Origin of the sequence: Billgrantia gudaonensis, from assembly GCF_900100195.1 — a bacterium.
Lineage (GTDB): Bacteria > Pseudomonadota > Gammaproteobacteria > Pseudomonadales > Halomonadaceae > Halomonas > Halomonas gudaonensis.
Window position 1 is genome coordinate 1 of the sequence record NZ_FNES01000009.1, and the last position, 54033, is coordinate 54033.

Annotated in this window: 67 protein-coding genes and 1 other RNA gene (1 of these 68 only partly in view); 38 read left to right on the top strand and 30 right to left on the bottom strand. The window is 65.6% G+C overall.

Features of this window, described 5'->3' with window-relative positions:
• The 11 genes from BLP96_RS11440 to BLP96_RS11490 all read left to right on the top strand — a co-directional run.
• A partial coding sequence (locus BLP96_RS11440; RefSeq protein WP_089686273.1) for a reverse transcriptase/maturase family protein occupies positions 1–794 on the top strand: 794 nt, incomplete at its 5' end.
• A 107-nt stretch (positions 795–901) separates the two neighbouring features.
• Positions 902–2377: a phage tail sheath protein gene (locus BLP96_RS11445; protein ID WP_479688546.1), complete on the top strand. Its 1476-nt coding sequence runs from the start codon at positions 902–904 to the stop codon at positions 2375–2377.
• Between the two features lie 12 nt (positions 2378–2389).
• Positions 2390–2896, top strand: a complete 507-nt coding sequence (locus tag BLP96_RS11450; RefSeq protein WP_089686275.1) for a phage major tail tube protein — start codon at positions 2390–2392, stop codon at positions 2894–2896.
• A 69-nt stretch (positions 2897–2965) separates the two neighbouring features.
• Entirely contained in the window at positions 2966–3295 is a 330-nt protein-coding gene (locus BLP96_RS11455) for a phage tail assembly protein (protein ID WP_089686277.1), read from the top strand.
• Between the two features lie 26 nt (positions 3296–3321).
• Entirely contained in the window at positions 3322–3450 is a 129-nt protein-coding gene (locus BLP96_RS20495; protein WP_089686278.1) for a GpE family phage tail protein, read from the top strand.
• Between the two features lie 12 nt (positions 3451–3462).
• Positions 3463–5862: a phage tail tape measure protein gene (locus BLP96_RS11465; RefSeq protein WP_089686280.1), complete on the top strand. Its 2400-nt coding sequence runs from the start codon at positions 3463–3465 to the stop codon at positions 5860–5862.
• An 11-nt stretch (positions 5863–5873) separates the two neighbouring features.
• Positions 5874–6317 carry a phage tail protein gene (locus tag BLP96_RS11470; protein WP_089686281.1) on the top strand — a complete coding sequence of 148 codons (444 nt, stop codon included), beginning with the start codon at positions 5874–5876 and terminating at the stop codon, positions 6315–6317.
• Positions 6314–7297 (top strand): phage late control D family protein, encoded by a 984-nt coding sequence (locus tag BLP96_RS11475; RefSeq protein WP_089686283.1) that lies wholly within the window; start codon positions 6314–6316, stop codon positions 7295–7297. The genes BLP96_RS11470 and BLP96_RS11475 overlap by 4 nt, the downstream gene beginning before the upstream one ends.
• Before the next feature lie 166 nt (positions 7298–7463).
• A complete protein-coding gene (locus tag BLP96_RS11480; protein WP_089686285.1) occupies positions 7464–7766 on the top strand; it encodes a hypothetical protein in 303 nt (100 codons plus the stop codon).
• A 46-nt stretch (positions 7767–7812) separates the two neighbouring features.
• On the top strand, positions 7813–8166 hold the full coding sequence (locus tag BLP96_RS11485) for a hypothetical protein (RefSeq protein WP_089686287.1): 354 nt from the start codon (positions 7813–7815) through the stop codon (positions 8164–8166).
• 1 nt (position 8167) lies between these two features.
• A complete protein-coding gene (locus BLP96_RS11490; RefSeq protein WP_089686289.1) occupies positions 8168–8692 on the top strand; it encodes a MucR family transcriptional regulator in 525 nt (174 codons plus the stop codon).
• Between the two features lie 28 nt (positions 8693–8720).
• Here the strand turns inward: BLP96_RS11490 and BLP96_RS11495 are convergent, their stop codons facing one another.
• The 4 genes from BLP96_RS11495 to BLP96_RS11505 form a co-directional block, all read right to left on the bottom strand.
• On the bottom strand, positions 8721–9062 hold the full coding sequence (locus tag BLP96_RS11495) for a S24 family peptidase (RefSeq protein ID WP_089686291.1): 342 nt from the start codon (positions 9060–9062) through the stop codon (positions 8721–8723).
• 8 nt (positions 9063–9070) lie between these two features.
• Positions 9071–9409, bottom strand: coding sequence for a hypothetical protein (locus tag BLP96_RS11500; protein WP_089686293.1), 339 nt, complete (start codon positions 9407–9409; stop codon positions 9071–9073).
• A 66-nt stretch (positions 9410–9475) separates the two neighbouring features.
• Complete coding sequence (locus BLP96_RS19875) at positions 9476–10069, bottom strand: WYL domain-containing protein (RefSeq protein WP_143005098.1); 594 nt, start codon at positions 10067–10069, stop codon at positions 9476–9478.
• Positions 10070–10168: 99 nt separating this feature from the next.
• The gene (locus BLP96_RS11505) at positions 10169–10873 is read right to left on the bottom strand and encodes an XRE family transcriptional regulator (RefSeq protein ID WP_281182744.1); all 705 of its coding nucleotides are present in this window, start codon (positions 10871–10873) and stop codon (positions 10169–10171) included.
• 82 nt (positions 10874–10955) lie between these two features.
• Between BLP96_RS11505 and BLP96_RS11510 the strand changes: the two genes are divergently transcribed.
• The 21 genes from BLP96_RS11510 to bioA all read left to right on the top strand — a co-directional run bounded on the left by BLP96_RS11510 (position 10956) and on the right by bioA (position 22647).
• Positions 10956–11192 (top strand): DNA-binding protein, encoded by a 237-nt coding sequence (locus tag BLP96_RS11510; RefSeq protein WP_089686297.1) that lies wholly within the window; start codon positions 10956–10958, stop codon positions 11190–11192.
• 31 nt (positions 11193–11223) lie between these two features.
• A complete protein-coding gene (locus tag BLP96_RS11515; RefSeq protein WP_089686299.1) occupies positions 11224–11427 on the top strand; it encodes a hypothetical protein in 204 nt (67 codons plus the stop codon).
• Between the two features lie 36 nt (positions 11428–11463).
• On the top strand, positions 11464–11652 hold the full coding sequence (locus tag BLP96_RS11520) for a hypothetical protein (RefSeq protein ID WP_089686302.1): 189 nt from the start codon (positions 11464–11466) through the stop codon (positions 11650–11652).
• The gene (locus tag BLP96_RS11525; protein WP_218118605.1) at positions 11649–11909 is read left to right on the top strand and encodes an ogr/Delta-like zinc finger family protein; all 261 of its coding nucleotides are present in this window, start codon (positions 11649–11651) and stop codon (positions 11907–11909) included. Before BLP96_RS11520 ends, BLP96_RS11525 begins: the two co-directional genes overlap by 4 nt.
• 13 nt (positions 11910–11922) lie before the next feature.
• Positions 11923–12303, top strand: coding sequence for a hypothetical protein (locus BLP96_RS11530; protein ID WP_089686308.1), 381 nt, complete (start codon positions 11923–11925; stop codon positions 12301–12303).
• Positions 12304–12339: 36 nt separating this feature from the next.
• Positions 12340–15012 carry a toprim domain-containing protein gene (locus tag BLP96_RS11535; RefSeq protein ID WP_089686310.1) on the top strand — a complete coding sequence of 891 codons (2673 nt, stop codon included), beginning with the start codon at positions 12340–12342 and terminating at the stop codon, positions 15010–15012.
• A 23-nt stretch (positions 15013–15035) separates the two neighbouring features.
• On the top strand, positions 15036–15359 hold the full coding sequence (locus BLP96_RS11540; protein WP_089686311.1) for a phage antirepressor KilAC domain-containing protein: 324 nt from the start codon (positions 15036–15038) through the stop codon (positions 15357–15359).
• Positions 15356–15811, top strand: coding sequence for a DUF7673 family protein (locus BLP96_RS11545; RefSeq protein WP_089686313.1), 456 nt, complete (start codon positions 15356–15358; stop codon positions 15809–15811). Before BLP96_RS11540 ends, BLP96_RS11545 begins: the two co-directional genes overlap by 4 nt.
• Positions 15812–15813: 2 nt before the next feature.
• Positions 15814–16032 carry a TraR/DksA family transcriptional regulator gene (locus tag BLP96_RS11550; RefSeq protein ID WP_089686316.1) on the top strand — a complete coding sequence of 73 codons (219 nt, stop codon included), beginning with the start codon at positions 15814–15816 and terminating at the stop codon, positions 16030–16032.
• A 20-nt stretch (positions 16033–16052) separates the two neighbouring features.
• Complete coding sequence (locus BLP96_RS11555; protein WP_089686318.1) at positions 16053–16334, top strand: hypothetical protein; 282 nt, start codon at positions 16053–16055, stop codon at positions 16332–16334.
• Positions 16335–16398: 64 nt separating this feature from the next.
• On the top strand, positions 16399–16683 hold the full coding sequence (locus tag BLP96_RS11560) for a hypothetical protein (protein WP_089686320.1): 285 nt from the start codon (positions 16399–16401) through the stop codon (positions 16681–16683).
• Between the two features lie 3 nt (positions 16684–16686).
• On the top strand, positions 16687–17136 hold the full coding sequence (locus BLP96_RS11565) for a hypothetical protein (RefSeq protein ID WP_089686322.1): 450 nt from the start codon (positions 16687–16689) through the stop codon (positions 17134–17136).
• Positions 17133–17339, top strand: a complete 207-nt coding sequence (locus tag BLP96_RS11570) for a hypothetical protein (RefSeq protein ID WP_089686324.1) — start codon at positions 17133–17135, stop codon at positions 17337–17339. The genes BLP96_RS11565 and BLP96_RS11570 overlap by 4 nt, the downstream gene beginning before the upstream one ends.
• Positions 17336–17587, top strand: coding sequence for a hypothetical protein (locus BLP96_RS11575; protein WP_089686326.1), 252 nt, complete (start codon positions 17336–17338; stop codon positions 17585–17587). Before BLP96_RS11570 ends, BLP96_RS11575 begins: the two co-directional genes overlap by 4 nt.
• Positions 17584–17829, top strand: a complete 246-nt coding sequence (locus BLP96_RS11580; protein ID WP_089686327.1) for a hypothetical protein — start codon at positions 17584–17586, stop codon at positions 17827–17829. The genes BLP96_RS11575 and BLP96_RS11580 overlap by 4 nt, the downstream gene beginning before the upstream one ends.
• Positions 17829–18872 (top strand): dATP/dGTP pyrophosphohydrolase domain-containing protein, encoded by a 1044-nt coding sequence (locus BLP96_RS11585; protein ID WP_218118606.1) that lies wholly within the window; start codon positions 17829–17831, stop codon positions 18870–18872. Before BLP96_RS11580 ends, BLP96_RS11585 begins: the two co-directional genes overlap by 1 nt.
• The gene (locus tag BLP96_RS11590; protein ID WP_089686329.1) at positions 18869–19123 is read left to right on the top strand and encodes a hypothetical protein; all 255 of its coding nucleotides are present in this window, start codon (positions 18869–18871) and stop codon (positions 19121–19123) included. The genes BLP96_RS11585 and BLP96_RS11590 overlap by 4 nt, the downstream gene beginning before the upstream one ends.
• Positions 19123–19488 carry a hypothetical protein gene (locus BLP96_RS11595; RefSeq protein WP_089686331.1) on the top strand — a complete coding sequence of 122 codons (366 nt, stop codon included), beginning with the start codon at positions 19123–19125 and terminating at the stop codon, positions 19486–19488. Before BLP96_RS11590 ends, BLP96_RS11595 begins: the two co-directional genes overlap by 1 nt.
• A complete protein-coding gene (locus BLP96_RS11600) occupies positions 19485–19793 on the top strand; it encodes a hypothetical protein (protein WP_089686333.1) in 309 nt (102 codons plus the stop codon). Before BLP96_RS11595 ends, BLP96_RS11600 begins: the two co-directional genes overlap by 4 nt.
• A 134-nt stretch (positions 19794–19927) precedes the next feature.
• Positions 19928–21085 carry an Arm DNA-binding domain-containing protein gene (locus tag BLP96_RS11605; protein WP_089686335.1) on the top strand — a complete coding sequence of 386 codons (1158 nt, stop codon included), beginning with the start codon at positions 19928–19930 and terminating at the stop codon, positions 21083–21085.
• A 290-nt stretch (positions 21086–21375) separates the two neighbouring features.
• Positions 21376–22647, top strand: coding sequence for an adenosylmethionine--8-amino-7-oxononanoate transaminase (gene bioA, locus BLP96_RS11610; protein WP_245682238.1), 1272 nt, complete (start codon positions 21376–21378; stop codon positions 22645–22647).
• Between the two features lie 67 nt (positions 22648–22714).
• Here the strand turns inward: bioA and lpxC are convergent, their stop codons facing one another.
• The 17 genes from lpxC to rsmI form a co-directional block, all read right to left on the bottom strand.
• A complete protein-coding gene (lpxC, locus tag BLP96_RS11615; protein WP_089686339.1) occupies positions 22715–23626 on the bottom strand; it encodes a UDP-3-O-acyl-N-acetylglucosamine deacetylase in 912 nt (303 codons plus the stop codon).
• 110 nt (positions 23627–23736) lie between these two features.
• Complete coding sequence (gene ftsZ, locus BLP96_RS11620) at positions 23737–24912, bottom strand: cell division protein FtsZ (protein ID WP_089686341.1); 1176 nt, start codon at positions 24910–24912, stop codon at positions 23737–23739.
• 33 nt (positions 24913–24945) lie between these two features.
• Complete coding sequence (gene ftsA, locus BLP96_RS11625) at positions 24946–26232, bottom strand: cell division protein FtsA (RefSeq protein WP_089686343.1); 1287 nt, start codon at positions 26230–26232, stop codon at positions 24946–24948.
• A gap of 190 nt (positions 26233–26422) precedes the next feature.
• Complete coding sequence (locus BLP96_RS11630) at positions 26423–27154, bottom strand: cell division protein FtsQ/DivIB (RefSeq protein WP_089686345.1); 732 nt, start codon at positions 27152–27154, stop codon at positions 26423–26425.
• Entirely contained in the window at positions 27151–28074 is a 924-nt protein-coding gene (locus BLP96_RS11635; RefSeq protein ID WP_089686347.1) for a D-alanine--D-alanine ligase, read from the bottom strand. The genes BLP96_RS11630 and BLP96_RS11635 overlap by 4 nt, the downstream gene beginning before the upstream one ends.
• Complete coding sequence (gene murC / locus BLP96_RS11640; RefSeq protein ID WP_089686349.1) at positions 28071–29513, bottom strand: UDP-N-acetylmuramate--L-alanine ligase; 1443 nt, start codon at positions 29511–29513, stop codon at positions 28071–28073. The genes BLP96_RS11635 and murC overlap by 4 nt, the downstream gene beginning before the upstream one ends.
• 28 nt (positions 29514–29541) lie before the next feature.
• Positions 29542–30630: an undecaprenyldiphospho-muramoylpentapeptide beta-N-acetylglucosaminyltransferase gene (gene murG, locus BLP96_RS11645; protein ID WP_089686351.1), complete on the bottom strand. Its 1089-nt coding sequence runs from the start codon at positions 30628–30630 to the stop codon at positions 29542–29544.
• On the bottom strand, positions 30627–31868 hold the full coding sequence (gene ftsW, locus BLP96_RS11650; RefSeq protein WP_089686353.1) for a putative lipid II flippase FtsW: 1242 nt from the start codon (positions 31866–31868) through the stop codon (positions 30627–30629). The genes murG and ftsW overlap by 4 nt, the downstream gene beginning before the upstream one ends.
• Positions 31858–33243, bottom strand: a complete 1386-nt coding sequence (murD, locus tag BLP96_RS11655) for a UDP-N-acetylmuramoyl-L-alanine--D-glutamate ligase (protein ID WP_089686584.1) — start codon at positions 33241–33243, stop codon at positions 31858–31860. The genes ftsW and murD overlap by 11 nt, the downstream gene beginning before the upstream one ends.
• 32 nt (positions 33244–33275) lie before the next feature.
• The gene (mraY, locus tag BLP96_RS11660) at positions 33276–34358 is read right to left on the bottom strand and encodes a phospho-N-acetylmuramoyl-pentapeptide-transferase (RefSeq protein ID WP_089686355.1); all 1083 of its coding nucleotides are present in this window, start codon (positions 34356–34358) and stop codon (positions 33276–33278) included.
• A 14-nt stretch (positions 34359–34372) separates the two neighbouring features.
• Positions 34373–35734: a UDP-N-acetylmuramoyl-tripeptide--D-alanyl-D-alanine ligase gene (locus tag BLP96_RS11665; protein WP_089686357.1), complete on the bottom strand. Its 1362-nt coding sequence runs from the start codon at positions 35732–35734 to the stop codon at positions 34373–34375.
• Complete coding sequence (locus BLP96_RS11670; protein WP_089686359.1) at positions 35731–37239, bottom strand: UDP-N-acetylmuramoyl-L-alanyl-D-glutamate--2,6-diaminopimelate ligase; 1509 nt, start codon at positions 37237–37239, stop codon at positions 35731–35733. The genes BLP96_RS11665 and BLP96_RS11670 overlap by 4 nt, the downstream gene beginning before the upstream one ends.
• Positions 37240–37261: 22 nt before the next feature.
• A complete protein-coding gene (locus BLP96_RS11675; protein WP_089686361.1) occupies positions 37262–38974 on the bottom strand; it encodes a peptidoglycan D,D-transpeptidase FtsI family protein in 1713 nt (570 codons plus the stop codon).
• On the bottom strand, positions 38971–39300 hold the full coding sequence (gene ftsL / locus BLP96_RS11680) for a cell division protein FtsL (RefSeq protein ID WP_089686363.1): 330 nt from the start codon (positions 39298–39300) through the stop codon (positions 38971–38973). Before ftsL ends, BLP96_RS11675 begins: the two co-directional genes overlap by 4 nt.
• A gap of 6 nt (positions 39301–39306) precedes the next feature.
• A complete protein-coding gene (gene rsmH, locus BLP96_RS11685; protein WP_089686586.1) occupies positions 39307–40263 on the bottom strand; it encodes a 16S rRNA (cytosine(1402)-N(4))-methyltransferase RsmH in 957 nt (318 codons plus the stop codon).
• A gap of 59 nt (positions 40264–40322) precedes the next feature.
• An RNA gene (gene rnpB, locus BLP96_RS11690) (RNase P RNA component class A) lies at positions 40323–40689 on the bottom strand.
• Positions 40690–40721: 32 nt separating this feature from the next.
• Complete coding sequence (gene rsmI / locus BLP96_RS11695) at positions 40722–41585, bottom strand: 16S rRNA (cytidine(1402)-2'-O)-methyltransferase (protein ID WP_089686364.1); 864 nt, start codon at positions 41583–41585, stop codon at positions 40722–40724.
• 41 nt (positions 41586–41626) lie between these two features.
• On the opposite strand from rsmI, the gene BLP96_RS11700 reads away from it, so the two are divergent.
• Genes BLP96_RS11700 through BLP96_RS11715 form a run of 4 tightly spaced genes read left to right on the top strand, consistent with a single transcriptional unit; the run spans position 41627 to position 45013 of the window.
• Positions 41627–43459: a penicillin-binding protein activator gene (locus BLP96_RS11700; RefSeq protein ID WP_089686366.1), complete on the top strand. Its 1833-nt coding sequence runs from the start codon at positions 41627–41629 to the stop codon at positions 43457–43459.
• Positions 43446–43814, top strand: coding sequence for a YraN family protein (locus tag BLP96_RS11705; protein WP_089686368.1), 369 nt, complete (start codon positions 43446–43448; stop codon positions 43812–43814). The genes BLP96_RS11700 and BLP96_RS11705 overlap by 14 nt, the downstream gene beginning before the upstream one ends.
• Before the next feature lie 22 nt (positions 43815–43836).
• Positions 43837–44430 carry a phosphoheptose isomerase gene (locus BLP96_RS11710; protein WP_089686370.1) on the top strand — a complete coding sequence of 198 codons (594 nt, stop codon included), beginning with the start codon at positions 43837–43839 and terminating at the stop codon, positions 44428–44430.
• 4 nt (positions 44431–44434) lie between these two features.
• The gene (locus tag BLP96_RS11715) at positions 44435–45013 is read left to right on the top strand and encodes a BON domain-containing protein (RefSeq protein ID WP_089686372.1); all 579 of its coding nucleotides are present in this window, start codon (positions 44435–44437) and stop codon (positions 45011–45013) included.
• A gap of 73 nt (positions 45014–45086) precedes the next feature.
• On the opposite strand, the gene BLP96_RS11720 is transcribed toward BLP96_RS11715, so the two are convergent.
• From BLP96_RS11720 to zapE, 8 genes are all read right to left on the bottom strand, one after another.
• A complete protein-coding gene (locus BLP96_RS11720; RefSeq protein ID WP_089686373.1) occupies positions 45087–45560 on the bottom strand; it encodes a ClpXP protease specificity-enhancing factor in 474 nt (157 codons plus the stop codon).
• 39 nt (positions 45561–45599) lie between these two features.
• The gene (sspA, locus tag BLP96_RS11725) at positions 45600–46226 is read right to left on the bottom strand and encodes a stringent starvation protein SspA (protein WP_089686375.1); all 627 of its coding nucleotides are present in this window, start codon (positions 46224–46226) and stop codon (positions 45600–45602) included.
• A gap of 151 nt (positions 46227–46377) precedes the next feature.
• A complete protein-coding gene (locus BLP96_RS11730; protein ID WP_089686377.1) occupies positions 46378–47145 on the bottom strand; it encodes a cytochrome c1 in 768 nt (255 codons plus the stop codon).
• Complete coding sequence (locus tag BLP96_RS11735) at positions 47145–48404, bottom strand: cytochrome b (RefSeq protein WP_089686379.1); 1260 nt, start codon at positions 48402–48404, stop codon at positions 47145–47147. The genes BLP96_RS11730 and BLP96_RS11735 overlap by 1 nt, the downstream gene beginning before the upstream one ends.
• Positions 48404–48997 carry a ubiquinol-cytochrome c reductase iron-sulfur subunit gene (gene petA / locus BLP96_RS11740; protein WP_089686381.1) on the bottom strand — a complete coding sequence of 198 codons (594 nt, stop codon included), beginning with the start codon at positions 48995–48997 and terminating at the stop codon, positions 48404–48406. The genes BLP96_RS11735 and petA overlap by 1 nt, the downstream gene beginning before the upstream one ends.
• A gap of 214 nt (positions 48998–49211) precedes the next feature.
• Positions 49212–49601, bottom strand: a complete 390-nt coding sequence (gene rpsI / locus BLP96_RS11745) for a 30S ribosomal protein S9 (RefSeq protein ID WP_089686383.1) — start codon at positions 49599–49601, stop codon at positions 49212–49214.
• Positions 49602–49614: 13 nt separating this feature from the next.
• The gene (rplM, locus tag BLP96_RS11750) at positions 49615–50043 is read right to left on the bottom strand and encodes a 50S ribosomal protein L13 (protein WP_089686385.1); all 429 of its coding nucleotides are present in this window, start codon (positions 50041–50043) and stop codon (positions 49615–49617) included.
• A 256-nt stretch (positions 50044–50299) separates the two neighbouring features.
• Complete coding sequence (gene zapE, locus BLP96_RS11755; protein ID WP_089686387.1) at positions 50300–51469, bottom strand: cell division protein ZapE; 1170 nt, start codon at positions 51467–51469, stop codon at positions 50300–50302.
• A 179-nt stretch (positions 51470–51648) separates the two neighbouring features.
• Between zapE and BLP96_RS11760 the strand changes: the two genes are divergently transcribed.
• A complete protein-coding gene (locus BLP96_RS11760) occupies positions 51649–52092 on the top strand; it encodes a Z-ring associated ZapG family protein (RefSeq protein WP_176761513.1) in 444 nt (147 codons plus the stop codon).
• Between the two features lie 75 nt (positions 52093–52167).
• Here BLP96_RS11760 and BLP96_RS11765 read toward each other — a convergent pair whose 3' ends face one another.
• Positions 52168–52929 (bottom strand): Nif3-like dinuclear metal center hexameric protein, encoded by a 762-nt coding sequence (locus BLP96_RS11765; RefSeq protein ID WP_089686390.1) that lies wholly within the window; start codon positions 52927–52929, stop codon positions 52168–52170.
• A 116-nt stretch (positions 52930–53045) separates the two neighbouring features.
• Between BLP96_RS11765 and BLP96_RS11770 the strand changes: the two genes are divergently transcribed.
• Positions 53046–54033, top strand: partial view of a S1C family serine protease gene (locus tag BLP96_RS11770; RefSeq protein ID WP_089686393.1) — the 5' portion only. It continues 233 nt past the right edge of the window; the window shows 988 of its 1221 coding nt (coding positions 1–988); the start codon lies at positions 53046–53048; its stop codon lies beyond the right edge, outside the window.

Consider the following 54033-nt stretch of genomic DNA (forward strand, 5'->3'; position numbering starts at 1 on the left):
CCGCCTTCCGCGACCGCGTCGTCCACCACGCCCTGCATCGCGTCGTCGAACCCTACTTCGAAGCTCGCTTCATCCATCACAGCTACGCCTGCCGCAAGGGCAAGGGCACCCACGCCGCCACCGCCGCCGTGCAACGCATGCTCCGCCGCGCCCAGGCCAAATGGGGCACCGTCTACGTGCTCCAGGGCGACATCGCCCGCTACTTCCCCAGCATCCACCAGGGCCGCCTCCTGCAGCAGATCCAGCGCACCATCGGCGACCGCCGTGTGCTCGAGCTCTGGCGCCGCATCATCGCCGCCCAGGGTGCTGACGGCGTCGGCCTGCCCATCGGCGCGCTGACCAGCCAGCTCTCCGCCAACGTCTACCTCGACGTCCTCGACCACTACGTCACCGACGGCCTCGGCTACGGCCTCTACGCGCGTTACATGGATGACTGGATCATCATGGGACCCGACAAGGCCGCCCTCTGGCGCCTGCTCGAGCACCTCACCCGCTGGCTCGATGACGAGCTCGGCCTGGTCATCAACCCCAAGAGCACCGTCTACCCGGCAAGCCAGGGCATCGACTTCGCCGGCTACCGCACCTGGACCACCCACACCCTGCCGCGCAAGCGCAACGTCACCGCCGCGCGCCGCCGTATGCTCGGCCTCGCCCGCGGCTACCGCGCCGGCCGGGTGTCCCGCGACGAGATCCGGGGCAGCTGGGCCAGCTTCGCCGGCTACACCAAGCACTGCCAGGCCGCCCGCACACGGGCCGCCATCGCAGCAGAGGTCAGGGAAACCATGGACAGCTAGGATTGTCCCGCCCCGCCGGCACAACACCCGGCTATGGCCCCCTGCGCGGGCGCGCGGCACGGTGACGGCATCAGCCCGACTCCACCCCGCCACGCGCAGGAGCTCCCATGCCTGACCAGTACCATCACGGCGTTCGCGTCCACGAGATCAATGAGGGCACGCGCCCGATCCGCACCGTCGCCACCTCCGTCATCGGCGTGATCGCCACTGCCCCCGATGCCGCCCAGGCCGTCGCCGCAACGCTCACCTTGGGCAGCGGCAGCGCCGCGCTCACCTTCACTGCCGCCACCGCCGGGCGACCCGGCAACAACATCCGCGTTCGCCTGCGCGACCCCGGCGAGGCGGAAAGCGCGCTCACCGTCACCGTGCGCGACGGCACCGACATCTCCATTCGCCTGGCCACCGACATCGACGGCGAGATCATCAGCACCGCCGAAGAGATCGCCACTGCCATCGACGGCGACACCGACGCCAGCGCGCTGGTCAGCGTCTCGGCGGGCGGTACCGGCACGGTCACGGTGCACAGCTACACCAACCTCACCGGTGGCGAAGACGAGCCGTTCCCCCTCGGCGAGGCGGTGCTGCTCACCGATCTCTACGGCGCCATCGAGGATGCCGGCGAGGAAGGCACCCTGGCCCGCTCGCTGGATGCCATCGTCGACCAGACCAAGACCCTGGTGGTCGCCATCCGCGTGGAGGATGACGACGACAGCGACGCCCTCAAGGCCAACATCATCGAGGCCATCCCCACCCTGCTCACCGCCGAACAAGCTATCGGCGTGAAGCCGCGCATCCTCGGCGTGCCCGAGCTGGACGACGCCGACGTCACCGCCGAGCTGATCGGCGTGGCGCAGAAGCTGAGGGCGTTCGTCTACGCCTACGCCCGCGGCTGCACCACCATCGAAGAGGCGGCCATGTACCGCCAGAACTTCGGCGCCCGCGAGGTGATGGTGCTGTGGCCCGAGTTCACCGGGTTCGACACCGCCACCGAATCCACCCGCAATCTCTCCGCCGTGGCCCGCGCCCTGGGCCTGCGCGCCAAGCTCGACCAGCAGGTGGGCTGGCACAAGACGCTCTCCAACATCGCCGTCAACGGCGTGACCGGCATCAGCCAGCCGGTGTTCTGGGATCTGCAGGACCCCAACACCGACGCCGGCTACCTCAACGCCAACGAGGTGACGACGCTCATCCGCCGCGAAGGCTTCCGCTTCTGGGGCTCGCGCACTTGCTCGAGCGACCTGCTGTTCGCCTTCGAGAACTACACCCGCTCCGCCCAGGTGATCGCCGACACCATCGCCGAGGCGCACATGTGGGCGGTGGACAAGCCCATGCACCCGTCATTGGTGCGCGACATCATCGAGGGCATCAACCGAAAGCTCCGCGAGTGGGCCCGCCTCGGCTACCTCATGGACGGCAACGCCTGGTTCGACGAAGAGCTCAACACGCCCGAGGTGCTCAAGGCCGGCAAGCTCTACATCAGCTACGACTACACCCCCGTGCCGCCGCTGGAGAATCTGAGCCTCCGACAGCACATCACCGACCGCTACCTGGTCGATTTCGCCGACCGCGTCGCCGCCGCCTGATAGGAGACCGCAATGCTTCCCAAGATTCTCAAGGACTTCAACCTGTTCGGGGACGGCAACAACTGGATGGGCCAGATCCCCGAGCTCACCCTGCCCGAGCTTGCCCGCCGCATGGTCGAGTACGAGGGCGGCGGCATGGAAGGCCCCATCGAGGTCGACCAGGGCGCCGCTCTCCAGGAGTTCGAATGGACGGCCGGCGGCATCATCGTCGAGATCTTCGACAGCTACGGCTCGCCAATCCACGACGCCGCGCTGCTGCGCTTCACCGGTAGCTACGAAAGCGACGAAACCGGCGAGGTCACCCCCGTCGAGGTCGTGGTGCGCGGTCGCCACAAGACGATCGCCATGGGCGACGTCTCCAAGGGCGACAACAACACCATCAGCGTCACCACCACCCTCAGCTACTACAAGCTGGTAGTGGACGGCGAGGTGATCATCGAGCGCGACGTGCCCGGCAAGGTTTTCAAGGTGCGCGGCGAGGATCGCTACGCCCAGCGCCGCCAGGCCCTCGGCATCTAAATGGTCGCCGAGCGCAGAGACCCACCCCGGCGGCCCCGGTCGGGCCGCCACCCCACCCCAGGAGAGACCATGGATCCCAAGGACCAAGACACCACACCGGCCGCGCCGGGAATCCCCACCGAAAACGTCACTCTCGACACCCCGCTCCATCGCGGAAAGCAGACCGTGACCGAGGTCAGCGTGCGCAAGCCGCTCTCCGGCGCCCTGCGCGGCGTGGCCCTGGTGGACCTGCTCAACATGGATACCCAGAGCCTGCATAAGGTGCTGCCGCGCATCACCGAGCCCGCCCTCACCGAGGCCGAGCTGCGCCAGATGGACCCCGCCGACCTGGTGCAGCTGGGCAGCAAGGTGAGCCGTTTTTTGCTGGGCAAGCGGGCGGATGGGGAGAGCGACGCGTAACCCTGCCCGCCTGCGTCGACGACGCCATGGCCGACCTTGCCATGGTTTTTCACTGGGGTCCGGCTGATATGGACCCCATGCCCCTGGATGAGCTGATGGACTGGCGCGAGCGCGCCCGCCAGCGCCACGAGACCCAGCCCCCACCCAAGCGATAGGAGCCCCGCCCGATGGCCAAGGATCTGAACCTGAGCGTCACCCTCAGCGCGATCAACAAGGCCACCGGGCCGCTGAAACAGATCCTCAAGGGCAGCCGCGGCGCTGGCCGCGCCATCCGCGATACGCGCGATGAGCTGCGCGACCTCAACGGGCAGCAGAAGAAGATCACCGCGTTTCGCGATACCTCGCGAGAGGCACACGCTGCCCGTCGCGCACTGATGGACAAGCGCGAAGAACTCAAGCAAGTAACCCACCAGTTGGAGACCACCCAAGGACCGACTCGGCGCCTCACCCAGCAACAGGCCAAGGCCCGGCGCGAGATCAAAAAACTGGCCGGACGCTATGGCGTGCTCAAGGATCGCGCCAGGGAGTTGGAAAACCAGCTCCCGAAAAACGTTCGCGCAACCGGCAATCTCGATAGCCAGCAGGAAGCCCTCGCCCGCCAGATCGAGGCCACCAATCGCCGCCTCGAGCGACAGCAGGGCGCGCTGAAGCGCCTCGGCCAGGCCGATGTGGGCGGCAAGTTCCGCAACATGACCGGCGAGGTGCGTCGGTTCGGCCGCAACTTGACACTCGCCGGCACCATTGCCGCCGGTAGCATCTTCGGCCTGGCCAACTCCACCGCCACCCTGGGCGACGATGTCGCCAAAACGGCAGACGCCATGGGCATCGGCATCGGCCAGTTGCAGGAGCTGCGCTACTCCGCTGAGCGCAGCGGCGTCAGCACCCAAAAGCTCGACTCCAGCATGGAGCGCTTCGTGAAGCGCCTGGGTGAGGCCAAGCAAGGCGGCGGCGCCGCCGCCAAGGCCTACGAGCAGCTCGGCATGAACGCCAGCGAGCTCGCCCGGCTCACCCCCGACGAGGCCCTGGCCACCGTGGCCAACCGACTGCGCGACGTCGAGAGCCAGACCGACCGAGTCGCCGTCGCCGCCCAGCTGTTCGGGCGCGAGGGCGTGGCCATGGTCAACATGCTCAAGGGTGGATCAAGCGGCCTCGAGCAGCTGCGCAATGACGCCCGCGCCACCGGCTACGTGCTCGGCGACCAAGCCGCCCGCGACGCCGAAACCTTCAAGGACGCCCTGCTCGATGCCGAGCTGGGCATGAAGGGCATGAAGAACACCGTCGGCGCCGAGCTGATGCCCGCCATCACCGAGCTGATGCGCGACCTCTCCGGCTGGATGCGCGAGAACCGCGACCAGGTGAAGGCGTTTGCCGCCGAGTTCGGCGAACGTCTCAAGGCCGCCGTGCCGGTGATCGTGGATCTCGCCAGCGGCGTGGGTGAGTTCGCCCGCACGCTCACCGGCATGATCACCACCGCCGCCGAGCTCGCCGGCGGCTTCGACAACCTGGCGATGATCATCGGCGGCCTGTTCGCCGCCAAGGCCATCACCAGCGTGGTGGCGTTCGGGGCCAGCTTGGTCAAGGCGGGTGCCGCGCTCGGCACGCTCGCCAGCACGCTGCCGGGGCTCATCGGCGGCATCAAAACGCTCGGCCTTGCCTTCATGGCCACGCCCCTGGGCTGGGTGATCGGCGCGGTGACCGCCATCGGTGCCGGGGCGATCTACCTGTGGCGCAACTGGGAGACCATCGGGCCCAAGTTCTCCGCGCTGTGGGAGGGCATCAAGACCAAGGCCAGCGCCGCCTGGGACTGGCTCAAGGGGCTGATGGAGTGGTCGCCCATCGCCACCATCCGCAACGCCTGGACCGGTCTCGGCGAGCTAGGGGCCAGCCTGATCGACGGCCTGATCGGCGGCATCGACGAGAAATGGCAGGCGCTGAAGGACAAGGTCACCGGCATCGCCAGCGGCGTGACCGGTTGGTTCAAGGAAAAGCTCGGCATCAACTCTCCCTCCACCGTGTTCGCCGGGTTCGGCGGCAACCTGCTCGATGGCCTGATCGACGGCATCGACGAAAAGTGGCAAACGCTCAAGGACGCCATCGGCAACACCGCCGGCGCCGTGACCGGCTGGTTCAAGGAGAAGCTGGGCATCCGCTCGCCCTCACGCGTGTTCGCCGAGCTGGGCGGCCACACCATGGCCGGCTACCAGCAGGGCCTGGCAAAGAGCGAGCGCGGCCCGCTGCGCGAGGTTGACGCATTCGCCAAGCGCCTGCGCCAGGCCGGTGCCGGCCTCGCCCTGGGCGCCGCTGCCGGCGTGGCCGTGGCCAGCCCCGGCGGCCCCGACGCCGGGGGCAACGGCGGCATCGCCATCGACCGCCGACCGCCCATGGCCGCCCCCGCCGGCGGCGGGCTGGTCATCCAGGGCGGCATCAACATCGAGATCCACGCCACCCCGGGCATGAACGAGCAGGCGCTGGCCGGCTACGTGCGCGCCGAGGTGCAGCGCGCCCTCGCCGAGGCCGAACGCGACGCCCGCGCGCGGCAGCGCTCCGCCCTCTACGACACCGACTGAGGACCGCCACCATGATGATGACCCTCGGGCTGTTCGTGTTTCAGCTCAGCACCGTGGCCTACCAAGAGCTGCAGCGCCAGACGGCCTGGCGCCACGCCAGCCAGGCCCGCGTGGGCGTGCGCCCAGCACGCCAGTTCCTCGGCCCCGGTGACGACACCGTGCGCCTCACCGGCACCCTGCTGCCCGAGTTCACCGGCGGCCAGCCGCATCTCGACGATCTGCGCCGCATGGCCGACGAGGGCGACGCCTGGCCGCTGATCGAGGGCACCGGCGCCTACTACGGTCTCTACGTGATCGAATCGCTCGGCGAGCGCAAAAGCCGTTTCTTCGGCGACGGCGCCGCCAGCCGCATCGAGTTCGACCTCGCTCTGCAGCGCGTGGAAGACACCGAGCGCGAGCGCCTCGCCCAGCTCGACGCCACCGCCCTGCGCGCCATCCGGGGGATGTTCGCATGAGCCGCCGGCCCAGCTACCGCCTCACTCTGCAGGGGCAGACCATCAGCCCCGAGCTGCGTGCCCGCCTGCAGCGCCTGCGCCTGATCGACAAGCGCGGCATGGAGGCCGACCAGCTCGACCTCACGCTCACCGACCACGACGGCCGCCTCGCCCTGCCCCCGCGTGGTGCCGAGCTGCAACTGGCCATCGGCTGGCACGGCGAGGGCCTGGTCGAGCGCGGCACCTACATCGTCGACGAGGTGGAGCACAGCGGCAGCCCCGACACCCTCAGCATCCGCGCCCGCTCGGCGGACATGCGCGAAGGCCTTCCCGGCAAGCGCTCGCAGAGCTGGCACGAGCTCACCCTCGAGGAGATCCTCGCCACCATCGCCGGCCGCCACGGCATCGAACCCGTGATCGGCGACACCCTGGGCGGCATCTACCTCGACCACATCGACCAGACCGAGGAATCGGACCTCCACTTTCTGACGCGGCTCGCCGAACGCTACGACGCCGTGGCCACGGTGAAGGCCGGGCGGCTGCTTTTCACCGCCGCCGGGCAGGCGCAGACCGCCAGCGGCCTCGCCCTGCCCACGCTCACCCTCACCCGCCGCGACGGCGACCAGCACCGCTATACCGAGGCCGACCGCGACGCCTACAGCGGCGTGATCGCCCAATGGCACGACCCCGACGCCGCCGAGAAGCGCGAGGTAGTCGCCGGCAGCAGCGACAACCCCAAGCGCCTGCGCCCCACCTACGCCACCGAAGACGACGCCATCAACGCGGCGAAGAGCGAATGGCAACGCCTCCAGCGCGGCCATGCCGAATTCTCGCTGACGCTGGCCGAAGGCAACCCCCGCCTGATGCCCGAGACACCGGTACAGATGCGCGGATGGAAGGAAGCGATCGACAGCAAGCCCTGGCTCGTCACCGAAGTGACCCACGAGCTCACCGACGCCGCCCTGACCAGCAGCGTGCAGCTCGAGATCCGCGGCGAGTAGGCGGCGCTACGCGAAATCTGGGGCGGTTGGTGGGGGTGTGTGGGCTGGATTTTAAAAAAAGGCTTGCAAGGTAGCACCCATGGTGCTACCTTTAACCATGTGAGGCGAACGAAGCCCACGCCAACCGAAGAACTGGCCCGCCGGGCGCAGAACTAGGAGACCTGCCATGACCGCTATCACAATCGCTCAAACCATCGCCGACCTGCTCAACAACGACGGGCAGCAGTTCGATACCGACGACGGCCGCAATCTGGTCGAGCTTTGCGAAGAGCGCAACGCCACCGTCGAGTACGCCGTCCGCGCCTACGCCGATGACGAAGAGCAAACCCAGTATTGGGAAGCCGGCTTCTCCGGCGACCACTTCGCTGGTGACCCCGTCCGCTACGTTTTCTCCGATGGCAGCGCCATCGTCGAAGCCGGCGAGGGCTGGGACATCGAAGGCGACGAGCCCTTCAGCTGGGCCATGTAACACTACTGCCCCGGCCACGCGCCGGGGCTCTTGATTGGAGACCGCCATGACCGACAAGGCCCGCAACAAGCGCCGCCCTAGCATCTACCTGAGCCCGCCGCTCGCGGAGATCGCCGACAACCTGCCCCCGGAGAAGAGCCTGAGCGCCCGCCTGGCCACCATCGCCGAGCGCTACGAGCTGGCATGCAGCCAGCCGCCCGAACTGACGGACGACGAGCGTCAGCTTTTGGGCAGCACGCTATCCGGCACTCTGCTCGAGCCGCTGATGATCAAGTACCTCGACCGCGAGATCGAGGACAGCAATGCAGGCGACCCCAGCGAGCTGCGCGACCTGGCTGCCAGGGTGCGCGAGATGAGTTACGCCGAGCGAGTGGCGATGATAGAGAGCCTGGGGTTCTGACGTGCGAAAAGAGCCGTTCCAGTCGCTCGAGGAGCTGGACGCCTACGTTGGCGGCCCAAAAATCCAGTGCCTGGAGTGCGGGCGCTGGTTTCGTGGCCTGGCCACTCACCTGCCACGCACCCACGGCATGACGCATGCCGACTACCGGGAGAAATGGGGCATACCCAGGCGCTACCCGCTCACCGGCACTGCCACGCGCGAGACGCTCTCGCAACAGATGCGCGACCAAATAGACGCCGGCGTGCTCACACACGACCACCTGCCAGACGCCTCGCAGGCAGCACGCCAGGCGGGCCGTTCGCGCAAGCGCCTGGTAGACGATGAGCGCCATCGCCGCATCACCGCCGAGCGACGGCCCGGCGATCACCACCGGTTGCCGCCAGGAGCCAAGCGCGCCGACGGCAGGGACGCCGACCGGCGCCGCGAGTACCAGATCGCCTACCGGGCACTCAAGCGGGGTGATTCCGAACCCATGCAGCGCTACCGTGCGCGATACCTGGAGGCGCCCAGCGATGACCCGACATGAGGACGACCTGCACGCCTGGGCGCTCGATCTACGCCGCCAGCCTGGCCCGATGCACCACCACACCCCGGCACTCGGCCGGTTTCGCTGTCATGCCCTGGCCGCCACACGCCGGCACCAGGCGGAACGCCCCGCCGATGCGGTGGCTGCGGTAGAGCCGCAACTGGCTCTCTACCTCCACCACCACCAGGTCGGCGTGCTGCACCGGTTGCGCCTCGTCAACCACCAGCACATCGCCCTCGATGATCGGACCCTCAACGCCCGCCTCGTCGCTCACCTCCACCAGGTAGCAGCTCGGCCGGCGGCAGCGCTCCATCGCCTCTACCGCCGGATGATCGACGACCAGGCAGGGGCCCAGGTAATTCACTCGCATGGTGCCGCCTATTTGATATCCAGCTCCTGGTCGATGCCATCCCAGATCGCCAGCACCTCGCCGCCGTTGGTGAGCACCTGAGCCTTGGCGAGAATACTCTCGGGCCCTGCAATCACACACTCGAACGTCTCGGCCATGGCGGTGCGCGTATTCAGATCGAGCTGATCCCAAACGGCCTCATCAACGGCGAACGACGGCAGATCGTTGACCATCCCCGCGCCAAGAACGATGCCCTCTTCCTCGGCCTTCCCCCAGCGCTCTTCGGCGGCGCTCGGGTCACAAGCCAATGCCGAGGTCGTCATGGCGATGCCGGCGATCAGGCCAGCTGTTGCGATAAGTGACTTCATCTGTGTCTCCCTTGCGTATTCTGCCCCGCCCGGGGCGGTTATCTATGCTATGGCGATCTCTGGTGCCTAATTCGGCATTACTCCGTCTTCAACCAGTGCCCAGAACTGCTCCTCATCAAGAACAGTGCAGCCCTGAGCACGCGCTTTTGCCAACTTAGCAGGACCCGCTCTAGGTCCAGCGCACACGAAATCGAGGTTTTTGGTGACAGTCTTTCGCACCAATAAACCAAATGATGCAGCATCCTCCTCGAGGCCCTCACGTTCTTGAGCTGAGAATCCTGTGAAAAGTATCTCCATCGCCCCACCACCCTTTCCACCGTCATCCAGCTTTGGTGCCAGGGGCTTCAACAGGTTTTCACCTTCGAGAAAAGAGACTATCCGGTCACGGCGGAAAGTGCGCACGTCATTCGCGTGATGGCAATACCCTTCGATATAAATACCATCATCATCCCAATTTGTTACCTCTCGCGTGGAAGTGTTGCCCTGGGAATCCTCATAAACAAAGCGAAGGCGTGGAGTTCTTGTATCGGTGTCAGCAGTGGTTTTGCTGATCTTATCGCCGAAGCTGGATTTTGCTTTTGACCGGCGTTTAAAGAGAGAGACTGACGTTGCTGCAGAAGCGGCAATGAAAACCAGAAGAACAATATCGAAAGCATCCATATAACCCCTCACGTACCAGCGCCCCAACCGGGGCGGTTGTCGTTGGCGATCTGCGCCGCCTTGCCCTTCGCCAGGGTTGCAGTATTGCAATACGGCCGGCTACGCGATGCGCCCCAACCGCACCTCGCAACGCCCCAGGATCTCCACCTCGCCCATCCGCTCGGGCGGGATCATCTCGGGCTGGTAGTGCGTGTTGTCGCTGATCAGGTAGAGCGCGCCGCCGGCCAGGCGCTGCACCCGCTTGATGCGCCGCTCGCCGCTCACCAGCAGCAAAAACACCCCCTCCTGGCGCACGTCGCGGCTGGCCCGGTCCACCAGCACCCAGTCGCCATCGGCCAGGGTGGGCTCCATCGAATCGCCCCGCGCCTTCACGCCCACCACCTGCCCGGGCGGCAAGCCCAGGGTTTCCAGCTCGCCATGGTGGATATACAGCACCGACTGCACCGGCTCGCCCTCGAAGCTGCGCCCGGCACCCGCCGCCGCCTCGATGTCGTACATCGCCACAGCGGCATAGTCCGGGCCGGGGTCTAGGGAATGAGTCTCGGCCGGTTCGCTGGAATCGACCCGGTAAGCAGCTGGAGGCGCGGCTGTCTGACTGTTACCCGAATGGATACCGGACACAACGAATTGAATATCCACCCCTGAAGCCGCCAGTCGCTCCATGTACTGGCTGTCAGGGAAGCGCTTTCCCGTTTCGTAGTTCGACTGAGCGACCTTCTTCACGCCACCAACGGCACCGAACTCCTCTTGAGACATACCCAACCGGATGCGCTCTTGCCTTAGACGTTCGCCTAAATTACTCACTCGGGTATCTCCAACGCTTGACAGTTATCCACTTGGATACCATCATTCCCTTATCCAACACGATTGAACACAGGTTAACACAATGGCCCTTTCACGCGAGGAAGCGCGCAAGGAGATGAATCGGCGCGGCATCACCATCGCCGACTTCTGCCGCGTGCACGACCTCAACCGCAACCTCGTCAGCGACTTGCTCAACGGTCGCAAGAAAGGCACCCGCGGCGAAGCGCACCGTGCCGCCGTGCTGCTGGGCATCAAGGACGGCGTGATCGACGACGTCGAGGACTGGCCGCCCAAGCCAACCCCTACCCCCGAAGACTGAGCTTCCTGACCGCTGCAGAAGGACGTTTGCCATGTACCAGGACCCCAAGCGTGTTCGTACCAAATCCACCGTCTACCTCGACCAGTACGAGGCCGACGTGATCACCGCGCTGGCCAACTACCTGGGCGTGCCCAAGGCCGAAGTCATGCGCCAAATGCTGATGAAAGAAGCGCGCGACGTGCTCGGCATCGATCTCGTTGGCCTCGATGCCACTGTCGCCCAGCAGGCCAGCTGAACCGAGCCCCACATCCACCGTGCATTCGAGGTGCTCATGCCGGAACAACCCATGGAGCTCGATCAGCAGGCCGCGGCGGTGCTCGACGCCGTACGCGAACAGCAGGGCCTGGAAACCCGCGAGCAAGCCGCCGAGTGGCTGCTGCGCCGGCGCATTCGCCGTGGCGCCCAGGGCCTGACCGGCCGGGGTCGAGCGCTTTACGAAGTCGATCGGAGGGAGACGTGAGCGAGAAACCCCACCCCCATCAGATGCGGCTGACCTGCCCGCACTGCGACAGCTACATGCGCATCCGCGCCTCGCGCGGGGTGACCGCGCTCTACCGCGAGGCCTACGTCTACTGCACCAACGAGACGTGCGGGTTTCGCGGAAAGCTCGGCCTCGAGCTGCTGCAGACCCTCTCGCCCAGCGCCACCCCCAACCCCGAGGTGCGCCTGCCGCTCGCGCCCTCGCTGCTCAACCAGCTGCTCAACGAAGCGAACTGAAGAGGAACCCGCCATGAACAACGTCACGCCCATCGCCCCGCAGAAAGACGTCCACAACCTGGCCGCCGCCCAGCTGTTCCGCACGCGCTGGGAAAACCGGGTGAACGCCCTGTCCCGCTGCATCGATCACCTGGTCATCGACCACGAAATGACCGAGGAAGCTGCCGAGCTGGTCGCCATGCAGGCGTATGCCGATCTCGAGTCCACCAACCAGCTCGCCCGCATCGATCTCGATGCCAGCACATCGCATGTGGTGGTGCTGCGTACTGAGGGCGGGCGCCCGGTGATGTTCACCGCCTCCGACCTGGTGCATCTGCTCGAGCAGGCGCGCAAGGAGGACCGTGCCGTCGTCGTCGATCGCGACCGCCGCCGCCCCGTCGTTCTCGAGTACTAAGCCCCGCTCTTCCACCCACGGAATAGGAGGCACAGCGTGAATTCATCGCTGCGCCAGGACATCCTCGCGCGTTTCGAGCGCGACTATGAGGCCCAGGAGAAGGGCGCGTACCTGCAAAAGGTGCGCTGCCCCGACTGCGGCAAGCGCGAGGCGTTCATCAAGGCCGACGAGCCGTGGATGCTGAAGTGCGGGCGCGAGAACCACTGCGGCAGCCAGCACCACGTCAAAAGCCTGTTCCCCGAGCTGTTCGAAAGCTGGTCAGAGCGCTACGCCCCCAAGCCGCACGAAAAGCCGACCAGCCCCACCCCGGTGGCCGACGGCTACCTGCGCGACGGGCGCGGCTTCGAGCTCGAGCGCCTGAAGGGCTGGTACACCCAGGAAAGTTACTGGCGGCAGGACGTGGGCGGCACCGCCACGGTGCGCTTTCAGCTACCCGGCGGCGCCTATTGGGAGCGCCTGCTCGACCGGCCCGAACGCTTCGGCAAGCAAAAAGCCAACTTCGTCGGCCGCTACAAGGGGCAGTGGTGGTGCCCGCCCTCGCTCACCGCCCCCGACCTGGTCGAGGCCGGCGAGGTGTGGATCGTCGAGGGCATCTTCGACGCCATCGCGCTCTACCACCATGGCATCGCCGCCGTCTCGGCAATGAGCTGCGGCAACTACCCCGAGAAAGCCCTCGAGCAGCTGGCCGACGCCGCCCACCAGGCCGGTACCACTCGGCCCACGCTCGTCTGGGCGCTTGACGGCAACCGCGCCGGCCAAAACGCCACCCTCAAGCACGTGGAGCGCGCCCGCGCCGCGGGCTGGGAGTGCCAGGCGGCGCAGATCCCCGGCGGCGGCCGCCACGACTGGAACGACTGCCACCAGCGCGGCGAGCTCACCGAGAAGCACCTGGAGCGCTACCGCTACCACGGCGACCTGCTGCTCGCGCCCACGGCCATGGCCAAGGCGTTGATCATGTACAAGCGCACCGAGCGCCGCGAGTTCTGGTTCGAGTTCCGCCGTCAGCTGTGGTGGTGGAAGCTCGACATGGACGCTTTCGACCGCGCCGTACGCGCCGAGGGCGAGGACGGCGGCGATCAGCAGAGCCTCAATCCCGCCATTCGCGACGCCGCCCTCGAGCAAGCCGGCAGCGTCAAGCGCATCTGCACCTGCTACCCCACGGCGCTCTACTACCAGGCCAACCTGGTCACCGACGAGAGCTGGTACTACTACCGAATCGAGTTCCCTGCCGGCGGCCCAGCGGTGAAGAACACCTTCAGCGGCGGGCAGCTGGCCAGTGCCAGCGAGTTCAAGAAGCGCTTGCTGGGCGTGGCCCCCGGCGCGGTGTGGACGGGCACGAGCCAGCAGCTCGATACCCTGCTGCAGGACCAGATCGGCGGCATCAAAACCGTCGAGACCATCGATTTCATCGGCTACTCGAAAGAGCACGGCGCCTACGTGTTCGGCGAGCTGGCCGTCGCCGGCGGCAAACTGGTCAAGATCAACAGCGAAGACTACTTCGAGCTCGGCCCGCGCCGTCAGCTGAAGACCCTGAGCCAGTCTGTCGCCCTGCACATCAACCCCGACCGTCGCGCCTACCGCACCGACTGGACCCGCCAGCTCTACGGCGCCTTCGGCCTGCGCGGCGTGGTGGCCACCGCCTACTGGCTGGGCAGCCTGCTCGCCGAGCAGATCCGCGCCGAGATGGGCTCGTTCCCGTTCCTGGAGATCGTCGGCGAGGCCGGCGCGGGCAAATCCACGCTGATCGAGTTCCTCTGGAAGCTGGTCGGCCGCCGCGACTACGAGGGATTCGACCCCTCCAAGGCGACCATGCCGGCGCGCTCGCGCAACTTCGCCCAGGTCTCGAACCTGCCGGTGGTGCTGATCGAGTCCGACCGCGAGCAAGAAGGCGGCACCAAGCAAAAGCAGTTCGACTGGGACGAGCTCAAGACCGCCTTCAACGGCCGTTCGATCCGCGCCCGAGGCGTGAAAAACAGCGGCAACGACACCTACGAGCCGCCCTTCCGCGGCTCCATCGTCATCAGCCAGAACGCCCCGGTGCAGGCCGGCGAGGCCATTCAGACCCGCATCTGCCACCTGATGTTCACCCGCGAGGGCCAGAACGCCCAGACCAAGGAGCTGGCCGAGGCCCTGGAGAAGACCGAGATCGAGCACGTCAGCCAGTTCGCGCTCGAGGTCGCCACCCGCGAGGCCGCGCTGCTCGAGCTGATCACGAAGCGCGGGCGCGAGTACGCCAACCGCCTGGCCGAAGACCCCGAGGTGAAGGTGCTGCGCATCGCCAAGTGCCACGGCCAGCTGATGGCCCTGCTCGACTGCCTGGGCCCCGAGGGGCTGGGCCTGTTTTCCGAGCAGATCGTCACCATGGCGGCCGGCCACGTGCGGCAAATGGCCCGCGAACGCCAGCAGGCCATCAACGCCGATCACCCGCTCGTGCAGGAATTCTGGGAAGCGTTCGACTACCTCGAAGGCCTGCGCGACGAGCCGGTGCTCAACCACTACGGCGCCGGCAGCCAGCAGATCGCCATCAACCTCAAGGAGTTCGAGCGCGTGTGCGGCGAGAACCGCCTGCGCGTGCCCGAGATCCGCGAGCTCAAGCGCTACCTGAAGGGCAGCAAGGCCCGCAAGTTCGTCGACTCCAACCGCACCGTGCACAGCCGCATCCGCCTCAACGGCGGCAGCGTGAAGTGCTGGGTGTTCGAGAAGGCATAGCCCGTAGCAACAGGAGGCAAGCCATGAGCCGAACCTACACCCTCGACCAGGCCGCCGCGCTGCTCAACCTCGGCCGCAACACCCTGGCCCGCCGGCTGCGCGAAGCCGGCGTGCTCGGCGCCGACAACCTGCCCGCCGGCCCCTACCGCGGCCGCGTGAACCTGGTGGTGGTGGCCACCGGCACGTATTGGCACCCCATCTGCGGCTGGACCCACTACGGCCGCACCGAATTCACCGACGCCGGGCTCGACCACATCGCCACCAAGCTCGGCATCGACCTCGCGCGCCTGCCGCACCCCAGCAGCCGGCGTGCACAGCAAACCCAGCAAGCAAGGAGCGCCACATGACCATGCCCAACCTAACCCAGCGCCTGAACGAGCGCAGCCAGCAGGAGACCACCATGGCCGACCGACCGCTGACTACCGACCTCACCGGCCGTCCCATCCCCGGCCAGCAGGACGTGGTGTACATCGACCTCGATGCCGAGCGTGCCAAGCACATCGCCCGCCAGGCCGAACTGCTCGCGCACGGCATGCCAGCGCTACAGCGTCTAGCCGAGGTGGCGCATCGCCATACCCACCAAGCGCAGCACTGCCGCCGCATCCTGCTCGCCGTCTACAACGGCGCGGAATGGCCGCTCGACCTCACCCGCCTGCGCGTGCTCGACGAAGACCTCCAGCGCGCCGCGTTCGCCGTCATCGAGTGGTCCGCCGACTGCGACCGCGAGCTGCACGAGTACCTGGACGACGGCAACCGCCTGCTGCAGCGCTTCTGGAACATCGAGAAGGGAGAGGACTGAGCATGGCCGACAACGCCGACATCGCCACCGAGCTGATGGAGAAACGCCTCGAGGGCGCCCTGGCCAACCGCCCGCGCTGGATCGGTTTCGACATGGCCGCCGCCGACTGCGAGGACTGCGGCGACCCGATCCCCGCCGCCCGCCGCCAGGCCGCGCCCTGGGCCACCACCTGCATCGAGTGCCAGGGGATTCGCGAGCAGAAAGGCAAGCACCGTCGCTGACCGCCACCAGGAGAACCACCATGTTCGCCAAGATTTTTCAGTCACCGGCCTACGGCCAAATCCTCGTCAAGCTCGACTCTGCTGACGACGACGGCAGCCCAGAGGTTCGCTTCTACGTGAAGCCCAAAAACCTCGGTGTCTGCTCATTCGCTATTGGCTTCAGCGACAGCGACGAAGGCTGGAACGCTGCCGAGCGGGGCTTCGAGAACACCGACTTGAAAAAAGCCGAGCAGGGCATCGCGACGATGTTCGAGGACTTCCCAGTCGCCGTTGAATTCGCTGAGGAAGCCAGCCGCAACTGACAACCGCTCATCGGGAAAACCCTGCGGCCAATGGCGTCGGCCGCGCGACAACCAGGAGAACGACATGCAGTGCGAATGCAGAGCCGAAATCGAAACCGCAATCCGCGATCACGTCGAGAAGACGCTTCCCGAAGGGTTCCAGGACTACGACGCGAAACTTCAGGGATATGGCTTCGCCCTGTCCGGAAGCCAGCTCACGGCGCCCTTCTTCATCGAATACAAGGGCGAAGTGCAAGTGCCGAAGAAAAGCGGCGGCGGCATGAAGAAGCAGAAGATCGACACTCGAATAGCGGCGAAATACTGCCCCTTCTGCGGAAAGGTCGCCCGCCCCGACGAGAAGGAGGCCTGATCCATGCACACCGTCAGCGCACTGATCAGCACCAGTGTCAGCGATGCCCGTACCTCGCTGTCATACGACCTGCAAAGCAACCCGATAGGCACCGCCCACACCGCCCTGCGCCTGCTCGAGCGCCTGAAGGGGAAAGAGGGCCAGGCCCAGCGTCGTCAGCTTGCCGCAACCACCCTTCGCAAGGCGGCCAAGGCCATCGCCGAGGACGAAACCCGAAGCCCCCAAGGCCCGGGCAGCGCGGACATGTACGCCAACCTGCCCGCCGCCGACCTGCGCAACGTCCTTGCCTGTCGGGTCGAGAGCGACCCGGTCAGCGCTGAAACCGAGATGCTCGCCACTCTCGCCGATATTCGCGGCGAAGAAGGCCAAGGAACCCGCCGCAAGATCCTCGTCGGCGCCATCGGCAAGGCCGCCAAGACGCTCGCGCAACAGGAAAAGGAGCCGGAGGCATGAGAGTCAAGATCGGCAACCAATGGCACGACAGCCGCGATGAGCCTATCTGCATCCAGGTATCGGAAGGGGAGCAACTGCAAATCGCTCAAATGGACCGGACGGTAGCCAAGAATGGCAAGTTTGCGGTTTTTCCCGAGGACTGGACCACTCATCAGGCCATCGACTGGATGAGAGATCCCATCGATCCGGAGCCACAGGCATGAGCACCGACCTCGACCGCCTGCGCCGCCTTGGCCACCAGCATCACCTGGCCGAGGTGCTAGAAGCCGCCGACGAGCTCGAGCACCTGCGCCAGGCCTACCAACGCAACGCCCGGTGGCGCGACGTCCTGCTCGGCATGAGCCAGCTCAAGCGCGTCAGCGACCAAACCATAGAAGTCACCTTCCCCAGCTGCCGCATGGCCGGAGTTTTTGAGCAGCTGGTCGACGGAATCGAGGAGATAGCGCCATGAACAACGTCACACCCATCACCGCCGCCGAGAGCGGCCCCTTCCTGCCCGCGTTCCGCTTCGTGGAGTTCAACCCGCGCCGTGCCAGGCGCGGCGCCGAAGCCGCCCGGGTCGAAGTGACCTACGACGAGGGCGATGTCGACTTCCTGTGGATGTCGCCGAGCGACATTCGCAAAAACATCGCCGAGTTCGGAAACCAGGAGGGCCTGAAACAAGCTCTCGAGGCCTATGGGAGGAGTGCGTGATGGCCGTGAACCCAATGGAACGTGAAGGATGCTGGCTCTGCGACGGCTGCGGCGAGGTCGAAACGCACCGTGCGTCAGACGACAAGCCAGAGACCGTTGGCTGTCCGGTGTGTGTCGAGAACGATCAGGCCTGGATGCGAGAAAAGGCGGAAGCAGAGCGAGGCGCCCTGGCAGCCGACAACCGGCACCTTCGGTCGGTGATCCGCAGCATGTCCCAGGTCACCAACCTGGGCGCTGCCATCGAGATCGCCAACCTGGCCCTGCGCGAAGCGCCTGCCGATACGGTCACCGCCTTGGAGCGAGAGCTGGACGAGGCGCAGACGTATATCCGCGAGCTGAAGAGCGCGTGCGACCAGCTCGCAGTCCCAAGCCGCGACCTAGTAGCGCACATGCATCGGCAGGTGGCCTTTTCGCTCGAGACGTTTGGGCCGGGCAGCCGACATCAAGGCGTCATTGATCACATTCGCAAGGAGCTGCGCGAAATCGAGGCGTCGCCAGAAGATCTCGAGGAATGGATTGACGTCGTGTTGCTGGCACTCGACGGCGCCTGGCGCGCCGGCCACTCGCCCGAGCAGGTCGCCGCCGGACTTGATGCGAAGCTGACCAAGAACGAACAGCGAAAGTGGCCAGACTGGCGAACAGCCGACAGGGCCAAGGCAATCGAGCACGACCGCACCGGCCGGGGCCGGGAGGGTTGCACCGCCTGCAACTCCCAGCCAGGCCAGCACCACGCGCCCGAATGCCCCGCCGTCGATGCCTTCGCTGCCGGACGCATCCCTGAAACCAGCCAAGAGCCCTCGGTCGATTTCGGCCATGGCCTGGTGGTGAGAGGCGAAGCCGCTGTTCAGATCGCCCAGGCGATGAGCCGAGAGGAAGAACAACGATTCGCCGCCACAGTCGCCAGGCGCACCGCCTACGAAATCCGCGACCGTATGGTCAGGTGCCTGGATCGGCGGTTCGATGAGATCGCTCTCGAGCTCATCGAAGACATCGCAACCGAGTACGCGCAGGCAGAGAGAGCTACAAAGGAGGCAGCCGGATGATGATCACCCAGCGCGATCGCAACATCACCCTGATCGACCAGAAGCCCCGCCGCACTGGCGGGGCGACACAGCCCACCTTCTGGCAGCGCTGCCGGGACGCCGGCCGCGACCCCAAGCGCATTCGCCACCTGATGGAGACCGAGGGCATGACGCTCGAGCAGGCCCTCGCGGTACCGCCAATGGACCACAGCCAGGTCGGCCGCACCGGCAAGCAGCGCTCCTACTGGCGTCGGCTCGGGGAGGCGGAGTGATGCACACACCACCGTGGCACTTCATCGACGAGCCAACTGGGCAAGTTCGCATCAGCGTCGGGCGGTTCGGCCGCCCGGTCATCCAGTTCGAAGTGCAGCGCACCGCTAAGCGTCCCCATGGCGGCGCTCACCATGACAACGGCCGCCACTGGCGTACCGCCACCCGCCACGATACCGCTCTGCTGGTACGTATGGGCGTGCTCGAGCCAACAGCCAGAGCCGAGGAGCGAGAAAAGACGTTGCGCGACGCCGGCGACAACCTGGTGGCCGCCTATGACAGCCAGATTGGCGACTACAACCAGGTCACCAAGGTCGCTAAGAACGCTTGGCGCCGCGTCGTCACAACAGGAGGTGAGTCGTCATGACCCAGCCCCAGGAACAGGAAGCCCCAAGGGGCGGCCGCCTCGCCCGCCAAGCCGCCATGCTCTGCCAAGATGCGGCGTTCCGCATCTACTTGGACCGCCGCAAGCGCTACAAGCTCGGCATGACGGAAACCGCCCTGCCCGACGGCACCCACAGCGAGCAGGACGCCCGCGACTGGCTCTGTTCCGCCTGCGGCATCGAAAGTCGAGCCGAGCTGGACCACAACCCGCAAGCCGCCGCCACGTTCCGCGCGATTCAGCAACGCTTCGGGCGCTGGCGGTACCGAACCCAACGCCAACCCGCCTGATTCATCGCCGCCCGCCCAGGGCGGCGCGCGCTCGGGCCATAGATAACGGTATAAATGCCGTCAACCTTTCGTGTGCTGTCGTGTTCACTCGTGTTTTTCCGTAGACTGAAGCGCGCTTCTTCCAGGAGGGCGTCATGGCAGGATTCGAGGTTCACCGCGGCAAGCTCCGCGTCTATTTCCAGCACCAGGGCGAGAAGTGCCGCGAGCCGTTCGGGCCGGATACGCCGGAGAACCGCGAGCGCGCCAAGGCCTTCGCCCAGGTACTCGATTACGAGCTCTCATCCGGCACCTTCGACTACGCCCGTCACTTTCCCAACTCCAAGCGCGTGGCCCGCAACACCTTCGGGCACTATCTCGAGGCCTGGCTCAAGAGCAAGGAGCGCGAGGTCGCCGCCTCGTCTATCCGCAGCTACCGAAACAAGGCGCGCAAGCACCTCGAACCCAAATGGGGTCACCGCCAGATCCACGCCATCGAACACGTCGAGATCCGCGACTGGATCGCCGACGAGCTCAACTACCTGGCCAGCAAGACCATCAAAGAGGTGGTGGCCATCTTCTCGCAGGTGATGGAGCTCTACGTTGCCAGCGTGAAGGCGACCTACAACCCGGCCGCCGGCATCGTCGTGCGCCTGCCCGACGCCCAGGATCCCGACCCGTTCACCCTGGCCGAGATCGAGAAGATCACCAGCACGCCAACACATCGACCGCAGCCGATGAACCTGATGCGCTTTGCGTTATGGGATGGTCCGCGGCTCAGCGAGGCGATTGCCCTGTGCTGGGAGGACGTCGAGGATCTCGAGACCGGAATGATCCGCTACCGCCACGCCCTGGTCGAAGGCAGCTGGAAAGTGACAAAAACGAAGCGCTCGAGCCGTCGACACCGGCTGCTGAAGCCGGCCCGCGAGGCGCTGCTCGAGCAGCACGCCATCACTGGGCACCTGGCGCCAATCACTGTGGAGATCCGCGACCGCGACAACCGCACCACCCGCAAGCGCAAGGTTCGGCCGGTATTCCTCAACGACCACGGCCGCCCCTTCTCGGGAGATCTCTCGATCCGTGAGAAATTCTGGCGTGGCCACCTGGAGCGCGCCGGCGTGAGGTATCGAGGCCCCGGCAACGCCCGGCACACGTTCATCAGCCAGATGCTCTCCACCGGACTGGTCCCCATCCACTGGATCGCCGACCACGTCGGGCACAGCAGCATCCAGATGATCCAGCAGCGCTACGGCAAGTGGATCCACGCGGACGGCCCGGACATCCACCAGGCTGTCGAGAAGCTGCTCGACCTGTAGCCAGTCCCCAACTCAGTCCCCAGACGCAACAAGCCCAACGTTATGAAATCACAACGCATTGATTCAACTATAGAAACTGAGCGGATAGCACGAGGGTTCAAGTCTCCCCATCCGCACCATTCGATCGTCCCCCGAATGCCCTTGACGCACTGCCGTCCTCTCGTAGCCCACGGCGTTGTCGCGTATCTGTCTCCCCGCCTCGTGCCGTCTTTCCTGCCCGTAGTATCCAGGAGGCTTCGATGAACTCGTCCGCCCGGAATCCCTCTGCCATGGAGCCTCACTCTTCATCCATGGGGCATCTCTCGCCCATCTGGCACCCCTATGCCCACCTGAAGACCCAGCGGCCGGCGCCCAAGGTAGTCGGTGGCGAGGGGCCTTACTTCCAACTCGACAGCGGCGAATGGCTGCTCGACGCCACCTGCTCCTGGTGGTGCATGATCCACGGCTACCGCCATCCGCGTCTGGTGCACGCCATACAGCGGCAAGCCGACGAGCTCTGCCACGTCATGCTCGGCGGACTGAGCCACGAGCCCGCCGACCGCCTGGCCCGGGAGCTGGTGAGGATCACCCCCGACGGGCTGAACCACGTCTTCTACTCCGACAGCGGTTCCGTGGGCATGGAGGTCGCCATGAAGATGGCGGTGCAGTATCACCAGTTGCGCGGCAGATCCGGCAAACACCGTTTGCTGTCATTGATGAAGGCCTACCACGGCGACACCGCCGGCTGCATGGCGGTGTGCGATCCCGAAGAGGGCATGCACGCGCTTTTCGCCGGCTATCTGCCACGCCACCGCTTCGCCCCGGCGCCCAGCGCGCCCTTCGATGCCGAGCCGGCGGCCGTAGCGGCGGATCTGGCGGCCCTGCGCAAGGTGCTGGAGACACACCATGGGGAGATCGCCGCGTTGCTGATGGAACCCCTTCTGCAGGCTGCCGGCGGGCTCAACATGACCTCGCCCCACTATCTGCAGGGAGCGCGACGTCTCTGCGACGAGTTCGACGTGCTGCTGGTATTCGACGAGGTGGCCACGGGTTTCGGCCGCACTGGCAAGATGTTCGCCAGCGACCATGCCGATGTCACCCCCGACATCCTGGTGCTCTCCAAGGGACTCACCGGCGGCTATCTCGGCCATGCGGCCACGTTGGCCACGGACCGGGTGCACGATGCCTTCATCGGCGACAGCCCCGATCACGCCTTCATGCATGGGCCGACCTTCATGGGCAACCCGCTAGCCTGCCGGGTGGCCCTGGAGAGCCTGGCAGTGTTCGAGGAGGAGGATTACCTGGGCAGGATCGCTGCGCTCAATCGCGTGCTCAGCCATGAGTTGCTGGAAGACACGGACCTGCGCGCGCATCCGGCGGTGGTCGATGTGCGAGTGCTCGGCGCCACCGCCGTGATCGAGACCCGAGCGGCCGAGGAACTCACCGGCGTGGGCGACTGGGCGCGCAGCCAGGGCGTGTGGCTTCGCCCCATCGGCCGCTGGCTGTACACCATGCCGGCCTATGTCACCTCGCCCGAAGAACTGCGCAGCATTACCGACACGATGAAAGCCTGGTTTCGCTGAGCCACTACACGACCGACGCCCCGCAAGCGGGGCGTCGAGAGGAGCTTGAAGACACGCTGGCAGGGCGTCAGGCCATGGCAGGCGCCGCATAAGAGATGGGAGCCAACTGGCGCTCGTTCTCGAAGGTCACGATCTCATAGGCATCGGGCTGATCGAGCAGGGCCCGGCACAGTTGATTGTTGAGAGCATGCCCCGACTTGATGCCACGGAATTCCCCGATCAGGCTGTAGCCGAGCTGATACAGATCGCCGATGGCATCGAGCACCTTGTGCTTGACGAATTCGTCGTCGTACCGCAAGCCACCTTCGTTCACGATACGGTAATCGTCGACCACGATGGCATTGTCCAGGCTGCCACCCAATGCCAGGTTGTTGGCCCGCAGATACTCGAGGTCGCGCATGAAGCCGAAAGTGCGTGCCCGCGCGACTTCCTTGACGAAGGACGTGGTCGAGAAATCCACAACGGCCGTCTGCTTCTGCTCTTCGAACACGGGATGGTCGAAGTCGATCGTAAAGGAAACCTTGAACCCCTGATGGGGCAGGAACCTGGCCTCCTTGTCCTCGTCTCGCACCACCACCTCACGCTTGATGCGGATGAACTGCTTCGGCGCAGCCTGCTCGGCAATGCCAGCCGACTGGATCAGGAACACGAAGGGAGCTGCGCTGCCATCCATGATCGGCACTTCCGGCGCACTGACGTCCACGTAGGCATTGTCGATGCCGAGCCCGGCAAGGGCCGACATCAAGTGCTCCACCGTCGCGACCTTGACCCCATCACGGGACAACGCCGTGCATAGCGTGGTATCGGTCACCAGGGCCGCGTCCGCCGGCAACTGGACTTCGGGCTCGAGGTCGGTGCGCACGAAGACGATGCCAGTGTTGACCGGTGCCGGCCGCAGCGCCAGATAGACCTTCTTGCCGGAATGTAGGCCGACGCCGGTGGCACGGATGATGTTTTGCAGGGTGCGTTGTCTGATCATGGGCAGAAGCCAGGCCGTTGTAAGTTATCAAACGCCGTTCACTATAACACCGAACGCGCGTTTCAACAAAAAAACATCGCCTGGCCCGCCTAATCGAACGATAGTCGCCCTCAATCGGCCTGTCGCCGCAGGAAGGCCGGGATGTCGAGATAGTCATCGAGCTCCTGTGGCGAGCGGCGCTTTTCGGCCTGCGGCTTGGGAGCCTCCTGAGGTTCGGCCTTGGCTGCCGTCGCCTGCTGGCGCATCGCCGCGGGTTGCGGCTGGGGCTTGCGGTAGTCGCGCCCCTCGACGCGCTGGGTGGATTCACGCCCGGTCGCCTTTTGCTGACGCCCCTCGAGGCCCGCCGCCACGACGGTGACCCGCAGTTCGTCGGTCATCTCCATGTCGATGGAAGTGCCGACCACGATGGTCGCATCCTGTGACGCAAACTCCTGAACGGTGGCACCCACGTCATTGAACTCGCCGATGGAAAGATCCGGGCCGGCAGTGATGTTGACCAGGATGCCGCGCGCGCCGTGCAGGTCGATGTCTTCCAGAAGCGGGCTACGGATGGCCTTCTCGGCCGCCTCCCGGGCACGATTCTCGCCAGTGGCACCGCCTGTTCCCATCATCGCCATGCCCATCTCGGACATCACGGTACGCACGTCGGCAAAGTCGACGTTGATGATGCCTGGGCTGGTGATCAGTTCGGCGATGCCCTGGACGGCACCGAGCAGCACGTCGTTGGCAGCGCTGAAGGCATTGAGCAGACTGGCGTTCTTGCCCAGTACCGATAGCAGCTTCTCGTTGGGAATGGTGATCAGGGAGTCGACGTGCTCGGAGAGCTCCTTCATGCCCTCTTCGGCCACGCGCATGCGCTTGGGGCCTTCGAACGGGAACGGTCGCGTGACCACTGCGACGGTGAGAATCCCCAGCTCCTTGGCCACTTGAGCCACCACCGGGGCGCCGCCCGTGCCGGTGCCGCCGCCCATGCCGGCGGTGATGAACACCATGTCGGCACCGCTGATCAGTTCGGCGATGCGTTCGCGATCCTCCATCGCCGCCTGACGCCCCACGTCGGGATTGGCGCCAGCGCCAAGTCCCTTGGTGATGTCGTTGCCGAGCTGAAGGACGGTCTTGGCCGCCACGCGCTTGAGCGCCTGGGCATCGGTGTTGGCGCAGATGAACTCGACGCCTTCGATGCAACTTTCGACCATGTGATTGACGGCATTGCCACCGCCACCGCCCACGCCGACTACCTTGATGACCGCACTGCTCGAGGGTGCGCTATCTACCAGTTCGAACATAAGCCCCGTCTCCTGGACCGCGCCGCGGCCCTGTCAGAAATTTCCTTTCAACCAGCCCTTGATCTTTGCCAGCGCCGGAATCCCTTCCTTCGTGCCACGCCGGGAGACGTCTTCACGCCTGGGTTGCGCCGTCACCACCCTGCCCTGGCGGCCTGCCCCGTGCCGACCCTCTTGCTGTAAGGCGTAATGTAGCAAACCGACGCCGGTGGAATAAATCGGGTTGCGCACCACGTCGGCCAGCCCACGCACGTTGTGCGGCGAAGCGATGCGGACGGGCATGTGGAAAATCTCCTCCGCCAGCTCCACCACCCCTTCCATGCGTGAAGTGCCACCGGTCAGGACGACACCGGCAGCGACCAGATCCTCGAAGCCGCTGCGCCGGAGCTCATCGCGGATCAACGTGAACAGTTCCTCGTAGCGCGGCTCGACCACCTCGGCCAGGGCCTGGCGAGACAGATCGCGGGCCGGCCGGTCGCCGACGCTCGGCACTTTGATCATTTCATCGCTGGCAGCGAGCTGAGTCAGCGCGCAAGCGTACTTGACCTTGATCTCTTCGGCGTACTGGGTCGGCGTGCGCAGCGCCATGGCAATGTCGTTGGTGACCTGATCGCCGGCAATGGGGATCACTGCCGTATGGCGGATCGCCCCCTCGGTGAAGACGGCAATGTCGGTGGTCCCTCCGCCGATGTCCACCATGCAAACGCCCAGCTCGCGTTCGTCTTCGGTGAGTACCGACATGCTCGAAGCGAGCTGCTCCAGGATGACCGCATCGACTTCCAGACCACAGCGCCGCACGCACTTATCGATGTTCTGCACGGCATTGAGCGCCGCAGTCACCAGATGGACACGCGCCTCGAGACGCACGCCCGACATGCCCAGCGGCTCGCGTATCCCACCCTGGGTATCGATGGAAAACTCCTGAGGAAGCACGTGCAATACGCGCTGTCCTTCCGAGATGGCCCTGGCGCGCGCCGAGTCGATGACGCGCTCGATGTCGGAGGGAGTGACTTCTCGGTCCTTGATGGCCACGACGCCATCGGAATTCATGGAACTGATATGGCTGCCCGCCACGCCGACATAGACGGAATGGATATCGCACCCGGCCATCAGTTCGGCTTCTTCAACGGCACGCTGGATCGATTGCACGGTCGATTCGATGTTGATCACCACGCCCTTCTTCATGCCGCGCGAGGGGTGGGAGCCGATGCCGGCAATCTCGATACCGCCATCATCGGTCGGTTGGCCCACGATAGCCACCACCTTGGATGTTCCGATATCCAGCCCGACTACCATGTTGGATGCGTTGGAGGTAACTGCCATGTGCCGGGGACACTCCTAGAACTTGACCCGCAGGGGATTTCCATTATCGCTGAAATGACCATTAGGTCCATTATAGAAACAACAGACGTTAAATCACCAGCCCAATGCTAAAAAGAGCCATCACGATACGGGGAAATCTCGCTAAAAGAAACACCCGAACCCGCCGTCTGGCGGGGCGATCCGGGAAAAATCACTCCCTTTCGCGTGAAGGAAGCATCGCCCGATCGCTATCCGTTTCGCCGTGCCAGGCTACCGCAACCCCGTTGGGATAGCGCAGGTCGATGTAGCGAATTTGCGACATCGCGCTTCCCAGCTGCCGCCGCCAAGCAGCGGCGAGTCGTCCCAGTCTGGCATCGCGATCATTACGGCCCAGCATCACCCAGATCCGATCATCGAGCTGAAGACGCCAGGCCCCGCGTTCTTCGAGACGCAGTTGGCTGATACTCAACCCCAGCTCGGAAAAGCGTCCGCTCAGGCGTTCATGATAGGCCAAAACCTCGGCGCTGCTTCCGCTCGGTCCGGCTAGGTCAGGCAGGTCTGCAGCAGGAACTACCGGCTCGGGGTCGAACGGTTCGCCCTGGGGGTTGAGCAGGAGGTCGTCGTTCCATCGCGCCACCGGCTGCTGTTCGACCAATTCGAAGGCCAGCCCATAGGGCCACTCTCGCGACACCCGCACCTCGGCGAGCCAGCCGATCTCACGGGCCTGCCGCCGCAGCTCGGGCAGGGAAATCGACAGCCAGGTTCGGTCATCGACCAGCGGTGCCAATTGACGGCGCAGATAGTCGGCGGTGACATGGGTCAACTCGCCGCGGATCGAGACTCGCTCGATGGGGCGGTCGAGCCATAGCCACAGCGCACGCCCACCGGCGCCCAGCACCAGCAGCAACAGCACCACGCCCAGCAGCGAACCTCGCAATCTCATCGATCCGGCAAACCCAGGGTGGTATCCAGGATGCGCAGGACCAGCGCATCGAAATCGAGCCCGGCATGGGCCGCCGCTTGGGGCACCAGGCTATGGTCGGTCATGCCCGGCACGGTATTGACCTCCAGCAGCCAGAAGCCGCCCCGTGCATCGCGCATCACATCGACCCGCCCCCAGCCCTGTCCACCGATGGCCTCGAAGGCGTCGCGGCACAGCGCTCCCAAGGCCGCTTCATCGGTCGCCGACAGCCCACAGGGCAGATGGTAGAGCGTATCGTTGGAGACGTACTTGGCCTCGTAGTCGTAGAAGCCACCGGGCACTTCGACGCGTATGGCCGGCAGGATGACGTCACCGAGCAACGACACGGTGTATTCCTCGCCAACAATGAAACGCTCGGCCATCACCCGCGCATCGAAACGTGCCGCTTCCCGGTAGGCGGCGGCCAACGCATCGCGGCCATCGACGATGCTGATACCCAGCGTCGACCCCTCATGCACCGGCTTGACGATCAGCGGCAAACCGAGCTCGGCCACCACGCCATCCCAGTCGGCGTCGGCCTCGAGCAACCGCGATGCCGGGGTGGGCAGTCCCAATGCCTGCCAGACGAACTTGGTGCGCTGCTTGTCCATGCCCAGCGCCGAGGCCAGCACCCCGCTTCCGGTGTAGGGAATGCCCAACAGTTCCAGAGCGCCCTGCAAGGTACCGTCCTCGCCGCCACGGCCGTGCAGGGCGACGAAGACTCGATCCGGGGCCAGGGCTTCCAGGCCGGACAGCCCCCCTTCCGCGGGATCGTAACCGATGGCGTCGATGCCCTGACGTTCGAGCGCCGCCAGCACCGCCCCACCACTCTTCAACGACACTTCGCGCTCCGCCGAGCTACCCCCGTAGAGGACGGCGACGCGTCCATAGATTGCTGTCATGGCGTCACCTCACCGAACTGTAGGCGGCTTTCCGCCAGCCATTGAGAGATGCCCCCCACGTCACCGGCGCCCTGAGTGATCAGGATATCGCCATCCCGCAACACCCGCGCCAGCAATGCCGGCAACTCCGACGTGTCCTGCACGAAGAGCGGATCGACCCCTCCACGCTGTCGGATCGACCCGGCCAATGCTCGCGCGTCCGCACCGGGAATCGGCGCCTCGCCAGCACTGTAGACGTCCAACAGCAACAGGGTGTCGACCTCGGAGAGCACCTGAACGAAATCCTCGTACAAATCGCGCGTTCGCGTGAAGCGATGTGGCTGATAGAGCATCACCAGGCGCCGCTGGGGCCAGCCGGCACGCACAGCACGGATGACCATGGCCACCTCGCGCGGATGGTGGCCATAGTCGTCGACCAGCATCACCTCGCCCTCGCCGGTCGGTGGCGCGAAGTGGCCGTGCACCTGAAAGCGCCTTCCCACTCCGGCAAAGCCCGCCAAGCCACGCTGGATGGCCTCATCGTCGACACCGGCATCGCTGGCAATGGCGATCGCCGCCAGCGCGTTGAGGGCATTGTGCCGCCCCGGCATGGACAGGCGCACCGGCAACGGCGCCAGGTCGTCGGGGCGCTCGGCGGTGAAGCGGATCTCGCCGCCCTGCTGGACGAAATCGCTGATACGGTAGTCGGCATCTTCGCTGAAGCCGTAGGTAACGAACTGCCGATGCAGCCGCTCGCGAAGGCCGCGCACTTGATCATCGTCGATGCACAGGATCGCCAGGCCATAGAACGGCAGGTTGTGCAGGAACTCGATGAAGGTGCCTTTCAGGCGTTCGAAGTCGCCGCCGTAGGTGCTCATGTGGTCGGCATCGATGTTGGTGACCACCGCCACCATGGGTTGCAGGTGCAGAAAAGAGGCATCCGATTCGTCGGCCTCCGCCACCAGGTAGTCGCCCTCGCCCAGGCGCGCATTGGCACCGGCGCTGGTCAGCTTGCCGCCGATCACGAAGGTCGGGTCGAGACCGCCCTCGCCAAGCAGGGTGGCGGTAAGGCTGGTGGTGGTCGTCTTGCCGTGCGTGCCGGCCACGGCGATGCCGTGGCGGAAGCGCATCAGCTCGGCGAGCATCTCGGCTCGCCGAACCACCGGCACGCGGTGATCGTGGGCCCAGCGAATCTCGGGGTTGGTATCGTCCACCGCCGTCGAGACCACCACCACATCGGCATCCACTACGTTCTCGGCGGCATGACCGATGGCCACCGGAATGCCCAGTCCGGTGAGTCGCGCCACCACGGGCGAGGCCTTGATGTCGCTGCCGCTGACGCGATAGCCCTCGTTGGCGAGCACTTCGGCGATGCCGCACATGCCGGCGCCGCCAATGCCCACGAAATGAATGCGCCGGATGCGACGCATGCCCATGCCACGCCCGCGATGGGGCGGCATGCTCCGTTCGGGAATCGGTCCCGGAGTACTATCGCTCAAGACCAGTCTCCATGCAGCCGGCCACCAGGCGCTCCACCGCATCGAGGTGGGCGCCGCCGCGCGCGTGCACGGCCATGGTGGCGAGAGTGTCGGGGTCGAGCAGCGTCGCCAGGCGCTCTGCCAGCGCCGCTGCCGTCATATCGGATTGCGCCATCAGCGCCGCGCCGCCGGCTTGAACCAGCGCCTGCGCGTTGGCCGTCTGGTGATCGTCGACGGCATGGGGGAAAGGCACGAACAGCGCCGGCTTGGCGGCAGCGGCGAGCTCCGCCACGGTCAGCGCGCCGGCGCGGCACACCACCAGGTCCGCCCAGTCGTAGGCCGCCGCCATGTCGTCGATGAAAGCGGTGACTTTCGCCTCGACGCCCTGCGCACGATAGTGCTCGCTCGTCGCCGCCTCCTTGTCCCGCCCGGCCTGGTGGCGAACCTCGGGTCGCTCGGCCACGGGCAGGCGGGCCAATGCCTCCGGTACACGCTGATTGAGCGCCAGCGCTCCCAGCGAGCCGCCCACCACCAGCAGCCGCAGGCGTCGCCCAGCCATGGCGTCCGCAGCCCTCGGCGACTCTCCCAGCGCAGCGATCTCCGTGCGCACTGGGTTGCCGATCACCTCGCCGCGCCCGCCGAACGCCTGGGGGAAAGCGACGTACACGCGTCGTGCCAGCCGTGCCAGCACGCGGTTGGTGAGGCCGGCCACGGCATTCTGTTCATGGATCACCAGAGGACGACGTAGCAGCCAGGCGGCCAGACCACCGGGGCCGCTGGCAAAGCCCCCCAGCCCCACCACCAGTGCCGGATCGAGTCGACGAATGATGCTGACCGCCTGCCAGACCGCCCGCGTGAGGTTGAAGGGAGCCAGCAGCCACCCCGTCAGGCCGTTGCCGCGCAGTCCGCTCACCGCAATGCGATGCAGCGGTATCTTCGCCTCGGGCACCAGACGGTTCTCGAGGCCGCGAGGGCTGCCCAGCCAGTGTACCTCGATGCCGCGCTCGGCCAACCCATGGGCCAGCGACAGCGCCGGGACCACATGACCGCCGGTGCCACCGGCCATGATCAGAATGCGCTGAGATGACGAAGCGGTCATGAACGGACTCCTGGGTTGCGAGCGGGCGGGTGACGAGGGGCCGTGGGTCGCGACCGTTTGACGGCGACACGCGTTTCGATGTCAGCCCGCAGCAACATCGCCATCATCGCCGCGCTCACCAGCAGGCTGGAGCCGCCATAGCTCAGTAGAGGCAAGGTCAACCCCTTGGTGGGCAACATGCCCGTGCTCACCGCAATGTTGATGAACGCCTGCGCGGCGATCACGAAGGCAATGCCATAGCTCATGTAGGCGGCAAAGGCCAGACCGGCCAATTCCGCACGCCGTCCCACCGCCAGGGCGCGCACGATGAGCAATGCAAAGAGCCCGAGCACGGCGATGGCGCCGATCAACCCGAGCTCCTCGGCCAGCACGGCAAACACGAAATCGGTGTGCGCTTCGGGCAGGTAGTAGAGTTTCTGTACGCTGTTGCCAAGCCCGGTACCCAGCCAGTGACCTCGGCCGAAGGCGATCAACGCCTGGGTCAACTGATAGCCGCTGGCGAACTGGTCCGCCCAGGGGTCAACGAAGCTGGTCAAGCGGGCCAGTCGATAGGGCTCGGCAATGGCGGCATAGAATCCCAGCAGGCCAGCCCCGCCAAGGATGAGGATGAATCGGCCCCAAGGCGCGCCGGCCATCAGCAGCATGCCCATCGAGCAACCGGTGATCACCACCACTGCCCCATAGTCGGGCTCGAGGATCAGCAATACGCCGAAAACGCCGACCACCAGCAGCGGACGCAGAAAGGCTCCCCACTGGCGACGCACGTCGGGCAGGAAGCGCTCCAGGTAACCGGCCAGATAGACGATCAGGCACAGCTTGGCGACCTCCGAGGCCTGCAGGTTCAGGGGAAAGCCAGGAATCGATATCCAACGTCGACTGCCGTTCACCTCACGACCCACGACGAGTACCGCCAGCAGCAGAACGACGCCGACCAGCAGCAGAAGCGGACCGTTGGCACGCCACCAGGCCAGCGGCACGCGCAGGATCAGGGCGGCAACGACCAGCGCTACCACCAGGAAGGCAGCATGCCGTTGACTGATGTGATAAGGGTTGCCGGTAAGTCCTGCGGCCACTTCGGTGGAAGCCGAAGTGACCATCACCCAGCCAATCGACATCAGTGCCAATACCGCCAGCAACAACCAGCCATCGCAGGGCTGGTTCCGTGTCGAGAGCCGCTCGCGCAGCCAGCGCCAGCGTCGACCGCCTCGCCCCTTGGAATGACTGCGCTCAGCCGCCATGCGTCATCTCCCGCCGTTGCCGTTCGAGCCAGTCGCGGAAGGCTTCGCCGCGGGCCTGGTAATCGGCGAACTGATCCTGGCTGGCGCAGGCCGGCGATAGCAGCACGCAGTCGCCAGGCTCGGCGATGTCTCGCGCCCTCTCCATGGCAGCTGCGAGGTCGGCGACGCGGGTCACCGTCACTCGTTCATGGAGAGCCTCCTCCAGACGTTCGGCGTCGGCACCGAAAAGAATCGCCTCGCGCCCGTAACGCGCCAGCGGCTCGCCAAGCGGCGCAAAATCGGCACCCTTGCCGATCCCGCCGGCGAGCAGTATCAGGCGCCCCTCCAACGTCGGCCCCAGCCCGGCGATGGCCGCCAGCGTGGCCCCCACGTTGGTACCCTTGGAGTCGTTGATCCAGCGCACGCCATCGCACATCGCCACCGTCTCGCCGCGGTGCGGCAGGCCAGGAAACCGCTCGAGCACTGCGGTCATGACGCCGAGCGGCAGCCCCAGCCGCGTGCCCATGGCGAGTGCCGCCAAGGCATTGGCCTGATTGTGCCGCCCCGCCAGGCGCAGCGCCCGCGCAGGCATCAACGGCACTTCGTCATGCATCAGCCAGTCTTCGCCGTCGCGCCGAGCGATGCCCCACTCCCCCGGACCCGGGGTGACGGAGGTGAAGCGATCCATGGCGGGCAACGACGTCTCGGGCCAGGTGAGCGGATCCTCGGCGTTGACCACGGCGTGACGTGCACCGCGAAAGATGGCGCGCTTGGCGTCACGGTAGCCGAGCATGTCGCCATGGCGATCGAGGTGGTCCTCGGAAAGGTTGAGGAAGGCCACCGTTTCGGCACCCAGCCAGGGCGTCGTTTCGAGCTGGAAGCTGGAAAGCTCGAGTACGTAGAGCTCCGCATCGGGCTGATCGGCCAATAGATCGAGCGCCGGCGTACCCAGGTTGCCTCCCACCGCCACGCGCACGCCTGCCTCTCGTGCCATCTCGCCGAGCAGAGTGGTGACGGTGGACTTGGCATTGGAACCGGTGATGGCGGCAACCGGCGCCGTGCAGGCACGCGCGAAAAGCGCGATCTCGCCCACCAGGCGCGTCTCTCCGGTGGCCGGGCGCCGCTGCGTGGCCAGCCTCTCGAGTCCTGGCGTCGCCGGGTCGACTCCGGGGCTCAGCACCACTTCCTCGACCCGGGAAAGGTCGAGCGACGTCAATGGACCGCAGTGAACCGCAACCCCGGGATGGGCCTCACGAAACACCGCCAGCCCCGGCGGTTCCCGACGCGTGTCGGCGACCACGAAGGGCACGCCGCGGCGCGCCAGGTGGCGACAGATGGCCTGGCCGGACATTCCCAGGCCCACCACCAGGGTGACGCCCTCGGGTATCGCGACCATGCCTCCTGCCTCGTTCGAGCCATCGGACTGCATCAGCGCACCTTGAGGGTGGCCAGGCCGACCAGCACCAGCACCACGGTGATGATCCAGAAGCGCACGATGACCCGCGGCTCCGGCCAGCCCTTGAGCTCGTAGTGGTGGTGCAGCGGGGCCATGCGGAAGATGCGCCGACCGGTGAGCTTGTAGGAGCCCACCTGCAAGATCACCGAGACGGTTTCCATGACGAAAATGCCTCCCATCACGAAGAGCACGATCTCCTGACGCACGATCACCGCCACCACGCCCAGGGCCGCCCCCAGGGCCAGCGCTCCGACATCCCCCATGAAGACCTGGGCCGGATAGGTATTGAACCACAGAAAGCCCAGGCCGGCGCCGGCAATGGTGGCACAGAACACGGCCAACTCGCCCGCGCCAGGGATGTTGGGAATCTGCAGGTAGTCGGCAAAGACGGCGTTGCCGCTGGCATAGGCGAATACGGCAAGCCCCATGGCCACCATCACGGTAGGCATGATGGCCAGGCCATCGAGACCGTCGGTCAGATTGACGGCATTGGAGCTGCCCACGATCACCAGGTAGGTGAGCACGACGTAGAAGACGCCGAGCGGCAGCACGAACTCCTTGAACAGGGGCACGATCAGGCTGGTCTCCACCGGCGAAGCGGCGGTGACGTAAAGCAGCACGGCGGCCAGGCCACCGATCAGCGACTGCCAGAAATACTTCCAGCGGGCCGGCAGACCGCGCGGGTTCTTCTCCACCACCTTGCGATAGTCATCGACCCAGCCGATGGCACCGAAGCCCAGCGTCACCGCCAGCACGATCCACACGTAGTGGTTGGCGAGATCGCCCCACAGCAGGGTGCTGACCGCCATCGACACGAGGATCATGGCGCCGCCCATGGTCGGCGTGCCGGCCTTGGAAAGATGCGACTGGGGGCCATCGTCGCGTACCGCCTGGCCGATCTGGCGCTCGACCAGGCGGCGAATCATCCATGGCCCCAAGAACAGGCACAGCAGCAGCGCCGTCAACGTGCCCAGGATCATGCGCAGGGTCAGGTAATTGAAGACATTGAAGGCACTCTGGAATTGCGCCAGAAAATCGGCCAGAAAAAGCAGCATGTGTTGCGCTCACCTCATGCATCGGCGCGCAGGGCGGCCACGACCTTTTCCATGCCGGCACTGCGCGATCCCTTGACCAGCACGCTGGCGCCGGGGGGCAGATGGTCCAGGACGTGACGCGTCAGCGCCTCTCGGTCATTGAAATGGTACCCGCCTTCTCCGAAGGCGTCACACGCGGGCCGCGCTGGCGCCCCGCAGGTACCGAGCATGTCGATTCCCCGTTCCCTTGCATAGCGTCCGACCTCGGCATGCAGCCGATCGGCGTCAGCGCCCAGTTCGCCCATGGCACCCAACAGGCACCAGCGCGGGCCCGGCCATTCGCCCAGCAAATCCAGCGCTGCCTTGACCGCACCGGGATTGGCGTTGTAACTATCGTCCAGCACGTGCGTACCGCGAATGCCGTCCACCACGGCAAGGCGTCCCGGCAGCGGCGGAGCCGCTGCCAGACCGGCAACGACGCGGCCGGCGGAGATGCCGAGCGCCAACGCCGCCGCGGCCGCCGCCAGGGCATTGGCCACGCTGTGGCGGCCCAGCAGGGCAAGCTGCACGCGCCCCGCCGTGCGACCATCCACGACAAGCGTGAAAGCATAACGCCCCAGAGCATCGCAGACCAGCTCGGTGGCATGCACCCGGGCGGCCTCGCTGAAACCGAAGTCGAGCACTTCACGGGGAGCAGCCAGACGCGACCAGAGGGGAAAATAGGCGTCGTCGCGATTGAGCACCGCCACGCCATCGTTCGTCAGGCCGGCGAGGATCTCCGCCTTGGCCTGGGCGATACGGCCCATGCCGCCGAATTCACCGACATGAGCGCCGGTGACGTTGGTGATCACCGTGGCCTGCGGCTCGGCCAGAGCCGTCGTCCAGGCAATCTCGCCCAGGTGGTTCGCACCCAGCTCCAGTACGGCATGGCGGTGATGCGGCATCAGCTCCAGCAGGGTCAGCGGCACACCGATGTCATTGTTGAGATTGGCGTGGGTGGCCAGCGTCTTGCCCTCGATCTCCAGCACGCTCCTGAGCAGTTCCTTGACACTGGTCTTGCCGCTGTTACCGGTCACGGCCACCAGGTGCCCTCCCCACACGCGACGCCGAGCACGCCCCAGCAACCCGAGGGCGAGGCGGGTATCCGGCACCCGAAGCTGCGGCAGCGGATCGTCCACTACCTGCTCCACCAGCGCCGCCGCAGCTCCCGCCTCACGGGCCTGGGCAATGAAGTCGTGACCATCGAAACGCTCGCCGCGCAGGGCCACGAAGAGCGCGCCGGGAACGGGCTGGCGGCTATCGGTGACGATGTCGGCAAGGCGGCGGTCCTCATCGGGTGGCGACACACCCAGTTCAGTGGCCACCGCTTCCAGAGTACCGAGACCGCAACGGCTCATGCCTTGGCCTCCCGCTCATCCAGCGCCAGCCTCACCGTTTCCACATCACTGAACGGATGACGCACGCCGTCGATCTCCTGATAGGTTTCGTGCCCCTTGCCGGCCACCAGCACCACGTCGTCGGGCGCGGCCTCGGCCAGCGTCCATGCAATGGCCTGCGCTCGTCCTGCCCGATTCCAGGCCCGCGGGCTCGCCGCCGACGAAAGGCCGGCCATGATCTGTTCGCGAATCGCTGCCGGATTCTCACCGCGGGGATTGTCATCGGTGACGACCAGACGGTCGGCATGGCGCTCGGCAGCGGCAGCCATCAGCGGCCGCTTGCCGGCGTCGCGTTCTCCGCCGCAGCCGAACAGACACCACAGTCGCCCCGGTCCCGGCAAGTGCGCGCGCAGCGCTGCCAAGGCATTCTCCAGCGCATCCGGCGTGTGCGCGTAGTCGACGATCACGCTGGGGCATCCGGGCCGGGTGAGCGGCTGCAGACGGCCCGGCACCGGCGAAATGCGTGCCGCCGCCGCGAACAGCGCTTCCAGCGATGCACCCAGACCGTACAGCGTGGCCATGGCCAGCAGCAGGTTGTCGAGAGTGAAGCGACCCAACAGCGGAAGCTCGAGGGGGAACTCACCTTCCGGCGTTGCGACCAGTGCCAGCTGCCCCTCGGGCGATGCCTGCCAGTCGAGCACGCGCAGCGTGGCCGCCGGGTCGCTGCCGACGGCCAGTACCCGAACGCCATCGGCCACGCCGGCAAGCATCAGCCGCGCCAGCCGGTCGTCGGCATTGACCACGGCCAGGACGAGCTCCGGCCGGCGAAACAGGCGAGCCTTGGCCGCAGCGTAAGCGGCCATGCTGCCATGGTAGTCGAGGTGGTCGCGGCTCAGGTTGGTGAATATCGCCGCCGTGACCCGGCAGCCATCCAGGCGCCCCTGTTCCAGGGCATGCGAGGAAGCCTCCATGGCCACCCTCGTCATGCCGTCAGCGGCCATTTCGCCCAGTGCCGCCTGCAGCATCAGCGGCCCGGGGGTCGTCAGCCGCCCTTCGGCCAAGGCGCCCGGCCGTCCGTGGCCCAGGGTACCCACCACCCCGGCCTCGCAGCCCAGCTGCCGGCTCAGTTCGGCAATGAAGTGAGTCACCGAGCTCTTGCCATTGGTACCGGTGACGCCGATCAGCTCGAGCGAATCGGGCACGGCATAGAGCGCTTGTCCCAGTTCGCCCAGCCGTTGACGCAGAAAGGGCAATGGCACCACGCGCCAATCGGCCAGCGCCTCGGGCAGTCTTTCGTCCCGGCCCAGATGATAAAGCACCCGTTCGGCACCGGCCGACAGGGCCGCCTCGACGAAATCCCGGCCATCGACTGCCTCACCGGGAACCGCCACGAAGACATCGCCCGGCTCGACCCGGCGACTGTCCTCGACCAGGCGTACCCTTGCCGGCAAGGGAGCGTCATCGGCTGGCAGGTCGGGCCAACAGCGGCGCAGTGCCGACTGGAAACGGGCTGCTGTCACGTGCATGGGCAGTTCTCCGGTACGGTGGTCATTGACGCTCACGCTGGTCGGGCGGCACATCGAGCAGGCGCAAGGCGCTACCGGCCACGCGCGAGAAGACCGGGGCCGCCACGGCCCCCCCGAAATAGTCGTCGCCGCGTGGCCGATCGATCATCACCACGGTGACGATGCGCGGATCGGAAACCGGGGCAATGCCCGCGAACAGGCTGCGATAGGCATCCTTTTCATAACCGCGCGCCGAGGATTTGCGCACCGTCCCCGTCTTGCCGGCCACCCGATAGCCCGGCACGGCGGCCCTTCGACCACCGGTGCCGGGCTGCACGGAAGCCTCCATGATGCGCAACAGCTCGTGGGCCACCGCCGGCTCGATGGCCTCGACGCCGCTCGCCGGTTGAGCGCGCTTGAGCAGCGACGGAGGCATTCGTACCCCGTCGTTGGCCAGTGCGGTGTAGGCGCTGGCCAGCTGCAGCGCCGAGACCGACAAGCCATATCCGTAGGAGAGCGCCGCCCACTGGCTACTCGACCAGCGCACCGGCGCCGGCAGACTCCCCACCGCTTCTCCGGGAAAGCCCGTTTCGGGGCTCTGGCCGAAGCCCAGGCGGCAATAGAGTTCGGGCACCCGGGGCTCGTCGAGGCCAAGCACGAGCTTGGACATCCCGATGTTGGAAGATTTCTCGAGAATGCCGGCCAGGTCCAATTCGCCATAGTTGCGAATGTCGCGAATGGTGAACTGATCGATGCGCATCCATCCTGGAGACGTGTCGATGACGGTGTCGAGGGAGTACTCGCCGCTCTCGAGGATGGCTGCCATGGCCAGCGGCTTGACCACCGAGCCCGGCTCGAACACGTCGACGATCGCCTGGTTGCGCAATCCTTGCGGATCGAGTCCCGCCCGGTTGTTGGGGTTGTAGGATGGCTGATTGGCCATGGCCAGCACTTCACCGGTGCGCGCATCAAGCATCACCACGATGCCGCCATCGGCCTCGTGCTCCGCGACCGCCTTCTTGAGCTCGCGATAGGCCACGTATTGCAGCCGTTGGTCGATGGACAGCGTCAGCTCGCCGCCGGGTTCGGCTTCGCGCAGCACTTCGAGGTCGCGCACCAGCTGGCCACGGCGATCCTTGACCACGCGCCGCTTCCCAGGGGTGCCGGCCAAGTGGGGCTGATAGGCGAGCTCGAGCCCTTCCTGACCGCGATCGTCGACGTTGGTGACGCCCACCAGCTGTGCCGTCACCTCTCCTGCCGGGTAGTAGCGTTTGTACTCATGCTGGGCATAGACCCCCGCCAGGCGAAGATCGAGAACCCGCTGGGCGGCTGCGGGGGTCAACTGACGTCGCAAGTACATGAATTCATGATCGGCATAGCGTTCCAGACGTCCATCGAGTTCGTCCAGGCTCATGCCGAGAGCTTGAGCGAGCATCAGGCGTTGGATGCGATCGTCGGCGATTTCCTGAGGGTTGGCCCAAAGCGTCACCACCGGCGTGGAAATCGCCAGTGGCTCGCCATGGCGATCGGTGATCATCCCACGATGGGCGGACAGCGGTTCGGTGCGCAGAATCCGCGCATTGCCCTGCCCCTGGAGGAAGGGCTGATCGAGGACATGGAGCGTCACGATGCGCGCCCCAAGCAGCAGCATGCCGAGCGCGACCAGCACCAGCACCACGGCATATCGCGCCCGCCCCATGGGAGGCGATGCAGGGCGATGGCGAGGAGTGACGCCATTGCTCGGGGATGCGCTCATGGGCGAATCACCTCGACGTCGGTGACATCGGGCAGGCGCATGTCGAGCCGCTCCGAAGCCAGCCGCTCGATGCGTGCCGGTGACGACCAGGTGCTTTCCTCGAGCAGCAGTCGCCCCCATTCGGTCTGCAGCTGATCGCGCTCGCGCTCTAGTTGCTGCAGACGGGCGTACTGCTCACGAGTCAGGTGGCTGGCGGAAATCGACGCCATGGCCGAAGCCAGGCATGCCACCGCCAGCAATGCCACCAGTGCCAAGCGCACGCCCCCGAGCCGCCCCAAGGGCCAGCCGAAGCGTGACATGCCGGAATGCTGCGACGCTGTACTCATGGTCCTTCAGGCCAGCTTGCGAGCCGCGCGCATCACCGCACTGCGGGCGCGGGGATTGGCGTCGACCTCTGCCGGTGACGGCCGCTGAGCCTTGCCCAGCGCAACCAGCCTCCTGTCCAGCTGCGCATCGCGGATCGGCACATCCCGCGGCAAGTGGCTGTCGCCGCGCACGTGTTCGCGAATGAAGCGCTTGACTCGCCGATCCTCGAGGGAGTGGAAGCTGATCACCACCAGGTGGCCGCCCGGCGCCAGCGTTTCCAGGCCGGCGCTCAGCGCCGCATCGAGCTGTTCGAGCTCGCCATTGACGTGGATGCGCAACGCTTGGAAGACCCGTGTGGCCGGATGCTTGCCCTTCTCCCAAGCGGGATGGGCCGTCTTGACCACCTCGGCGAGATCCGCCGTACGGGTGAAGGGGCGCTCGACACGTCGAGCCACGATGGCTCTCGCCAGTCGGCGGGCAAAACGCTCCTCGCCATACTCCTTGAAGACCCGAGCCAGTTCGGCTTCGTCGGCATCGGCCAGAAAGTCGGCGGCACTCTTTCCGCGCGTGGGGTCCATGCGCATGTCGAGGGGCCCATCGCGCAGGAAACTGAAGCCGCGCTCGGGGTCGTCCAGTTGAGGCGAGGAGACGCCCACATCGAGCAGCACGCCGGCCAGGCGGCCCTGCACCCCGTGGGCTGCAGCAATCTCGTCGAGCCTGGCGAACTCACCCTTCTCGATGGTGAAGCGCGGATCGTCGATACCCCCGGCCTCGGCCACGGCCTGAGGGTCGCGATCGATGGCCAGCAACCGCCCCGTCGGTGCCAGCCGCGCAAGGATGGCCCGGCTGTGACCACCGCGACCGAAGGTACCGTCCAGATAGACGCCCTCCGGGTCGTGAACCAGGGTATCGACCGCTCCGTCGAGCAGGACGCTGGCATGGCGAAAGCCGCGGAGGGCCGATTCGGGGGCGGATGACGACATGCGCTTCTCGGTGTTGGGAGCCGGGCGACGGTCGCTGCCGCCGTGCCGGCCAGTAAAACGGAGGGAGTCGGCCGATAAGCCGGGTTCTGTCGTGGACAGCCATTCCTCTAATCACTGCGTCACCGCAGTGCTCTAGCGACCTACCCGAACCCGACGCGGGCCACGCCTTGGGGTTCCTATTTGGTCTTGCTCCGGGTGGGGTTTGCCGTGCCACGCACTGTTGCCAGGCGCGCGGTGCGCTCTTACCGCACCCTTTCACCCTTGCCGGCCTCCCGCAGGAGACGTAGGCGGTCTGCTCTCTGCTGCACTTTCCGTCGGCTCGCGCCGCCCAGGCGTTACCTGGCACCCTGCCCTGTGGAGCCCGGACTTTCCTCCCCCGTGGCCGACCATCGAGGTCGGAACGGCGGCGACTGTCTGGCCAACTCCGAGCGCAAGAATACCAGCGCCCGGGAACCCTCTCAATGACTTTGCCGGGTCTCCTTGATCACCTGAGCCCGGGCATACCAAGCCTTCTTCGTCCCGCCCAGCAACCGTGCAGCCACGCCGGCAGCCTGCTTGACGCCCATGCCCTCGTCCAACAAGGCCCGCAACAGCGCTTCCCCGTCGATCTGCATCGCCGCCCCCCGACGCGGCTCTGCGCCGGCCAGCATGACCACGAACTCGCCGCGAGCCTGATCGGGATCTTCCGCCAGGCGAATCGACAGGCTCTCAGCACTGCCTTCGAGAAACGTCTCGTAGGCCTTGGTCAGCTCGCGCGCCAGTACCAGGTGCCGCTGTCCCAGCACGGCGCCGATGTCAGCCAGAGTATCTCGAATGCGGTGCGGCGACTCGTAGAGCACCAGCGTTTCTTCGCGTTCCGCCAGCGCTTCCAGCCGCGCCCGGCGTGCCGAACCACGCGCCGGCAGGAAACCTTCGAAGAGAAAGCGGTCGGTAGGCAGGCCGGCCGCCGAGAGCGCCGCCACCAGGGCACAAGCGCCGGGGATGGGAACCACTCGTCGCCCCCTCGCCCGCAGCTCCCGAACCAGCACGAAGCCAGGGTCGCTGATCAGCGGCGTGCCGGCATCGCTGATCAGAGCGATGTCGTCACCCGCTCCCAGACGCGCATCGATCTGCGCGACGCGAGCCGTTTCGTTGTGTTCATGCAGCGACAGCAATGGGCGATGAAGCCCAAGATGGCGCAGCAAGCGGGCGCTGTGCCGCGTATCCTCGGCCGCGACCAGAGCCACCTCGGCCAGGACGCGCGCCGCCCGCGGACTCAGGTCGTCCAGATTCCCAATCGGCGTGGCGACCACGTACAATGATCCTGAGCTCGAATCCGACATGAGGGCTCCCGGCAAGCGACGACGACAAGGGACACGTTATCATGGACAAGACGCCTCGCGGCCTGCTGGCCACCGTGCTGTTCGCGCTGCTGCTCGGCGGTTGCGCGTATCAGCCGGGACCGGCCGAGCGACTCCCCGACGACCCGCAAGCGCTACTCGAGCAAGCCAGCCAGCAAGAAGGCGAGCAAGCGGCCATCAGCCGCCTCGAAGCGGCCGCCATCCTAGCACGGCAGGATCAACGCACCCAGGCTCTGGAGGTCGCATCCGAACTCGACGATGCCGCACTCGACGATGCCGACTACCAGCGCTGGGCACTGCTGCTGTCACGCCTCGGTGGCGAAGCGGAAGACGCCTCGGCCGTGCTCCGCGCCACTCAGGACATCGACGCGCGCGACATCGACCGGGAAGCGGCGAATACCCTGCGGGAGCGCCGAGCGCGCGCCCTGGCCGAGATCGGCGAACACCTGGCCGCAGCCCAGGCTTTTCTCGCCGTGCAGCGCGACACCGACGCCACCGCCCTCAACGAGGACATCTGGCACTCGCTGTCACGCCTCGACGGCCAGCAACTGGCCGCCCTGGCAGATGACGCCGGAGGACTCACCGAAGGATGGATCGAACTGGCCCGCCTGACCCGCGATTCCGGCAGCGACATCGAGCGCCTGTTCTCGCAGGTCGACTCCTGGCGCAATCGCAACCCTCGCCACCCTGCCGCCCGTGAAGTTCCCAGCGACCTGCTGGCCCTGCGCGAACTGCGTGGCCAGGAAATCCGCCACGTTGCCGTCTTTCTACCCGAGTCGGGTCCGCTGGCCAGTGTCGCCGAGGCGATCCGCCAGGGGCTGCGCACCCACCACCTCAATGCCGTGGAGCGCAACGGGGGGCTGCGCATGAGCTTTTTCGACTCGAGTCTGGGCGACCTCGAACTCCTGTACGCCGAGGCACGCGACGCCGGCGCACAGGTAGCCATCGGCCCGCTCGACAAGGAACTGGTGACCCGGCTCGAGGAGCGTGATCGGGTGCCGATCCCGACCCTGGCTCTCAACTATGGTGAAAACGACCGCAACCAGGCCGACCGACTCTATCAGTACGGTCTTTCGGCCGAGGACGAAGCGCGCCAGGTTGCGCGCCGCGCCCGCGAGGACGGCCATCGCCGGGCTGCCATGCTGATTCCCGACAACGGCTGGGGCCGCCGGGTGGGTGAAGCCTTCGAAGCAGCCTGGCAGCGCCAGGATGGCACCATCACCAGCCGGGTCTCCTACGATCCGTCCGGCTCGGCCACCGACAGTACCCAGCGTGCCCTGGACGGTGGTACTCCCGACATGCTCTTCCTGCTCGCGGTGCCCAGCTTCGCCCGACAGGTTCCCCCCACCCTCGACTACTACGATGCCGCCGAACTGCCCATCTACGCCACCTCGCACCTCCATGAGGGACGCCCTCAGCCGCTGCTGGACCACGATCTCGATGGCGTCAACTTCATCGACATTCCCTGGCAGATCCCCGATGCCGCGGTCGGCGGCGAGGAAGCCCTGCCCTTTCAGGCCAGTTATCGCCAGCTGCGCGAGGATGCCGACCCGTCTCTGTTTCGCCTTCTGGCCATGGGCGTAGATGCCTACGAACTGGCACTGCGTCTACCCCAGTTCCGCCTCCTCCCCGACAGCGAATTGTTCGGCGCCACCGGCACGCTGAGCGTGGGCAGCGACGGTCGCATTCACCGCCGCCTGCCATGGGCTCGCTTCGAGAACGGCTTGCCCCGTCCGGTACTGGTCACCGACTTTCTGGATGACGAAGGAGTGACCGATGACGCCATGAGCCTCGACGACGCCCCACTCGGCAACGAGCCGCTGAAGGCCCCGGAGAGCAGCGATGGCGAACGGTAGCGACGCCCGAGCAAGGGGCGCGCAGATCGAGCAGCGGGCGGCGGAGTGGCTGGCCGCTCGTGGGCTCGTACTGGTGGCACGCAACCAGCACGCCAAGGGCGGCGAGCTCGATCTGGTCATGCGCGACGGCGACACCCTGATCTTCGTCGAGGTACGTCACAGGACCGATAGCCGTCATGGGCACCCGCTGGAAACGATCACCGCCGCCAAGCAACGCCGCCTGATACGGGCAGCGCGTTTTTATCTCACCCGCAACCGGCTATCATGTCCCTGCCGCTTCGACGCCCTGGCCGTTACCGGCACGCCGCCCGAACTCGACTTCGAGTGGGTTCAAGGCGCCTTCGAAGCTACCTAAGTTCCGGGACCAGGATCACAGAATGGACTTCCAGCAGCGAATACTCGGACACTTCAATGCCAGCATCGATACCAAGACCTACGCCAGCGAGGTCCTGCCGCCATTCATCGAGGTCGCCAGCCAGATGATGGTCCAGTGCCTGGTCAACGAGGGCAAGGTTCTCGCCTGCGGCAACGGCGGCAGCGCCGGCGACAGTCAGCATTTCTCCTCGGAACTGCTCAACCGTTTCGAACGCGAAAGACCCAGCCTACCGGCCCTGGCACTGACCACGGACACGTCCACGCTCACCTCCATCGCCAACGACTACAGCTACAACGACGTCTTTTCCAAGCAGGTACGTGCCCTGGGCCAGCCCGGCGATATCCTGCTGGCCATCTCCACCAGCGGCAACTCCGCCAACGTGATTCAAGCCATCCAGGCCGCCCACGACCGCGACATGACGGTGGTGGCACTGACCGGCCGCGACGGTGGCGACATGGCATCGCTGCTTGGCCAGGACGACTGCGAGATTCGTGTACCGGCCACCTCCACGGCACGCATCCAGGAGGTGCACCTGCTGGTCATCCACTGCCTGTGCGATCTCATCGACGAACAACTCTTCGGCACGAGCGAGTAGCCCCATGACCCGATACCGCCTCATTCCATTCCTGCTCCTGACCGCCCTGCTCGGCCTGACCGGCTGTACGGCCATCACCGGCGTCACCCACCCCGGCACCATCGAGGAAAACTACGGCGAGCGTACCCTGGGCACGAAAGTCGAAGACGAGAGCATCGAAACCAAGGTCACGCACAACTTGCGTCGCAGCGACTCGCGCCTGGACGATGCGCGGATCAACGTCGATGCCTACAACCGCGTGGTGCTGCTCACCGGCCAGGTGCCCAGCGAAGAGCTCAAGCAAATGGCCAGCGACATCGCCAGCGACGTGCGAAACGTGCGCGCCGTGCACAATGAGCTGGCCATTGCCGGCAACCTTCCCGCCAGTCAGCGTCTGGCAGATACCTGGCTCAATACCCGCATCCGTACGTCCCTGGCAGCCGACGAGACCATCGATACCAGCCGCCTGCGCTTCATTACCGAGAACGCCAGCGTCTATATCATGGGGATCGTCACCCGCGCCGAGGCCGACCGCATCGTCGATGCCGTCTCGGGCATTGGCGGCGTGCAACGCATCGTCAAGGTCTTCGACTACCTGGACTGAGCGTCCATAAACGACAACGGCAGGCCCGTTCGGCCTGCCGTTGCGGCGTCCTCTTCCCCGCACGGGGATCGTGCTACTTGACGACCCTCAGCGAAGGTCGACCGCGAGAAGGTGACGGCGACTCATCGTCGTCATCGCGACTGTACTGCGTGTCATGCTCCCCTTCGTTTTCACCAGGCTGCTGCGCTTCGGGGGAAGACGCCTCCTCGGCGGACCCGGCCTCGGGTTGAGGCATGACCGGCTCGTGACCGAAGACCATGCCAACACCCGTCTCACGGGCGTAGATCGCCACCAGGGCACTCATCGGCACCACGACCTGCATGGCCTGCCCTCCAAAGCTGGCGTGGAAGGAGAGACAGGCATTGTCGATGGCGAGATCCCGAACCGCGGTTGGACCCACGTTCAGCACGATCTGGCCATTCTGCACGAACTGACGGGGCACCTTGACGCCCGGCTGCTCGGCATCCACCACCACATAGGGCGTTTGTTCATTGTCCAGCAGCCACTCGTAGAGGCCCCTGGTCAGATAGGGACGGCTCGACAGCATCGGTTGGCCCTCCTCCGGTTGATTGACGCCAGCTTCCGTTCAAGCGCGGATTTCGCGCTCGCGCTCGCTGAGCGAAGCAATGAAGGCATCGCGCTCGAACAGTCTTTCCATGTAGCTGATCAGCGGCTTGACCTGCTTTTCGGGCAGCTCGATGCCCAGTTCCGGCAAGCGCCACAGAATCGGAGCAATGCAACAGTCCACCAACGAGAACTCCTCGCTCATGAAATAGGGCACATCCTCGAAAATGGGCGAAATGCCAACCAGACTCTCGCGCAGTTCCTTGCGCGACTTCTCGACGTCCTTCTTCCCGCCTTGTTCGATTTGCTCGACCAGTGGACACCATTCGCGCTCGATGCGATGCATCCACAATCGACTCTGAGCACGAGCCACCGGATAGACCGGCAGCAATGGCGGATGCGGAAAGCGCTCATCGAGGTACTCCATCATCACCTTGGATTCATAGAGAACCAGATCCCTGTCCAGCAGCGTGGGCACGCTATTGTAGGGGTTGAGGTCGGCGAGCTCCTCGGGACGCCGATCGCCGTTGACCTCCACGATGTCCACCGCAACGCCTTTCTCGGCCAGCACGATGCGCACACGATGACTGAAGTGATCATCGCTACCGGAGTAGAAGGTCATCGATGACCGCTTGGCCACTACACCCATGAAACATTCCTCGCATCAAATCGAACTCGAATGATAACACGCGAGCCACCTGTCAGGGACGCCGACGTTACACTCAACGTCGACTTCGAGACAACGCACAGGGGGCGCACGGCCTATGCCATACGCCCCCTGCATCGGCACTGACGGGAGATCAGTGCACGTCGCGCCAGTATTCGCGTTTCAGCAGATACGCCAGCACGCCGAAGATGAAGATGAAGATCAGCACCTTCGGCCCCAGAGTCTGGGCCTGCAGCTTCGACGGCTCGCCGACGTAGGCCAGGAAGTTGGTCAGATCGTAGACCGCCTCCTCGAACTCGTCGGGCTCCATGGTACCCGGCTCGGTCACCTGCAGAGTATGGCAGGACTGGTACTTACCGGTCAGCGGATCAGGCTCTTCGCCCTCGACCGGCTTGTCGGTCTCGGCACAGACCTCCTCCTGAACGCCCTGCAGCGGCTCGAGCACGTTCGGCATCGACACCATCTCGAACACCTGATTGTTGACCCCGTTGGGACGCTCGGGATCGCGGTAGAAGGTGAGCAGGTAGGAGTAGATCCAGTCGGTACCGCGCACACGCGATTCCAGAGTCAGATCCGGGGCTGCGGCGCCGAACCAGTTCTCCGCGTCTTCCTTGACCATGGCATTGTGCATCAGATCGTTGTACGCCAGATCCGAAGCGAAGATCAGGTTTTCCTCGACCAGATCCTGAGGCATGCCCAGATCCTCGGCGGCCCGAGCGAAGCGCTGATGCTCCAGGGAGTGGCAGCCCATGCAGTAGTTGGTGTAGAGCTGCATGCCCCGCTGCAGAGACGCCTTGTCGTCGAGGTCCGGCGTCATCGAATAGGGCACGTCTGCCGCGCCGGCCCCCAACGCCGAGAGAGGCACCAGCGCGAAGAGCAGTGCAAACAGTTGCTTTTTCATTAGCCAGTCACCCTCTCCGGAACGGGTTTGGTCTTCTCCAGCCGAGTGTACAGCGGCATCAGCAGGAAGAAGGCGAAATACAGTGCCGTGCACAGCTGGGAGACGACGGTACGCAGCGGCGTCGGCGGCAGCGCGCCAAGGATCCCCAGGATCACGAAGCTGACGGCGAAGGTGGCCAGCATCGTCTTGGACATCCACCCCTTGTAGCGCATGGAGCGCACCGGGCTGCGGTCCAGCCAGGGCAGCACGAAGAGCACGGCGATGGCGGCTCCCATGAACATGACGCCCAGGAACTTGGCATCCAGGCCGAACAGGTTGAAGGTGATCGCGCGCAGGATGGCGTAGAAGGGCGTGAAGTACCACACCGGAGCGATATGGTCGGGCGTTACCAGCGGGTTGGCCGGTTGGAAGTTGGGCGGCTCGAGGAAGTAGCCCCCCCCCTCCGGGAAGTAGAAGACCACTGCCATGAAGACGAACAGGAACACCGCCACCCCGAAGATGTCCTTCACCGTGTAGTACGGATGGAAGGGGATCCCGTCGAGCGGCTTGCCAGACTCATCCTTCTTGGCCTTGATGTCGATGCCATCGGGATTGTTGGAACCGACCTCGTGCAGGGCGATGATGTGCAGCACCACCAGCGCGAGGATCACGATGGGCAGCGCCACCACGTGCAGGGCGAAGAAACGGTTCAGGGTGATCCCGGAAATCAGGAAGTCACCGCGAATCCACTGTGCCAGATCCGGGCCGATGGCCGGGATCGCCGAGAACAGCGAAATGATGACCTGGGCACCCCAGTAGGACATCTGGCCCCAGGGCAGCAGATAGCCCATGAAGGCCTCGGCCATGAGCGCCAGATAGATGGCCATGCCGAAGATCCAGACCAGTTCGCGCGGCGCCTTGTAGGAGCCGTAGAGCAGGCCACGGAACATGTGCAGATAGACGACGACGAAAAACGCCGAGGCACCGGTGGAATGCAGGTAGCGAAGCAACCAGCCCCATTCGACGTCGCGCATGATGTACTCGACCGAACGGAAGGCCCCCTCGGCAGAGGGGTTGTAGCTCATGGTCAGCCAGATACCGGTGAGGATCTGATTGACGAGCACCAGCATCGCCAGCGAACCGAAGAAATACCAGAAGTTGAAGTTCTTCGGGGCATAGTATTTCGACAGATGGTCCTGCCACATCTGCGTGGCGGGGAAGCGGTCGTCGACCCAGCGCATGAAGCCGCTTTCCGCCTTGACTTTGTTCGGATTACCCATCAGGCAGTCTCCTCGTCTTCGCCAACGATGATCACATCGTCGCTTTCGAAGCGATACGGCGGGATCTCCAGGTTCAGCGGCGCCGGCACGTTACGGAAAACGCGCCCCGACAGGTCGAAGAAGGAGCCATGGCAGGGACAGAAGTAGCCGCCCGGCCACGCCTCCATGTCGACGTCATCGGGCTCGGGACGGAACAGCGGCGAACAGCCGAGGTGCGTGCAGATACCGATCAGCACCGAGATTTCGGGGCGAATCGAGCGCAGCGGCCCGGTCGCGTAGTCGGGCTGCTGCGGCTCGCTGGACTCCGGGTCGGCCAACCGTGACGTATCGAGGTTCTCCGTACGCTCGATCATGTCGGGTGTACGCTTGACGATCCAGACCGGCCGCCCGCGCCACTCGACGATCATGCGCTGCCCTTCATCGAGTTTGGAGACGTCCGCCTGAACGGGTGCACCCGCTGCCCTTGCCCTGGCACTCGGCTGCCAGGAAGCCACAAAGGGAACCGCCACTCCTACGGCGCCCACCGCACCCACCACGGTAGTCGCACCCAAGAGGAGACGGCGCCGCCCTTTGTTCACGCCGTTATCTGCCATGTTATGGTTTCTCCCATCAGCTTACCCGGTGATCCATCACGGGAATGACTTCCCGCGACCACGGATATCAAATCCGCCACATAGTAAGGAATCGTGCCGTCATGCACAAGGCGAACGAGGCCTGACGAAGGTGGCATTCATCTTGCAACCCATTGTCTGAAAAAGAAAAAGCCCAGGCAACCGCCTGGGCTTTTTTGTCGCAGCAATGGCTGTATCAGCGCTTGGAGAACTGCGGACGACGACGCGCCTTGCGCAGACCCACCTTCTTGCGCTCGACCTCGCGGGCATCGCGAGTGACGTAGCCCGCCGCGCGCAGCGGCTTGCGGAATTCCTCGTTGTACTCCATCAACGCCCGGGTGATGCCGTGGCGGATGGCGCCGGCCTGGGCGCTACCGCCGCCGCCCTGGACGGTGACGTAGACGTCGAACTGGCCGAGGGTCTCGGTCAGTTCCAGCGGTTGGCGAACGACCATGCGGCCGGTCACGCGACCGAAGTACTGATCCAACTCACGGCTATTGACGGTGATCTTGCCGGTGCCCGGCTTGAGAAAGACGCGGGCGGTGGAAGTCTTGCGGCGCCCGGTACCGTAATACTGCTGTGTCATGGCGATGACCCCCTCAGATGTTCAGTTCTTGCGGCTGCTGGGCGGCATGCGGGTGCTCGGCACCGGCGTAGACCTTCAGCTTGGAATACATGGCGCGACCCAGGGGGCCCTTCGGCAGCATGCCCTTGACGGCAGACTCGATGACGCGCTCCGGCGCATGAGCGATCATCTGCTCGAAACTCATGGAGCGCAAGCCACCCGGGTAGCCGGTGTGGCGGTAGTAGTTCTTGGCCCGGGCCTTGTTGCCGGTCACCTGAACCTTTTCGGCATTGACCACGACGATGTAGTCGCCGGTATCCACATGGGGGGTGAACTCGGGCTTGTGCTTGCCACGCAGGCGCCGAGCGATCTCGGTAGCCAGTCGGCCGAGCGTCTTGTCCGTGGCATCGACGACGTACCAGTCGCGCTGCACGGACTGCGGTTTGGCAGTGAACGTCTTCATGGATGAAATCACCACATTGGATGTGTTGGATCCTGCCGCCGGCGCGCCGGCATGGGATCGTCCCTATTTTTCTTGGTTGTCCGCCCGAAAGCGAAACAACGGTCGAGCGAGCGCGCATTCTACACGAGCGGCCACCGCCAAGGCAATGCTGGAAGGCAGCACGGTGCCACTAACCTTGACGTCAAGGTGTTTTCTTCCAGCTCGAACCCGCGCAGCGGGCGCTCTTCCAGCTTATAGCTCCCGAACGGAGTCCGGGTCAGGGCTTGTGCGGCAAGGCCAGGTATTCCCGCGACTGCATCTCGCGAAGGCGCGACAGGGTCCGCTCGAATTCGAAGGCGAGACGCCCCTCGGCATACAGCTGCTCCACGGGCACCTCTGCCGACATCAGCAGTTTCACGCCGCGATCGTAGAACTCGTCGACCAGATTGATGAAGCGTCGAGCACGATCGTCGCAGGCACCGTTCATGCGCGGTACGTTCGAAACCAGCACGCTATGGTACTCGCGCGCCAGCTCGATGTAATCGTTCTGGCTGCGCGGCCCGTCGCACAGTTCACGGAACTCGAACCACACCACGTCATCGTGCAGGCGACGCGAGCGCAGCACACGGTGGTTGATCTCGATGGCGACGTCGGGCTCCCCCTCATGGCCGGCGATCTCGCGGAAGCTGCGCGCCAGCTCCGTCTCGGCTGCCGCGTCGAGTGGCGCATGGAATATCTCGGCACGTTCGAGCGCACGTAACCGATAGTCGATGCCCGAATCGACGTTGACCACCTCGCAGTGTCGTTTCAGCAGGTCGATGGCGGGCAGGAAACGCGCCCGCTGAAGGCCGTCCCTGTAGAGCTCGTCGGGCTCGATGTTGGACGTCGCCACCAGCACCACCCCCCGCTCGAACAGGGCCTCGAGCAGGTTGGCCAGGATCATGGCATCGGTGATGTCCTTGACGAAGAACTCATCGAAGCAGATCACCCGGGCTTCCGCGGCGAACTTGCCGGCGACGAGGGTCAGCGGATTCCTCTCCCCCTTGTAGTGGCCCAGATCGTTGTGGACGCGTTGCATGAAACGATGAAAGTGGGTACGCATCTTGTCCGGAAAGGGCAGCGTCTCGTAGAAGGCGTCGACCAGGTAGGTCTTGCCACGGCCCACTCCCCCCCAGAAATACAGGCCTCGAACCGGCGGCAGAACCGGCGCCTCCTCAGCCCCGTCTCCACGGCCGAACAGCCCTGCCACCTTCGCCTTGAGCCCCTTGCCCCTCGGCGCATGGCGGGGCTCCGGGGGCGGGTTGGCAACGAGTTCGTCGTAGAGCCGCTGCAAATGCACGACGGCGCGCTCCTGAGCCGGGTCGTACTGAAAATCTTCCCGTTCGAGGTCGGCTCGGTAGCGCTGCAGCGGTGTCGCAACGCGTTGAGCGGTCTCGGTATCGCGCATGACGGTTCCTGGTTCGACGTGATCGTTCGGCATGTGTACAAGGCATGCCATTATACGCATCCTTGCCGCCCGACGCAGGGAGACCTGTGTCGCGTTGACCCCGAGACCACCAGCACCTCTATAATGGGCACGCACGTCGGCCCACCACCCAATCACGCGCACCGAACGGGGAGATGCAAGTGGAATACGGCAACATCAACTGGATCCTGGCCTTCGCCTGTCTGGTGGCAGGCAGCGGCTTGGGCGCGATGGGATATCACCTGGCCGGCAGTGGTGCCAGCCGTCGGCAGCGGCTTCGACGGCAACTGGCCGAACGTGAGAGGGAACTGACCCAACTGCGCGAACGGCTCGGCGAGCATTTCACCGAAGTCACCTCGCTGGTCAACCGCCTGCAGCGAGAATCACAGGCCCTGGAACAACGCCTGGCGGAGGATGCCGCTGCCCTCGGCGAGCCCATTCCCAGTTCCGGTCAGGGACTGAACGTGGCGGAAGACGATGCCGCGACACCTCCCGTCCCCACTCCCCGCGACTATGCCGACGGCAGCGGCGGTACTCTCTCCGAAGACTTCGGCCTCAAGCCCAACGCCGAGAACGCTACCGAGCCGCAGCCCCCGCGCTACTGACCGGGAGCTCGCGACCAGAAGGGGGCCGCATCGCTGCAGGAGACCGCTCGTGCAAGCGCTGCGTCCCGTCGTCGACTAGGCAGGGTTATCGATGTCGACGAACCGATGTTCGACACCGAATTCGCTCGCGAGCCACTCACCCAGCGCCCTGACACCGTCGCGTTCAGTGGCGTGGTGACCGGCCGCCAGGTAGTGAATGCCCAGCTCACGGGCCAGGTGGGTCGTGCGTTCGGAGATCTCCCCCGAAAGAAAGGCATCCGCCCCCGCCTCCCAGGCCCGAGCGATCATGTCCTGAGCGCCCCCCGTGCACCAGGCGAGTCGCTGGATATCGCGACGCTCCGGCGCTTCGATCAGCAAGGGAGAGCGAGACAGGGCACTGCCGACCCGATCGGCCAGCTGCCGCGGGCTGCAGGGCTCCGGTAGGCTACCCAGCCACACCAGCCCCTCGCCCAGTTCGCCATCGGCACAGCCCTCGACCACGACGCCGAGACGCCGGGCCAGCTGCGCGTTGTTGCCGAGCTCGGCATGGGCGTCGAGCGGCAGATGGTAGGCCAGCAGATTGATGTCGTTGATCAGCAGCGTTCGCAGCCGACGCCGCTTCATGCCGGTGACGGCTACCGGCTCGTTCTTCCAGAAGTAGCCGTGATGGACGAGCAACAGATCCGCACGCCAAGCCACTGCCTCATCGAGCAATGCCTGGCAGGCGGTCACGCCGGTCATCACCCGGGCAACGTCCTCCCGGCCGGCCACCTGTAGACCATTGAGCGTATAGTCCTTGAAATGCGACGCGTCGAGCAGCGTATCGCAGGCAGCGACCAGTTGGTCTCGGGCAATCATGCGGGCCTCCGGACAGCGAATGGGTGGCAGTGATACACTATTGCACGCCATTTCGATTGTCACGACGGCACGGAACTCCTTCGACCCTCCTACCGATCAGATCAGGATAGCGCCGCATGCGTCGAGCCCTCTCTGCTTATGTCTGGCCCGTCATCATCGGGGTCTTGTTGGCCATCGTGTTGCTGAACGCATTTCCGCAACTGCTCGAGCGCTCGTCGCCGCCTCGCGTGACGCCCTCGCCCATCGAGACGCCCGCCGACGCCCCCGAAAGCGAACCGGCGCCCCGCCCGACCCCGGAGGTGCGTCAGGCCGCTCCGCTCAGCCGGGAGCAGGGCCCTGCCAGCTACGCCGCCGCCGTGGAAAGCGCCGCGCCCGCAGTGGTCAACATCTACTCTTCACGAGTGGTCGAACGCGAAGAGCACCCCTTGATGTCGGACCCGTTCTTCCGCCAGTTCTTCGGCGACGAACTGCCCAGCCGACAGCGCCTGCTCTCCAGTCTCGGCTCCGGCGTCATCGTCAGCGAAGACGGTTATGTCCTCACCAACCACCACGTGATCGACGGCGCCGACGAAATACAGGTAGCGCTGCGTGACGGCCGCGAGACCCTGGCGGAGGTGATCGGCACCGACCCGGAAAGCGATCTTGCCGTGCTGCGCATCGACGTCGACGATCTGCCGGTGATCTCGCTGGCCAACAGCGAAGACATCGCCGTCGGCGACGTGGCGTTGGCGATCGGCAACCCGTTCGGCGTCGGCCAGACCGTCACCATGGGCATCATCAGCGCCACCGGTCGCAGCCACCTGGGCCTCAACGCCTACGAGGACTTCATCCAGACCGACGCCGCCATCAACCCGGGCAACTCCGGGGGTGCGCTGGTCAACGCCGAAGGGGCCCTGGTAGGAATCAATACGGCGATCTTCTCGCGTTCGGGAGGATCCCAGGGGGTCGGCTTCGCCATTCCCACTCGGCTTGCCAGCAGCATCCTCGACGACCTCGTGACACAGGGCCGGGTCATTCGCGGCTGGCTCGGCATCGAGGCCCAGGAGATGACGCCGGAACTCGCTGCATCCTTCGGCCTCAATGCGCCACAGGGCGTGGTGATCG

Coding starts and splice junctions, on each gene's coding strand:
- BLP96_RS11445 (WP_479688546.1), top strand. CDS start 902: ATGCCTGACCAGTACCATCACGGCGTTCGCGTCCACGAGATCAATGAG.
- BLP96_RS11450 (WP_089686275.1), top strand. CDS start 2,390: ATGCTTCCCAAGATTCTCAAGGACTTCAACCTGTTCGGGGACGGCAAC.
- BLP96_RS11455 (WP_089686277.1), top strand. CDS start 2,966: ATGGATCCCAAGGACCAAGACACCACACCGGCCGCGCCGGGAATCCCC.
- BLP96_RS20495 (WP_089686278.1), top strand. CDS start 3,322: ATGGCCGACCTTGCCATGGTTTTTCACTGGGGTCCGGCTGATATGGAC.
- BLP96_RS11465 (WP_089686280.1), top strand. CDS start 3,463: ATGGCCAAGGATCTGAACCTGAGCGTCACCCTCAGCGCGATCAACAAG.
- BLP96_RS11470 (WP_089686281.1), top strand. CDS start 5,874: ATGATGATGACCCTCGGGCTGTTCGTGTTTCAGCTCAGCACCGTGGCC.
- BLP96_RS11475 (WP_089686283.1), top strand. CDS start 6,314: ATGAGCCGCCGGCCCAGCTACCGCCTCACTCTGCAGGGGCAGACCATC.
- BLP96_RS11480 (WP_089686285.1), top strand. CDS start 7,464: ATGACCGCTATCACAATCGCTCAAACCATCGCCGACCTGCTCAACAAC.
- BLP96_RS11485 (WP_089686287.1), top strand. CDS start 7,813: ATGACCGACAAGGCCCGCAACAAGCGCCGCCCTAGCATCTACCTGAGC.
- BLP96_RS11495 (WP_089686291.1), bottom strand. CDS start 9,062: ATGCGAGTGAATTACCTGGGCCCCTGCCTGGTCGTCGATCATCCGGCG.
- BLP96_RS11500 (WP_089686293.1), bottom strand. CDS start 9,409: ATGAAGTCACTTATCGCAACAGCTGGCCTGATCGCCGGCATCGCCATG.
- BLP96_RS19875 (WP_143005098.1), bottom strand. CDS start 10,069: ATGGATGCTTTCGATATTGTTCTTCTGGTTTTCATTGCCGCTTCTGCA.
- BLP96_RS11510 (WP_089686297.1), top strand. CDS start 10,956: ATGGCCCTTTCACGCGAGGAAGCGCGCAAGGAGATGAATCGGCGCGGC.
- BLP96_RS11515 (WP_089686299.1), top strand. CDS start 11,224: ATGTACCAGGACCCCAAGCGTGTTCGTACCAAATCCACCGTCTACCTC.
- BLP96_RS11520 (WP_089686302.1), top strand. CDS start 11,464: ATGCCGGAACAACCCATGGAGCTCGATCAGCAGGCCGCGGCGGTGCTC.
- BLP96_RS11530 (WP_089686308.1), top strand. CDS start 11,923: ATGAACAACGTCACGCCCATCGCCCCGCAGAAAGACGTCCACAACCTG.
- BLP96_RS11540 (WP_089686311.1), top strand. CDS start 15,036: ATGAGCCGAACCTACACCCTCGACCAGGCCGCCGCGCTGCTCAACCTC.
- BLP96_RS11545 (WP_089686313.1), top strand. CDS start 15,356: ATGACCATGCCCAACCTAACCCAGCGCCTGAACGAGCGCAGCCAGCAG.
- BLP96_RS11550 (WP_089686316.1), top strand. CDS start 15,814: ATGGCCGACAACGCCGACATCGCCACCGAGCTGATGGAGAAACGCCTC.
- BLP96_RS11555 (WP_089686318.1), top strand. CDS start 16,053: ATGTTCGCCAAGATTTTTCAGTCACCGGCCTACGGCCAAATCCTCGTC.
- BLP96_RS11560 (WP_089686320.1), top strand. CDS start 16,399: ATGCAGTGCGAATGCAGAGCCGAAATCGAAACCGCAATCCGCGATCAC.
- BLP96_RS11565 (WP_089686322.1), top strand. CDS start 16,687: ATGCACACCGTCAGCGCACTGATCAGCACCAGTGTCAGCGATGCCCGT.
- BLP96_RS11570 (WP_089686324.1), top strand. CDS start 17,133: ATGAGAGTCAAGATCGGCAACCAATGGCACGACAGCCGCGATGAGCCT.
- BLP96_RS11575 (WP_089686326.1), top strand. CDS start 17,336: ATGAGCACCGACCTCGACCGCCTGCGCCGCCTTGGCCACCAGCATCAC.
- BLP96_RS11580 (WP_089686327.1), top strand. CDS start 17,584: ATGAACAACGTCACACCCATCACCGCCGCCGAGAGCGGCCCCTTCCTG.
- BLP96_RS11585 (WP_218118606.1), top strand. CDS start 17,829: ATGGCCGTGAACCCAATGGAACGTGAAGGATGCTGGCTCTGCGACGGC.
- BLP96_RS11590 (WP_089686329.1), top strand. CDS start 18,869: ATGATGATCACCCAGCGCGATCGCAACATCACCCTGATCGACCAGAAG.
- BLP96_RS11595 (WP_089686331.1), top strand. CDS start 19,123: ATGCACACACCACCGTGGCACTTCATCGACGAGCCAACTGGGCAAGTT.
- BLP96_RS11600 (WP_089686333.1), top strand. CDS start 19,485: ATGACCCAGCCCCAGGAACAGGAAGCCCCAAGGGGCGGCCGCCTCGCC.
- BLP96_RS11605 (WP_089686335.1), top strand. CDS start 19,928: ATGGCAGGATTCGAGGTTCACCGCGGCAAGCTCCGCGTCTATTTCCAG.
- bioA (WP_245682238.1), top strand. CDS start 21,376: ATGGGGCATCTCTCGCCCATCTGGCACCCCTATGCCCACCTGAAGACC.
- lpxC (WP_089686339.1), bottom strand. CDS start 23,626: ATGATCAGACAACGCACCCTGCAAAACATCATCCGTGCCACCGGCGTC.
- ftsZ (WP_089686341.1), bottom strand. CDS start 24,912: ATGTTCGAACTGGTAGATAGCGCACCCTCGAGCAGTGCGGTCATCAAG.
- ftsA (WP_089686343.1), bottom strand. CDS start 26,232: ATGGCAGTTACCTCCAACGCATCCAACATGGTAGTCGGGCTGGATATC.
- BLP96_RS11630 (WP_089686345.1), bottom strand. CDS start 27,154: ATGAGATTGCGAGGTTCGCTGCTGGGCGTGGTGCTGTTGCTGCTGGTG.
- BLP96_RS11635 (WP_089686347.1), bottom strand. CDS start 28,074: ATGACAGCAATCTATGGACGCGTCGCCGTCCTCTACGGGGGTAGCTCG.
- murC (WP_089686349.1), bottom strand. CDS start 29,513: ATGCCGCCCCATCGCGGGCGTGGCATGGGCATGCGTCGCATCCGGCGC.
- murG (WP_089686351.1), bottom strand. CDS start 30,630: ATGACCGCTTCGTCATCTCAGCGCATTCTGATCATGGCCGGTGGCACC.
- ftsW (WP_089686353.1), bottom strand. CDS start 31,868: ATGGCGGCTGAGCGCAGTCATTCCAAGGGGCGAGGCGGTCGACGCTGG.
- murD (WP_089686584.1), bottom strand. CDS start 33,243: ATGGTCGCGATACCCGAGGGCGTCACCCTGGTGGTGGGCCTGGGAATG.
- mraY (WP_089686355.1), bottom strand. CDS start 34,358: ATGCTGCTTTTTCTGGCCGATTTTCTGGCGCAATTCCAGAGTGCCTTC.
- BLP96_RS11665 (WP_089686357.1), bottom strand. CDS start 35,734: ATGAGCCGTTGCGGTCTCGGTACTCTGGAAGCGGTGGCCACTGAACTG.
- BLP96_RS11670 (WP_089686359.1), bottom strand. CDS start 37,239: ATGCACGTGACAGCAGCCCGTTTCCAGTCGGCACTGCGCCGCTGTTGG.
- BLP96_RS11675 (WP_089686361.1), bottom strand. CDS start 38,974: ATGAGCGCATCCCCGAGCAATGGCGTCACTCCTCGCCATCGCCCTGCA.
- ftsL (WP_089686363.1), bottom strand. CDS start 39,300: ATGAGTACAGCGTCGCAGCATTCCGGCATGTCACGCTTCGGCTGGCCC.
- rsmH (WP_089686586.1), bottom strand. CDS start 40,263: ATGTCGTCATCCGCCCCCGAATCGGCCCTCCGCGGCTTTCGCCATGCC.
- rsmI (WP_089686364.1), bottom strand. CDS start 41,585: ATGTCGGATTCGAGCTCAGGATCATTGTACGTGGTCGCCACGCCGATT.
- BLP96_RS11700 (WP_089686366.1), top strand. CDS start 41,627: ATGGACAAGACGCCTCGCGGCCTGCTGGCCACCGTGCTGTTCGCGCTG.
- BLP96_RS11705 (WP_089686368.1), top strand. CDS start 43,446: ATGGCGAACGGTAGCGACGCCCGAGCAAGGGGCGCGCAGATCGAGCAG.
- BLP96_RS11710 (WP_089686370.1), top strand. CDS start 43,837: ATGGACTTCCAGCAGCGAATACTCGGACACTTCAATGCCAGCATCGAT.
- BLP96_RS11715 (WP_089686372.1), top strand. CDS start 44,435: ATGACCCGATACCGCCTCATTCCATTCCTGCTCCTGACCGCCCTGCTC.
- BLP96_RS11720 (WP_089686373.1), bottom strand. CDS start 45,560: ATGCTGTCGAGCCGTCCCTATCTGACCAGGGGCCTCTACGAGTGGCTG.
- sspA (WP_089686375.1), bottom strand. CDS start 46,226: ATGGGTGTAGTGGCCAAGCGGTCATCGATGACCTTCTACTCCGGTAGC.
- BLP96_RS11730 (WP_089686377.1), bottom strand. CDS start 47,145: ATGAAAAAGCAACTGTTTGCACTGCTCTTCGCGCTGGTGCCTCTCTCG.
- BLP96_RS11735 (WP_089686379.1), bottom strand. CDS start 48,404: ATGGGTAATCCGAACAAAGTCAAGGCGGAAAGCGGCTTCATGCGCTGG.
- petA (WP_089686381.1), bottom strand. CDS start 48,997: ATGGCAGATAACGGCGTGAACAAAGGGCGGCGCCGTCTCCTCTTGGGT.
- rpsI (WP_089686383.1), bottom strand. CDS start 49,601: ATGACACAGCAGTATTACGGTACCGGGCGCCGCAAGACTTCCACCGCC.
- rplM (WP_089686385.1), bottom strand. CDS start 50,043: ATGAAGACGTTCACTGCCAAACCGCAGTCCGTGCAGCGCGACTGGTAC.
- zapE (WP_089686387.1), bottom strand. CDS start 51,469: ATGCGCGATACCGAGACCGCTCAACGCGTTGCGACACCGCTGCAGCGC.
- BLP96_RS11765 (WP_089686390.1), bottom strand. CDS start 52,929: ATGATTGCCCGAGACCAACTGGTCGCTGCCTGCGATACGCTGCTCGAC.